General features: G+C 75.1%; 37 protein-coding genes, 1 pseudogene and 1 riboswitch (1 of these 39 running past the window's edge). Of the genes and pseudogenes, 8 read left to right on the forward strand and 30 right to left on the reverse strand.

Annotated features, from left to right (window positions below):
- The 5 genes from BLS43_RS26515 to BLS43_RS26535 form a co-directional block, all read right to left on the reverse strand.
- Window positions 1-178, reverse strand: a 178-nt coding sequence (locus BLS43_RS26515) for a pyridoxal-phosphate dependent enzyme (protein ID WP_143030234.1), incomplete at its 3' end; no start/stop codon positions are given.
- Window positions 175-1,527: an NtaA/DmoA family FMN-dependent monooxygenase gene (locus BLS43_RS26520; protein ID WP_093089443.1), complete on the reverse strand. Its 1,353-nt coding sequence runs from the start codon at window positions 1,525-1,527 to the stop codon at window positions 175-177. The genes BLS43_RS26520 and BLS43_RS26515, both read right to left, overlap by 4 nt.
- Window positions 1,524-2,570 (reverse strand): LLM class flavin-dependent oxidoreductase, encoded by a 1,047-nt coding sequence (locus BLS43_RS26525; protein ID WP_093089444.1) that lies wholly within the window; start codon window positions 2,568-2,570, stop codon window positions 1,524-1,526. The genes BLS43_RS26520 and BLS43_RS26525 overlap by 4 nt, the downstream gene beginning before the upstream one ends.
- Before the next feature lie 40 nt (window positions 2,571-2,610).
- Window positions 2,611-2,832 (reverse strand): hypothetical protein, encoded by a 222-nt coding sequence (locus BLS43_RS26530; RefSeq protein ID WP_093089445.1) that lies wholly within the window; start codon window positions 2,830-2,832, stop codon window positions 2,611-2,613.
- A gap of 144 nt (window positions 2,833-2,976) precedes the next feature.
- Window positions 2,977-3,067: riboswitch (SAM riboswitch) on the reverse strand.
- Window positions 3,068-3,189: 122 nt separating this feature from the next.
- On the reverse strand, window positions 3,190-3,975 hold the full coding sequence (locus tag BLS43_RS26535) for a sulfite exporter TauE/SafE family protein (RefSeq protein WP_245707849.1): 786 nt from the start codon (window positions 3,973-3,975) through the stop codon (window positions 3,190-3,192).
- A 262-nt stretch (window positions 3,976-4,237) separates the two neighbouring features.
- Here BLS43_RS26535 and BLS43_RS26540 point away from each other — a divergent pair, with 262 nt between their 5' ends.
- The 4 genes from BLS43_RS26540 to BLS43_RS26555 are packed head-to-tail and all read left to right on the forward strand — an operon-like array spanning window position 4,238 to window position 8,650.
- Window positions 4,238-5,437 (forward strand): LLM class flavin-dependent oxidoreductase, encoded by a 1,200-nt coding sequence (locus BLS43_RS26540; protein ID WP_093089447.1) that lies wholly within the window; start codon window positions 4,238-4,240, stop codon window positions 5,435-5,437.
- Window positions 5,438-5,448: 11 nt separating this feature from the next.
- Window positions 5,449-6,807 (forward strand): NtaA/DmoA family FMN-dependent monooxygenase, encoded by a 1,359-nt coding sequence (locus tag BLS43_RS26545; RefSeq protein ID WP_093089448.1) that lies wholly within the window; start codon window positions 5,449-5,451, stop codon window positions 6,805-6,807.
- Window positions 6,808-6,810: 3 nt separating this feature from the next.
- The gene (locus tag BLS43_RS26550; RefSeq protein ID WP_093089449.1) at window positions 6,811-7,326 is read left to right on the forward strand and encodes a nitroreductase family protein; all 516 of its coding nucleotides are present in this window, start codon (window positions 6,811-6,813) and stop codon (window positions 7,324-7,326) included.
- A complete protein-coding gene (locus BLS43_RS26555) occupies window positions 7,313-8,650 on the forward strand; it encodes a protein adenylyltransferase SelO (RefSeq protein ID WP_093089450.1) in 1,338 nt (445 codons plus the stop codon). Before BLS43_RS26550 ends, BLS43_RS26555 begins: the two co-directional genes overlap by 14 nt.
- A 22-nt stretch (window positions 8,651-8,672) precedes the next feature.
- Here the strand turns inward: BLS43_RS26555 and BLS43_RS26560 are convergent.
- The 13 genes and pseudogenes from BLS43_RS26560 to BLS43_RS26620 form a co-directional block, all read right to left on the reverse strand.
- Window positions 8,673-9,834 (reverse strand): annotated as a pseudogene (locus tag BLS43_RS26560) (LLM class flavin-dependent oxidoreductase).
- A gap of 6 nt (window positions 9,835-9,840) precedes the next feature.
- Window positions 9,841-11,076 carry an acyl-CoA dehydrogenase family protein gene (locus BLS43_RS26565; RefSeq protein WP_143030235.1) on the reverse strand — a complete coding sequence of 412 codons (1,236 nt, stop codon included), beginning with the start codon at window positions 11,074-11,076 and terminating at the stop codon, window positions 9,841-9,843.
- A gap of 17 nt (window positions 11,077-11,093) precedes the next feature.
- On the reverse strand, window positions 11,094-11,450 hold the full coding sequence (locus BLS43_RS26570; RefSeq protein WP_093089451.1) for a rhodanese-like domain-containing protein: 357 nt from the start codon (window positions 11,448-11,450) through the stop codon (window positions 11,094-11,096).
- 25 nt (window positions 11,451-11,475) lie between these two features.
- A complete protein-coding gene (locus BLS43_RS26575; RefSeq protein WP_093089452.1) occupies window positions 11,476-12,720 on the reverse strand; it encodes an LLM class flavin-dependent oxidoreductase in 1,245 nt (414 codons plus the stop codon).
- Window positions 12,717-13,709 (reverse strand): LLM class flavin-dependent oxidoreductase, encoded by a 993-nt coding sequence (locus BLS43_RS26580; RefSeq protein WP_093089453.1) that lies wholly within the window; start codon window positions 13,707-13,709, stop codon window positions 12,717-12,719. Before BLS43_RS26580 ends, BLS43_RS26575 begins: the two co-directional genes overlap by 4 nt.
- 10 nt (window positions 13,710-13,719) lie before the next feature.
- Window positions 13,720-14,910 carry an LLM class flavin-dependent oxidoreductase gene (locus BLS43_RS26585; RefSeq protein ID WP_093089454.1) on the reverse strand — a complete coding sequence of 397 codons (1,191 nt, stop codon included), beginning with the start codon at window positions 14,908-14,910 and terminating at the stop codon, window positions 13,720-13,722.
- Window position 14,911: 1 nt separating this feature from the next.
- Complete coding sequence (locus tag BLS43_RS26590) at window positions 14,912-16,099, reverse strand: acyl-CoA dehydrogenase family protein (protein WP_218130023.1); 1,188 nt, start codon at window positions 16,097-16,099, stop codon at window positions 14,912-14,914.
- On the reverse strand, window positions 16,096-17,763 hold the full coding sequence (locus BLS43_RS26595) for a dipeptide ABC transporter ATP-binding protein (protein WP_425438576.1): 1,668 nt from the start codon (window positions 17,761-17,763) through the stop codon (window positions 16,096-16,098). Before BLS43_RS26595 ends, BLS43_RS26590 begins: the two co-directional genes overlap by 4 nt.
- Complete coding sequence (locus tag BLS43_RS26600; protein ID WP_245707851.1) at window positions 17,760-18,662, reverse strand: ABC transporter permease; 903 nt, start codon at window positions 18,660-18,662, stop codon at window positions 17,760-17,762. The genes BLS43_RS26595 and BLS43_RS26600 overlap by 4 nt, the downstream gene beginning before the upstream one ends.
- On the reverse strand, window positions 18,659-19,666 hold the full coding sequence (locus BLS43_RS26605; RefSeq protein WP_093089455.1) for an ABC transporter permease: 1,008 nt from the start codon (window positions 19,664-19,666) through the stop codon (window positions 18,659-18,661). The genes BLS43_RS26600 and BLS43_RS26605 overlap by 4 nt, the downstream gene beginning before the upstream one ends.
- A gap of 85 nt (window positions 19,667-19,751) precedes the next feature.
- Complete coding sequence (locus BLS43_RS26610; protein ID WP_093089456.1) at window positions 19,752-21,392, reverse strand: ABC transporter substrate-binding protein; 1,641 nt, start codon at window positions 21,390-21,392, stop codon at window positions 19,752-19,754.
- Window positions 21,393-21,430: 38 nt separating this feature from the next.
- On the reverse strand, window positions 21,431-23,041 hold the full coding sequence (locus BLS43_RS26615; protein ID WP_093089457.1) for an ABC transporter substrate-binding protein: 1,611 nt from the start codon (window positions 23,039-23,041) through the stop codon (window positions 21,431-21,433).
- On the reverse strand, window positions 23,038-23,757 hold the full coding sequence (locus BLS43_RS26620) for an HpcH/HpaI aldolase/citrate lyase family protein (protein WP_093089458.1): 720 nt from the start codon (window positions 23,755-23,757) through the stop codon (window positions 23,038-23,040). Before BLS43_RS26620 ends, BLS43_RS26615 begins: the two co-directional genes overlap by 4 nt.
- Before the next feature lie 307 nt (window positions 23,758-24,064).
- Between BLS43_RS26620 and BLS43_RS26625 the strand changes: the two genes are divergently transcribed.
- Entirely contained in the window at window positions 24,065-24,532 is a 468-nt protein-coding gene (locus BLS43_RS26625; RefSeq protein WP_093089459.1) for an RrF2 family transcriptional regulator, read from the forward strand.
- Window positions 24,533-24,737: 205 nt separating this feature from the next.
- Here the strand turns inward: BLS43_RS26625 and BLS43_RS26630 are convergent, their stop codons facing one another.
- Together BLS43_RS26630 and BLS43_RS26635 are read right to left on the reverse strand one after the other, a co-directional pair.
- Window positions 24,738-25,496 (reverse strand): thioesterase II family protein, encoded by a 759-nt coding sequence (locus BLS43_RS26630; protein WP_093089460.1) that lies wholly within the window; start codon window positions 25,494-25,496, stop codon window positions 24,738-24,740.
- Window positions 25,493-26,383 (reverse strand): ROK family protein, encoded by an 891-nt coding sequence (locus tag BLS43_RS26635; RefSeq protein WP_245707853.1) that lies wholly within the window; start codon window positions 26,381-26,383, stop codon window positions 25,493-25,495. Before BLS43_RS26635 ends, BLS43_RS26630 begins: the two co-directional genes overlap by 4 nt.
- 233 nt (window positions 26,384-26,616) lie before the next feature.
- Here BLS43_RS26635 and BLS43_RS26640 point away from each other — a divergent pair, with 233 nt between their 5' ends.
- On the forward strand, window positions 26,617-28,080 hold the full coding sequence (locus BLS43_RS26640) for an MFS transporter (protein ID WP_093089462.1): 1,464 nt from the start codon (window positions 26,617-26,619) through the stop codon (window positions 28,078-28,080).
- 10 nt (window positions 28,081-28,090) lie between these two features.
- On the opposite strand, the gene BLS43_RS26645 is transcribed toward BLS43_RS26640, so the two are convergent.
- From BLS43_RS26645 to BLS43_RS26685, 9 genes are all read right to left on the reverse strand, one after another.
- Window positions 28,091-29,278 (reverse strand): 3-deoxy-7-phosphoheptulonate synthase, encoded by a 1,188-nt coding sequence (locus BLS43_RS26645; protein WP_093089463.1) that lies wholly within the window; start codon window positions 29,276-29,278, stop codon window positions 28,091-28,093.
- Complete coding sequence (gene mhpA, locus BLS43_RS26650) at window positions 29,275-30,846, reverse strand: bifunctional 3-(3-hydroxy-phenyl)propionate/3-hydroxycinnamic acid hydroxylase MhpA (RefSeq protein WP_176921567.1); 1,572 nt, start codon at window positions 30,844-30,846, stop codon at window positions 29,275-29,277. Before mhpA ends, BLS43_RS26645 begins: the two co-directional genes overlap by 4 nt.
- Window positions 30,843-31,616, reverse strand: a complete 774-nt coding sequence (locus BLS43_RS26655; protein WP_093089464.1) for an arylamine N-acetyltransferase family protein — start codon at window positions 31,614-31,616, stop codon at window positions 30,843-30,845. The genes mhpA and BLS43_RS26655 overlap by 4 nt, the downstream gene beginning before the upstream one ends.
- Complete coding sequence (locus tag BLS43_RS26660) at window positions 31,603-34,671, reverse strand: type I polyketide synthase (protein ID WP_093089465.1); 3,069 nt, start codon at window positions 34,669-34,671, stop codon at window positions 31,603-31,605. Before BLS43_RS26660 ends, BLS43_RS26655 begins: the two co-directional genes overlap by 14 nt.
- Window positions 34,668-39,935: a type I polyketide synthase gene (locus tag BLS43_RS30675; RefSeq protein ID WP_425438578.1), complete on the reverse strand. Its 5,268-nt coding sequence runs from the start codon at window positions 39,933-39,935 to the stop codon at window positions 34,668-34,670. The genes BLS43_RS26660 and BLS43_RS30675 overlap by 4 nt, the downstream gene beginning before the upstream one ends.
- On the reverse strand, window positions 39,851-52,768 hold the full coding sequence (locus BLS43_RS31390) for a type I polyketide synthase (protein WP_093089467.1): 12,918 nt from the start codon (window positions 52,766-52,768) through the stop codon (window positions 39,851-39,853). The genes BLS43_RS30675 and BLS43_RS31390 overlap by 85 nt, the downstream gene beginning before the upstream one ends.
- Before the next feature lie 96 nt (window positions 52,769-52,864).
- Window positions 52,865-53,551 carry an HAD-IA family hydrolase gene (locus tag BLS43_RS26675; protein ID WP_093089468.1) on the reverse strand — a complete coding sequence of 229 codons (687 nt, stop codon included), beginning with the start codon at window positions 53,549-53,551 and terminating at the stop codon, window positions 52,865-52,867.
- On the reverse strand, window positions 53,548-54,645 hold the full coding sequence (locus BLS43_RS26680) for a Gfo/Idh/MocA family protein (RefSeq protein ID WP_093089469.1): 1,098 nt from the start codon (window positions 54,643-54,645) through the stop codon (window positions 53,548-53,550). Before BLS43_RS26680 ends, BLS43_RS26675 begins: the two co-directional genes overlap by 4 nt.
- On the reverse strand, window positions 54,642-55,808 hold the full coding sequence (locus BLS43_RS26685; protein WP_093089470.1) for a DegT/DnrJ/EryC1/StrS family aminotransferase: 1,167 nt from the start codon (window positions 55,806-55,808) through the stop codon (window positions 54,642-54,644). Before BLS43_RS26685 ends, BLS43_RS26680 begins: the two co-directional genes overlap by 4 nt.
- A gap of 211 nt (window positions 55,809-56,019) precedes the next feature.
- Between BLS43_RS26685 and BLS43_RS26690 the strand changes: the two genes are divergently transcribed.
- Both BLS43_RS26690 and BLS43_RS26695 read left to right on the forward strand, forming a co-directional pair.
- On the forward strand, window positions 56,020-56,478 hold the full coding sequence (locus BLS43_RS26690; RefSeq protein WP_093089471.1) for a type II 3-dehydroquinate dehydratase: 459 nt from the start codon (window positions 56,020-56,022) through the stop codon (window positions 56,476-56,478).
- Window positions 56,475-57,569 (forward strand): 3-dehydroquinate synthase family protein, encoded by a 1,095-nt coding sequence (locus BLS43_RS26695; protein ID WP_093089472.1) that lies wholly within the window; start codon window positions 56,475-56,477, stop codon window positions 57,567-57,569. The genes BLS43_RS26690 and BLS43_RS26695 overlap by 4 nt, the downstream gene beginning before the upstream one ends.
- Here BLS43_RS26695 and BLS43_RS26700 read toward each other — a convergent pair.
- Window positions 57,553-57,671, reverse strand: the 3' portion of a protein-coding gene (locus tag BLS43_RS26700; RefSeq protein WP_143030236.1) for a LuxR C-terminal-related transcriptional regulator. It continues 2,560 nt past the right edge of the window; only the last 119 of its 2,679 coding nucleotides appear in the window; its start codon lies beyond the right edge, outside the window; its stop codon occupies window positions 57,553-57,555. The two genes, BLS43_RS26695 and BLS43_RS26700, sit on opposite strands and share 17 nt — an antisense overlap.

Genomic DNA, 57,671 nt, shown 5'->3' on the forward strand with positions numbered 1-57,671 from the left:
GCAGGCCCGCGGCCTCGGCCGCGCGCACCATCTCCAGGGCCGCCCGGTCCTTCACCGAACCGCCGGGGTTCAGGTACTCCAGCTTGACCAGGACCTGCGCCGCCAGGCCCGCGGTCAGGCGCCGCAACCGGACCAGCGGGGTGTTCCCCACCAGGTCGAGGACGCTCTCATGGCTCACGCCGGGCCCAGCTCGAGGTGCTCGCGCAAGGTGGTCCCCTCGTACTCGGTGCGGTAGACCCCGCGGTCCTGCAGCTCGGGGACCAGCCGCTCGACGACGTCCGTGAGCGCCTGGGGAACAAGGTAGGGCAGCAGGTTGAAGCCGTCCACCACGCGCTCCCGGACGTAGCGGGCCCAGACGTCCGCGACCTGCCCCGGGGTGCCGACGAAGGGCGGGCGAGACGAGCTGACCTCGATGGCCAGCTCCCGGATCGACAGGTTCTCGGCCGCCGCGCGCTGTCGCCACCGGTCGATGAGCGCGCGCTTGCCGGTGCGCCGCTCGATCGAGATCGTGCCGCGGGAGGGATCCAGCTCGGCGTCCGTCGGCTCGATGTCCGGCAGCGGGCCGTCCGGGTCGTAGGCGGACAGGTCCGTGCCCCAGTACTGCTCGAAGTACGACAGGGCGCGCGGCCCGGTGACCTGCTCGCGCCGCACCCAGGCCGCCTTCTCCTCGGCCTCGGCGGGGGTGTCGCCGAGCACGACGGACGCGCCGGGGAGGATCCGCAGCGAGTCCGGTGCACGGTCGTGGCGGGCCAGCCGGGCCCGCAGGTCGGCGGCGTAGGCGGCGGCCGGTTCGACCGCGGTGTGCGCCGAGAACACGACGTCCGCGTGTCGGGCGGCCAGCTCCCGTCCGCCTTCGGAGTCCCCGGCCTGGAACAGCACCGGCCTGCCCTGCCTGCTCGCGGGCACGGTCGGGGTCGCGGTGAACTCGACCAGGTCGGTGCCCCGTTCCACGGTCTCGATCGCGCCGGGCCGGGACCAGCTCTTGGCCCGGCCCTCGTCGGCGGGCTCCCAGTCCGGTTCCCAGCCCGCCCAGAGCGCCTTGGCGGCCTCGACGAACTGCGTGGCGCGCTCGTAGCGCCGGTCGTGCGGGAGCCACCCGCCGTGTCGGAAGTTCTCCCCGGTCCACGCGTTGTCGGTGGTGACGATGTTCCAGCCGGCGCGGCCGTCGGACAGCAGATCGAGGGCGGCGAGCCGGCGCGCGAGGTCCGCCGGGTAGTTGTAGGTCGTGTTCTGGGTGGCGACCAGCCCGATCCGCTCGGTGGCGCCCGCGAGGGCGGCGAGCTGCGTGATGGCGTCCGGTCGCCCGGCGACGTCGAGGTCGTGGACCCGGCCCCGGTTCTCCCGCACCCGCAGGCCCTCGCCGAGGAAGAACGCGTCGAACAGGCCGCGCTCGAGCAGCCGGGCGAGGTCGACGAAGGTCTCGATCGCCATCTGCGGGGCCGACCGCGGGTCCGCCCACAGCGTCTGCGGCCCGACGCCGGTGAAGAAGACTCCCAGATGGAGGCGACGCTGCTGGATGCGGCTCATCGGACACTCGCGGCGAAGCGGTTGACGGGACGGGGCAACCCGAGGGACTCCCGCAGGGTCCGCCCCGGCGAGCGGCGCAGGGCGGCGAGAGCGGGCAGCACCCGGTCGGCGAGGATCGGCAGGTCCACGGCCTGCACGGCGGGATGGAACCGGACCCCGTCGACCACTCCGGCCAGCTCGCGCAGCAGGGTGACCAGCGCGTCCGCGGACCCCACGTGCCGCAGCGCACCGCTCGGTTCCCAGACCGTGTCCGCGTCGAGGGCGGCGAGGCGGTCGACGGCCGGCTCCTCGGCGTCGAGCACCACCTCCACCTCGACGAACCGCAACGGGGAGTCCGCCGCCGCGAGGTCCGCACGGACGAGCGAGACGTCCGCGAGCCCGCCGAGCCCGAGCCGCGCGTCGGCCAGCACGACGAGCTGCCCCTGCGGGGGCCGCGGGGTGATCAGCGGGCCGCGGACGGTGAACCGCGCACCGACGGCGTCGACGTGGTGCACCCGGTCCGGGTCGAGGTAGCGGCCGGTGGCGACGTCCTTGATGACGGCGTCGTCCTCCCAGGAGTCCCAGAGCGCGCGGGCGGTGTCGACCACGTCCCGGGTCTCTCGGTCCAGGTCCGCGGGCGCGAGCGGGGTGGCGCCGATCGTCGCGGCCGCGGCGGGATCGTTCGCCGTGCCCACCACCCAGCCGCCGCGCCCGTGGGTGGCGTGGTCGAGCGCCGCGAGCTGGGTGGCCAGGTGGAACGGTTCGGTGGTCGCCACCTGCAGGGTCGGGGCGAGCCCGATCCGGGACGTGGTGGTGGCGACGAACGCGGCCCGGGTGCCCGCCTCCAGCCGGCCCGCGGCGTCGAGCCCGGAGCTCGGGGGCACGGGCGAGTCGGCGAAGGTGGCCAGCACGAAGCCGGCCTGCTCCGCGCCGTGGACCGCGGCGCGCACCGCGGCACCGCCGAGCACCGCGCCGGGTGGGCGCCCGGAGTGCCGCCAGGCGGCGGGGTGGGCGCCGTCGCCGTCGAGCTCGACGGCGAGGGACAGGCGGGGTGACGGGGTCACGGAACCTCCGGGTGCGTGGGTCGAGCGCCACCCGCTCGGCTCATCGGAGCCGCGGGATGCGGCTCAGTGCCGAGCGGGCCACGGCCAGGTGCTGGGCGACCTCGGCGGCGATCAGGTCGCTGGGGGCTGCGGCGCCGGTGGCCCGCAGCGAACGGTTGCGGTCGACGAGTGCCTCCAGCGACTCGAGGAGCTGGTCCCCGATCTCGGTGAGGCGGTCGTCCGGGGTGGGCGGAAGGGACGAGAGTGACGGCAGGACGGACATGGCTTCCCCTGAGGTGATGGTCGGGACGGGCGGTGCGGGCCGCGGTCACCGACAGAGGGACGCCTCGGTACGGCAGAAGTCCACGTGCCGTCGCCTCGTCCACGACCCCACCCCGGGACGAGTGCACGGACCGGACACCGAAGACCCCCATCGTTCCCGGCAGGAGCACCCTGCAGGGGTCTGCGGGTTGCTGCGGCGTCGACGAGCCGGGTCTCTCGGCCGCTCAGGATGGCTGTTGACCACCACTAGACCCGCGCCCCGACCGGGTGTCAAGAGCATGAACGCTCATGTTCCGTGCGGCGGGACGCGCCGCCGAAAGTCCGGACACGAACGCCGCCCGACCCCTCACCCGGGGCCTCAGGTCAGCGCGGCCACGAGATAGGCCGCGGCGAGCCCGACGGCGAGGAGCCCGAGCAGGATGCGCAGGGCCTTCTCGGGCACCCGGGGTTGGAGCCGCGCGCCGAGGTAGCCGCCGAGCAGTCCCCCGACACCGCAGAGGATGCCGATCGCCCACTCGGGGGCGACGGGGCCGGTGCTCACCAGCGACAGGACACCGTAGGTCGCGACGCCCGCGACCGAGGTGACGAACGTGGAGGCGAGCGCGGCCGGGGCGACGGCCGCGAGGGGCAGCCCCAGTCCGACGAGGACGGGGCCGAGCAGCGATCCGCCGCCGATGCCGTAGATCCCGCCGACGACGCCGACGACGAACCCGAGCGCCGTGATCGTCGCGCGGGCGGGCCCGGCCGTCGTCTCCGGGGCCGGCGGGCGGGGCCGCCGCAGGACGAGCCAGAGCCCGAGCGGCCCGAGCAGGCAGGCCGCGAGGATCCGGAAGACCGCCTCTCCGGGGGTCGCGTAGACGCGCAGGACGCTGCCCACGATCACGCCGGGGACGGTGCCGACGAGCAGCCGTGAGGTCAGGGGGCCGCCCAGGCTGCCGGTGCGGTGGTGTCGCACCAGTGCGCCGGGCGTCGCGACGACGTTGAACAGGAGGTTCGTGGGGGTGACGGCGGGGCTCGGAACGCCGAGCACGTCGAGGTGGATCGGCAGCAGGAACACCGCTCCGGAGACACCGACCGGAGTGGTCACGATCGCAACCACGAACCCGGCGGCCAGCGCCGAGAGACCTGCCTCCAGGGGGTTCACGCGCGGATCGTGCCCGGTGACGCCCGTGCCTGTCATGCCCGCGCGCGGGCGCCAGGGTCGGGCGCCGGCGTCTGTGCTCTGACTCACATCACCACCACGTCCGGGCCGGGCGATGCTGGAGGGAGACGACGTCTCGAGGAGGTTCGGATGCCCGGTCCGGGAGCCCTCCTCGTCGCGCGCCGGTGGCTCGACGGGCTCGGCTCGCCGCCCGGCCACTGTCGTCCCTGATCACGGCCCCGCACCGCCACCGATCAGGAGACCCATGTCCGAGCACCTGCACCTCGGCGTCGCGCTCGACGGCGCCGGCTGGCACCCCGCCGCCTGGCGCGAGCCCGGCGCCCGACCGAGCGCGCTGTTCACCCCCGGCTACTGGGCCGGGCTGGCCCGCACCGCCGAGCGCGGCGGGCTGGACCTGCTGACCATCGAGGACAGCCTGGCGCTGCAGACCCACGACGCGTTCCGGTCCGACGACCGCACCGACGAGGTCCGTGGCAGGCTCGACGCGCTGCTGACCGCCTCCCTGCTCGCGCCGCTGACCAGCCGGATCGGCCTGGTCCCGACGGTCACCGTCACCCACACCGAGCCCTTCCACGTCTCGAAGGGCATCGCGACGCTGGACCACACCTCGCTCGGCCGGGCCGGGTGGCAGGTCAAGGTGTCCGGGCGGCCCGCGGAGGCCGAGCACGTCGGACGCCGGGAGATCCGCCCGGTCGCGCAGGCGGACCTCGTCGGGGACGGGCTCCCGCCGCAGTTCGTGGAGCTGTTCGACGAGGCCGCGGACGTGGTCGAGGTGGTGCGCAGGCTCTGGGACAGCTGGGAGGACGACGCCGAGATCCGGGACGTCGCGACCCGGCGGTTCCTCGACCGCGACAAGGTGCACGCCGTGGACTTCGAGGGCCGGTTCTTCCGGGTCCGCGGCCCGTCGATCGTGCCGCGCCCGCCGCAGGGTCAGCCGGTGGTGACCGCGCTGGCCCACCGTCGCGAGCCCTACGAGCTGGCCGCCCGCGGCGCCGACCTGGTGTTCGTCACGCCGGGGTACGCGGGGCCTGCGGAGCAGGTCCTGGCCGACGTCGCGGCGGCGGCCGAGCGGGTGGGGCGGACCGGGGAGCCGCTGCAGGTGTGGGCGGACCTGGTGGTCTTCCTCGACACCCCGACCGAGTCCGGTGCGCGGCGGAAGGCCCGGCTCGAGGAGGTCTCCGGCGCGGAGTACACCTCGGACACCACGGTGTTCGCCGGCTCCGCCGCCGAAGCCGCGGACCTGATCGGCTCCTGGCACGCGCTCGGCTACCACGGCGTGCGGCTGCGGCCCGCCGTCGCGGTGGACGACCTCGCCGCGATCACCGGCGACCTGGTCCCGGAGCTGCGCGGGCGAGGGCTCTTCCGGCCGGACGAGCAGGCGGGGAGCCTGCGGGCCCGACTCGGGCTGCCGACCGTCGTCCCCAATCGCTACGCCGCCGTCTGAGAGGCGCCCCCATGTCGCGCAAGCAGGTCATCCTCGGCGCCTACCTGGGCGGGGTGAACCACCACACCGCGTGGTGGCACCCCGAGGCGGGCAGCCAGATCGACTTCTCCTCCTTCGAACACACCGCCCGCACCGCCGAGCGCGGCCGCTTCGACTTCTTCTTCCTGGCCGAGGGCCTGGCCCTGCGCGAACGCGACGGGCGGGTGTTCGACCAGGACATCGTCGGCAGACCCGACACCCTGCCGGTGCTCGCCTCGCTCGCCGCCGTGACCACCCACCTCGGGCTCGCCGGGACGATCAACGCCACCTTCAACGAGCCCTACGAGCTGGCCCGCCAGCTCGCCAGCCTGGACCACCTCTCGGGCGGGCGGGCGGCGTGGAACGTGGTCACCTCGTTCGACGCCTTCACCGGGCAGAACTTCCGCCGCGGCGGCTTCCTCGACCGCTCCCAGCGCTACGAGCGCGCCGCCGAGATGATCGACGCCGTCCGCACGCTCTGGGACTCCTGGGACGCCGACGATCTCGCCGCCGACGCCGCCGCGGGCCGGTTCCTGGCCAGGCCGGACGCCGGCGCGTTCGACGTGAAGGGCAACCAGTTCGCCATCCGCGGCCGGTTCACGGTGCCGCGCAGCCCGCAGGGCCGCCCCGTGATCCTGCAGGCGGGCGTGTCACCGGAGGGCCGGGACTTCGCCGCCTCCCGCTCCGACGCGATCTTCTCCCCCTACGGCTCGCTGCCCGAGGCCGCGGAGTTCTACCGGGACGTCAAGGCGCGCGCCGTGACGTTCGGCCGCAGCCCGGACGACATCAAGATCCTGCCGTCGGCGAGCTTCGTGCTCGGCGACACCGAGGCCGAGGCGCAGGAGCTCTACCGCGAGGTGCGCAATCAGCAGGTCACCGGCAAGACCGCGCTGATCCTGCTCGAGCAGATCTGGAACCGGGACCTGTCCGGCTACGACCCGGAGGGCCCGCTCCCGGACGTCGACCCGCTGCCGGACGCGCCGCCCTTCATCCAGGGCCGCGCGCTGGTGCAGCAGGACCGGGTCGGCACCGTCGCCCGGTGGCGGGAGATCGCCGAGGCCAAGAAGCTGAACCTGCGCGAGCTCGTCCTCGACCAGTTCGAGCGCGGCCCGTTCGTCGGCACGCCGTCCCAGGTCGCCGAGAAGATCGACTCGTTCGTGCAGGCGGACGGCGCCGATGGCGTCATCATCGGCTCCCACCTCGTCCCCACCGGGCTGGACGAGTTCGTCGACCGGGTCGTGCCGCTGCTGCAGGAGCGGGGCTCGCTGCGGTCGGAGTACACGGGCACCACCCTGCGGGACAACCTCGGGCTGCCCCCGCTGCCCGCCAACCCCGGAAAGGCCGTGAGCTGAGCGATGGAGACCTGGGACGCGATCCGCGCACGACGCAACGTCCGCGGCTACACGAGCGAGCCGGTGGCCCCCGAGCACCTCGACCGGATCCTGGAGGCGGGGTGGCGCGCCCCGTCGGCGTCGAACCGGCAACACTGGGACTTCGTGCTGGTCACCGACCCCGCGCAGCTGCGCGAGCTCGCCACCGTCTGGCGGGGCGCACGGCACATCGCGGACGCGCCGGCCGCGATCGCGCTGGTCGTCCCCGAGCCCGCGGACGACCGGACCCGCGTCGTCGACCAGTACGACCTCGGACAGGCCACCTTCGCGATCCTGCTGGCCGCGGCGGACCTCGGCCTGGGCACCGGGCACTCCTCGGTGGGGGAACAGGACAAGGCGCGGGCGATCCTCGGCGTGCCGGACACCCACGAGGTGTCCTACCTGATCGGCGTCGGGCACCCGGCGGACCGGCCGCTGCGCCCGCTCGCGAAACCCGATCGGCGCCCGTTCGACGAGGTCGTGCACCGTGGCCGTTGGTGAGCGGACCCGGTGGGCGCACACCTACGCCGACGCGGTCCCGGCGCTGTCCGTGCCGTGGCCGGCGGTGGCGTTCCCGCAGCCGCGGCTGCTCGTGTGGAACGACGATCTCCGCATCGACCCCCTCGACCTGACGACGCTGGTGGGCGCGGGGGCGGACACCCGCGCGCTGGTCTACTCCGGACACCAGTGGGGCGTGTACAAGCCGCGGCTGGGCGACGGGCGGGCGCTGCTGCTCGGCGAGCTGCCCGACGGCCGCGACCTGCACCTGAAGGGGACCGGGCCCACCCCGTTCTCGCGCGGTCTCGACGGCCGGGCGGCCGTCGGTCCGATGCTGCGCGAGTACCTGTTCGGTGAGGCCATGCACGCGCTGGGCATCCCGACGACGCGGGCCCTCGCCGTCGTCGCCACCGGGGAGCGGATCGAGCGGGACGGCCGGGAGCTGCCGGGCGCGGTGCTCACCCGCGTCGCCGCCAGCCACCTGCGGGTCGGGACGTTCCAGTACGCGGCCGCCACCGAGCCCGGATCGCTGCGCGCCCTCGCCGACCACGCGATCGCCCGCCACTTCCCGGATGCCGCCGGGTCACCGCGGCCCTACCGGGAGCTGTTCCGCCGGGTCGTCGACGCCCAGGCCGCGCTGGTGGCGCGCTGGATGCTCGTCGGCTTCGTGCACGGCGTGATGAGCACCGACAACACCACGATCTCCGGCGAGACCATCGACTACGGGCCGTGTGCGTTCATGGACGCCGTCGACCCGGCCACCGTGTTCAGCTCGCTCGACACGACGGGCCGCTACGCCTACGCGGCGCAACCGGAGATCCTGCGGTGGAACCTCGCGCGCCTCGCCGAGAGCCTCCGCCCGCTCGACGAGGTCGAGGACCTGCTGGACGAGGTCCCGCGCGCCTACGCGCGGTACTGGGCGCAGGGCATGGCGGCGAAGCTGGGGGTGTCCACACCGGACGCCGCACTCGCGACCGACCTGATGGCGCTGCTGCACGCACAGCACGTCGACTTCACGACGTTCTTCCGCGCGCTCGCGGCGGGCACGGCCCGGGACCTGTTCCCGGACCGGGCGGCGTTCGACGCCTGGGCGGCCCGCCGCGCGCCCCTCGTCACCGCGGACCGGGCGGCGATGGACCGGGTCAACCCGCTCTACGTCCCTCGCAACCACATCACCGACGCCGTGCTCGCGGCCGCGGAACAGGGCGATCTCGCCCCCCTCCACCGGCTGCTCGCCGCAGTCCGCGAGCCCTACGTCGAGCGGCCCGGCCTGGCCGACCTCACCCGCCCCGGCACGGGCCCGCACGTCACCTACTGCGGAACCTGATCCACGGGCTCGCCGCGCCGCGTCAGGCGCCCCACGCCTTCGCGAGCAGCTCGTAGCTGCGGACCCGGTCGGTGTGCTCGGTGGTGATCGTGGTGAGAACGAGCTCGTCCGCGCCGGTGGCCCGGGCGAGGGTCTCCAGGCGCTCGGTCACCGTCGCGGGCGACCCGACGAACTGGGTGTCCACCCGGTCCCGCACCGCGGCCCGTTCCTCCTCGGTCCACGCCCGCGCCTGCGCCTCCTGCGGGGTGACGTAGGGGTGGGCGCCGCGCCCGCTGCGGATGTCGAGGACCCACTGGCCGTAGGGCGCGGCCAGCTCGCGGGCCCGGTCGTCGTCGTCCGCCACGACGACGTCCGCCGAGACCAGCACGTGGGGCGCGGCGATGCGGCCGGGCCGGAACGCCGCCCGGTAGGCCGCCACCGCGTCGAGCGTCGCGCTGGGCGAGGTGTGGTAGTTGGCCGCGAACGGCAGCCCGAGCTCCCCCGCCACCTGCGCGCTCACCCCCGGGCTCGCGCCCAGGACCAGCACCTCGACGTCCGCCCCCTGCGCCGGGGTGACCTCGAGCGGGCGACCGTCGGGGTGGACCGAGGTGCCGTCGAAGTAGGACAGCACCTCCCGCACCTGGGCGCGGTAGTCCGGCGGGGTGTCGTCCGCGCTGAAACCCAGCAGCCTGCCGAACGTCCCGAACAGCGACAGGTCCCCGAGGAACCGTGCGGGCGGCGGCACCAGCAGCCCGTCGACCACGCGGGCGGGCGGGGACGGTGGGCGCGCGGCTCCGAGCTCGCCCCGGCCCCGCCGGATCAGGGTCAGCAGCGTGTGCAGGTCGAACCGGCCCAGCCCGACGTCGATCCGGCCGGGGGTACACGGCCCCGACCGTCCCGAACTGCTCGGCCACCGACAGCGGGGCGGTGTTCGGCAGCTGGACCGCCCCGGACCCGACCCGGATCCGCTCGGTCGCCGCGGCTATCAACGCCACCAGCACCGGCGTGGACGACGAGGCGACGCCCGGATTGAGGTGGTGCTCGGCCACCCAGTAGCGGCGGTACCCGGACCGCTCCGCCACCTGGGCCAGGTCGATCGAGTGGCGCAGCCCGTCCCCCGCCGTGCCACCGGCGGGCACCGGGGACAGGTCGAGGACGGACAGCGGTGGACGCGGAGACGCTCCGGACTGCACGACAGCTCCCATCGTTCCCTAGAAGAACCCGGTGATCGGCGGCTCCTCCCCCGCCAGCAGCCAGCCACCGACGACGGCGGCCTTGTGGGCGCGGGGATTGTGGTTGGCGATCGTGCGGGCGTTGCGCCAGTGCCGGTCCAGGTTGTGCGAGCGCTGGGCGGTCGAGGCGCCGCCGACGTCGAACAACCGCTCGGCGACCGCGAGGGTGGCCTCCGTGGCCACGTAGTGGGCCTGGGAGACTTCGAGGCTCGCCGCGCGCAGCCGGTCCTCCTCCCCCGGGTCCGCGGCGGCGGGATCCGCCTCGGCCGCCGCGACGGCCTCCGCCGCCCGCAGCACCGCGGCCTCGGCGCCGTACGCCCGGGCGGCCATGTCCCCCACCGACTCGCGCACGTAGGGGTCCTCCAGCGACGACGCGACGCCGGCGTGCTTGATCGGGCGGGCCTTGCGACGGGCGTACTCCACCGCGTCCGCCACGGCGTTGCGGGCGATTCCCACCTGCACCGCGGCCAGGTAGAGCTGGAAGAACGGCGAGACCTTCGGCCGCTTGCCCGTCGACTTGTGCGAGGGCAGGAACTCGTCGGCGAACACCTCCACGTCCCGGAACAGGGTGGACCCGCTGGCGGTGAGGCGCTGGCCGATCCCGTCCCAGTCGTCGAGCCGCTCGACGCCCGCCCGGTCGGCGGGCACCACGAAGGAGACGAACTCGTCCGCCTCGTCCAGCGCGGTCACCGAGATCAGCTCCGCGAACAGGGTGCCGGTCGTGTAGAACTTGTCGCCCGTGACCCGCCAGCGATCGCCGTCTCGCCGCAGCCGCGTGCGCATGACCCCCTGCGGTGCCCCGATCTCCCCCGACGCCGCGCCCACCAGCGCGCCGCCGAGGATCGGGGGGAACCAGCGGGTGCGCGCCGTCGGGTCCGGGCTGCGCCGCAGGTTCTCCACGAAGGCGAGGTGCGAGCGCAGCCCCTGCGCGACGTTGGGGTCGGCCTCGGCGAGGTCGATCAGGAACCGGAACAGCTCGACCAGCCCGCCGTCGGGCCCGCCGTGGCTCGCGGGCACCCGCCAGGTGCCCAGGCCCGCGGCCGCGAACTCGGCCACCTGCGCGTAGGGCATGGTGCGGTCCGCCTCGCGCTGCGCGGCGCCCTCGGCGATCCGAGGGAGGACCGCCGCCGCAGCCGCCTGCAGGTCGGCGAGGGTGCGGGGACCCGAGTGACCCCGTGAGTGGCGATGGTCGCCAGGGCGACTCTCGCCACTCACGGCTCGGTCGGCGAGGGTCACGGCGCGTCCGTCGGCAGCTCGGCGGCACGCCAGCCGGCGAAGCCGCCCTCGATGTGCGAGACGTTCGGGTACCCGAGCCGGGCGATGCGTTCGGCGACGGGGCCCGAGCCGCGCTCGGACGAGCAGAAGACGATGACCCGCTTGGCCGGGTCGGCGGCGACGTCGAGGCGCTCGGCGGAGTCCCGGCCGAAGGTGCGGTCGAGCCGGTTGCGGTCGACCACGGTGGCCGCCGGCACGACGCCGTGCTCCTCACGGGCGGCCGCGCCGCGGATGTCGATGAGGTAGGCCTCGTCGCGCGCGACGAGCTCCGCGGCCTCGGCCGGGCTGAGCAGGGTGGCTCGGGCGTTGAGCATGGCTCTCTCCTTCTCGGGCGGACACTCAGGCGGACACGCGGTACGCCGCCGGGACGGCGAGTCCGAAGTGGTCGCGCAGGGTCGAGCCCTCGTACTCGGTGCGGAACAGGCCCCGCCGCTGCAGCACCGGCACGACCTGCTCCACGAAGTCCCGGGTGCCGCGCGGGTGCAGCGGGACCAGGACGTTGAAGCCGTCGGCCGCTCCGGCGCGGTACCAGGCCTCCAGCTCGTCCGCGATCTGCTCGCCGGTGCCGGCGACCACCCAGTGGATGACGCCGAGGCTCTTGACCAGGACCTCGGCCAGCTGCCGCAGCGAGAGGCCCTCCTGCTCGGTCCAGGTGCGCAGGCGGATGGTGCGGCTGGTGCCCGCCTTGCGTTCGGGCAGCTCGTCGAAGGGCAGCGGGGCGTCCGGGTCGAACCGCGACAGGTCCGCCCCCAGCTCCACCCCGAGCCGGGCGATCGGGTCCTCCTCGAGGCGGGCGAGCTCCTCCAGCTCGGCCTCCAGGGCCTTGGCCTCGGCCTCGGTCGCGGCGACGTAGGGCACGATCCCGGGCAGGATCTTGATCGAGTCCGGCGACCGGCCCAGCGCGACGGCCCGGGCCTTGACGTCGCGCAGGAACTCGATCCCGTTCGGGATGGTGGACGAGCCGGTGTAGACGGCCTCGGCGTGCGTCGCGGCCATGTGCCTGCCCGCGGGCGAGGCCCCGGCCTGCACGATGACCGGCCTGCCCTGCGGCGAGGGCCGCCACGGGGGTGTCCCCTCGACCGCGAACCGGGTGCCGCGCCGGCGCTCCCCGGCCCAGAGTGCGTAGAGGGTGTGGACGAACTCCGAGGCCCGCTCGTAGCGCAGCTCCGGCTCCGGGTGGGTCTCGTACCCGAAGTTGCGGGCGATCTTGTCCCCCGCCGAGGTGACGACGTTGATCCCGGCGCGGCCACCCGAGAGCAGGTCCAGGGAGGCGAACCGCTCCGCCACCTCGTACGGCTCGTGGTAGGTCGTGGTCACGGTGCCGATCAGCCCGATGTGCGAGGTCCGGGCGGCCAGCGCGCTGAGCTGCGCGAGCGGTTCCAGCGACTGGACGAGGGGTTCCCGGTTGCCGAAGACCGCGGGGCTGTCGGCGAGGAAGACCGCGTCGAACCGGCCCTCCTCCGCGGTCCGGACGATGTCGGCGAAGTAGTCCGCGTCCAGCACCCGCTCCGGGGTCGACGACGCGTGTCGCCAGCCGGCCCGGTGGAAGCCGACCTCACGCAGGTTCAGGTTGAGGTGCATCATGCGAACGCTCCGAACTCGACGCGGTCGGCGGGCCCCTCGGCCGAGCGGTCCCGCGGGCGGGCGAGGCCGAGCCGGTCCCGGAAGGTGTTCCTCCCCGCGCCGCCGACGGCGGGCACCACCGGCGCGGTCGGGACGGGGCGTCCCCCGAGGGCGGGGAGCACGTCGGCGGCGACGCGGTCGAGCCCGGCGCGGTCCAGCTCCAGCCGGAAGCCGGCGAACCCGGCCTCGACCAGGGCGGACAGCTCGGCCGCGGTCGGCGCGGCGTCGGCGGGGAGGGCGAGCACCGGTCGAAGGCGCGCGGGCGCGCGCGCCGCGAGCTCGGCGAGCAGCCCGCGCGCGCCCTCGACGGTCGGCGCGCCGAGGACCGCGAGATCGGCGTGCGCCACGGCCAGGTCCAGGGTCTGTGCGTCGACCACCTCGACGGCCAGGACCGGGTGGCCCTGCGGCGAGCGCGGGACGTCGAGCGGGCCGTGGACCCGGAACTCCGGTCCCGTCCAGCGCGTCTCGCGGATCTTCGCCTCGTCGACGTAGACGCCGTGCTCGCGGTCGGCGGGGATCGCGTCGTCGTCCCAGCTGTCCCAGAGCCGCGGCAGCAGGTCCAGGTACTCGGCCGCCCGGGCCGCCCGGCGCGGGGGCGCCGGGGCCGCGCCACCGTGCAGGTCGGCGAACGCGGGCGGGTCGGTCGCGACGAGCCGCCAGCCCGCCCGGCCCCGCGAGAGGTGGTCGAGCGTGGCCAGGTAGCGGGCCACGTTGTACGGCGCGGCGTAGGCCGGGCTGACGTCCGCGACGAGACCGAGCGTCGTGGTGCGCACGGCGAGCGCGGACAGCAGGGTCGTCGGCTCGAGGGCACGGCCGAGTGGGAAGCCCAGCGCGTCGAACCCGGCCGCCTCGGCGGCGCGGGCGTACTCGGTCAGCTCCGCGAGGGTGTCCCCCTCCGCGGGGACCGCTTCCAGGTACACCGTCTCGTCGAACGGCGTCTCGAACGTCATGTCGGTCTCCTCAGGCGGCGACGGGGTGCGGGACGGCGAGGCCGAAGTGCCCGCGCAGGGTCGTGGTGGCGTAGCGGTCGCGGAACAGCCCGCGGCGGCGGAGCTCGGGGACGACCTGCTCGGTGAAGTCCCGCAGCCCGGTCGGGTGCAGCGGGACCAGCACGTTGAAGCCGTCGGCGGCCCCGCCGCGGTACCAGTGCTCGAGCTGGTCGGCGATCTGCCGCCCGGTGCCGGCGATGGTCCAGTGGACGTTGTTGAGGCTGCGCTCCGCACGCTCGGCGAGCTCGCGGATGGTCGGCCGCTCGCGCTCGGCGATGGTGCGGAGCCGGGTGAAGCGGCTGACCGCGCCCCGGAACTCCGCGACGGACGGCAGGGCGTCCAGTGGCACGGGCCCGTCCGGGTCGTAGGGGGCGAGATCGAGCCCGAGCAGCTCGCCGAGCCGCGGGATCGGGTCGACCGCGCGGACGGCGAGCCGCTCCAGCTCGGTCTCGGTGTCCCGCGCCTCCCGCTCGGTCCGCCCGACGTAGGGGATCAGGCCGGGCAGGATCTTCACCCCGCCTGCCGGGCGGCCGGAGCGCGCGGCCCGCGCGAGGACGTCCGCCCGGAACGCCGCCCCATCCTCGACGGTGGACGATCCGGTGTAGACGGCCTCGGCGTAGCGCCCGGCCAGGTCCCGGCCCCGGTCCGACGCGCCGGCCTGCACGATCACCGGATGCCCCTGCGGGGAGACGCCGGGCGCCCAGGCGCGCAGCAGCGTGTCGAGGAAGTCCGCGGCGCGGGCGTAGCGGTCGGCGTGGGCGGGGTGGGCGTCGGCGCCGAAGTTGCGGGCCACCTCGTCCCCCGCGTTGGTCACGACGTTGACGCCCAGGCGCCCGCCCGAGAGCCGGTCCAGCGACGCGAGCCGATGAGCCGCGAGCTGCGCGTCGGTGTAGGTCGCCGAGAGCGTGCCGATCAGCCCGATGTGCGTGGTCGCCGCGGCCGCCGCCGACAGCAGGGCGAACGGCTCCAGGGGCTGGGCCAGCGGCGGGTCGCGGTGGACCGGGGTGTCGGCGAGGAAGACGGCGTCGAACGCCGCGTCCTCGCAGGTCCGGACGAGGTCGGTGAGGAAGTCGACGTCGGTCACCGCGTGCGGCCGCGCCGAGGGGTGCTGCCAGGCCGCGCGGTGGAAGCCGCGGGCCCGCAGGTTGAGGTTCAGGTGCATGTCACGTCTCCGGGGCGGCGGTGGGGACGGCCGCCAACACGGCGGAGCCGAGGTCGGCCAGCACGACGTCCTCCGCGGGCGGGTTGTGCAGCGCCACCCGCAGGTCGCGCAGGTGCCGCTGCACCGGGTGGTCGAGCCAGATCGACGCCGCCCCGATCAGCCGCCCGGCATGGTCGGCGGCGTCCGTCGCGTGCTGGTGGACCGTGAGCTTCACGGCGGCCGCCTGCGGCGCCGTCAGCGCGTCCGCACGGGCGCCGGCCGGGTCGTAGCGCTCCACCGCGTCCCGCAGCAGCAGCCGGGCCCGGTGGATCTCCAGCTCGATCCGGGCGGCGCGCTCCCGGATGCGCGGCAGGTCGGCGAGCACGCCCTCCTCGCCGTCGTTGCGCGGGCTGCGGGTGAACGCGTACGCCTCGGCCTGCGCCGCCTCGCCGATCCCGAGGTGCACCGAGGCCAACAGCACCGGCCAGTACCGCGAGAACACCGGGTCGACGGGTCGGCCGGGTCCGAGCGGGGCGCGCGCGAGCAGTGCCTCGGGCGGCAGGGCGACGGCCTCGAACAGGACGTCGTTGCTCGCCGTGCCGCGCAGCCCCGCGGTCCGCCAGTTCTCGTCGATGGTGACGCCCCGGGCGGGGAGCGGGACCAGGAACTGCCCGAGGCCGCCGGTCGCGTCCCCGACCTGCGCCGCGACGACGAGGTGGCCGAGGGCGAGGCTCCCGGTCACGTAGCGCTTGCGCCCGGAGAGCTCCCAGCCCCCGGGGACCGGCCGCCCGACGCTGTCGATCCGCCCGCCCCGGCTCGGCGGGCCGCTGCGTTGCTCGCTCGCGGTGCCGCTGAGCAGGGAGGAGTCGTGCAGGACCGCCTTGGCCAACGGCTCCAGCCGGGCGTCGGTGTCGTGGAACAGCTTCGCGGACTGGATGTAGTGCATCGCCAGGATGAGCCCGGTCGAGGCGTCGCCCCGGGCCACCGCCCGGACCGCGGCCGAGGCCTCGGCCAGGCTTCCGCCGGGCCCGCCCCACTCGGCGGGCACGGTCAGCAGCGGGAGCTCGGCGGCCCGGACCGAGGCGGTGTTCTCGGGCAGGTAGGTCCGCTCCCAGTCCCCGGCCGCGCGGGCGGCGAGCTCGGCGGTGAGGGCCTCGGCGCGCGTCACCAGCTCGGCCGCGGTGACCGCACCCGCGGACCGGGCGCTCACGAGACCACCCCCGGCGACTCGGCGAGATCGGCGGTGACATCGGCGGTGAGGTCGCCCTCGGGCCGTCGCCCCGGCACCGCGTCGAGCAGTTCGCGGGTGAACGGGTGCTCGGGCCGGTGCAGCACCCGCTCGGCGGGGCCCTGCTCGACCAGCCGCCCGGCCCGCAGCACGCCGACGGTGTCCGCGATCTGGCGGACCACCGCGAAGTCGTGCGAGATGAACAGGTAGGCGAGCCCGCGCTCGGTCTGCAGGTCCACCAGCAGCCGCAGGATCTGGTCCTGCACCGAGACGTCCAGTGCCGACACCGGCTCGTCGAGCACCACGATCTCCGGCTCGAGGATCAGCGCCCTGGCGATCGCGACGCGCTGGCGCTGGCCGCCGGAGAGCTCACCCGCCCGGCGGTCGATCGTGTCCGCGGGCAGGGCGACGCGGTCGAGCAGCTCGGCGACCTGACGTCGTCGGGAGGCCTTGTCCCCCATGCCGAAGGCCTTCGCGGGCTGGGCCACCGCCTGTTCCACCGTGAACCGGGGATCCAGCGAGGAGTAGGGGTTCTGGTAGACGAGCTGCACCCGCCTGCGCAGCTCCCGCAGCGCCCGCCCGCGCAGGCCGGTGACGTCCGCGCCGCGGACGGCGATCCGCCCCGCGGTGAGGTCCTCCAACCGCAGTACCAGCCGCGCCACCGTCGACTTGCCCGAGCCCGACTCGCCGATCAGCCCGTAGGTCTCCCCCGGCCGCACGGCGAACGAGACGTCGTCCACGGCGAGGGTCTCGGGGAACTGCTTGCGCAGGCCGTCGACCTGCAGGACCGGCTCGCCGACGGGCTCGCGCTCGGGCCGCAGGCGCGGGGAGGTGAGCGTGGGCGCGGCCGCGATCAGGGTCTTCGTGTACTCCTCGCGGGGGTCCACCAGCACCTGCGCCGCCGGGCCCTGCTCGACCACCCGCCCGTGCCGCAGCACGACGACCCGGTCCGCCCGGTCCGCCGCGACGGCCAGGTCGTGGGTGATCAGCAGGACGGCCGTGCCCGTCGTGCGGGTGCGCTCCTCGAGATGGTCGAGGATCCGGCGCTGCACGGTGACGTCGAGGGCGCTGGTCGGCTCGTCCGCGATGACCAGCTCGGGGCCGCACGACAACGCGATGCCGATCAGCACCCGTTGCTTCATCCCGCCCGAGAGCTCGTGCGGGTACTGGCGGGCGCGCAGCTCGGGATCCGGCAACCCGGCCCGCTCGAGGACGCGCAACGCCTCCTCCGCGGCCTCCGCGCGGGTCGCGAGGCCGTGGGCGCGCAGCGTCTCCGCGACCTGCTCGCCGATCCGCTTCACCGGGTTCAGGGAGACCCCGGGGTCCTGCGGGACGAACCCGATCCGCCTGCCCCGCACGGCGTCGAGCTCCTTCTCGCGCAGCCCGACGAGCTCCTGACCGGCGAACCGGATGCTGCCCGCGCCGATCCGCGCACTGCCCGGCAGCAGCCCGATCACCGCGTGCGCGGTGGTGGACTTGCCCGAGCCGGACTCCCCCACCAACGCGACGACCTCGCCGGGGGCGACCGTCAGGTCCACGCCCTCGACGGCCCCGACGACCCCGGAGCGGGTCGCGTACCCGACCTGCAGGCCGGAGATCTCCACCAGCGCGCGCTGTGCCGACCGACCGCTCACCCGCTTGCTCACCAACGATCGCCCCCGTCGCGGTCCAGTGCCCGGCTGATCCGGTTCGCGGCCAGCACGGACGCCGCGACCACGAACCCGGGCAGGGTGGTGAGCCACCAGGCCGAGGCCAGGTAGTTGCGGCCCTCGCTGACCAGCGCGCCCCACTCGGGCTCCGGTGGCGGCGCGCCGAACCCGAGGAAGCTCAGCGCCGAGACCGCGAGGATCGCGCCGCCGAACTCCAACGCCGCCAGCACGAGCACCGAGCCCAGCGCGTGCGGCAGGACGTGCCGGACGAGGATCTCCGCCCGGCCGACCCCGCTCACCGTGGCGGCCTCGACGAACACCTCGGTGCGCGCCCGGAACACGTCCGCCCGCATCACGCGCGCGAAGCTCGCCACCGACGCGACGCCCACGGCGATCGCGACGTTCACCGTCCCGAAGCCCAGCGCCGTGACGACCGCGAGCGAGAGCAGCAGCCCGGGGATGGACAGCAGGACGTCCACCAGACGCATGACGACGCCGTCGAACCGGCCGCCGACGAATCCGGACACCAGCCCGACCAGCGTCCCGACCACGAACCCCACGGCGACCGCGATCGCGGTGGCCTTGAGCGACAGCGACGCGCCGTAGACGACCCGGGTGTAGAGGTCTCGGCCCAGGTGGTCGGTGCCGAACCAGTACTGCGCGCCGGGCGGTGTCAGCTTGTCCCGCGGCACGCCGGTGTAGGGGTCGCCCGAGGTGAACCACGACGGGGCGAACGCCCAGCCCAGCACCAGCAGCAGGACCAGCACGGACAGCACCAGGCCGGGCCTGCGGAGCGCCGCGCCCAGGACCTCCCGCCACCGGGCGGGCCTGCGGGGAGCGCCTCCCCGGGGATCGACGGCGACCGGCACCTCCCGCAGCATCTCGACGGCGGTCACGCGGGCACCTCCTCGGTCCGGGCGACGCGGCGGCGCTCGAGGCGCCCGATCCGCGGGTCGACGAGCGGGTAGATCGCGTCCACCACCAGGTTCACCAGCACGAACACCAGTGCGGAGAGCACGACCAGACCCTGGATCACCGGGATGTCCTGGGCCGCGACGCTCTCCTCGGTCAGCCTGCCGATGCCGTTGCGGGAGAACACCGTCTCGACGACGACGGCGCCCGCGAGCATCTGCCCGACGGTGATCCCGATGATCGTCAGCACCGGGATCGAGCCGTTGCGCAGCGCGTGCCGCAGCTGGATCCGCGTCCTGCCGAGCCCCTTGGCCCGCGCCGTCTCCACGTACGGTGAGCGCCACGCGGCCGCGAGGTTCTTCGCCAGCACCTGCGCGAAGACCGCCCCCGTCGGCACGGCCAGGGTGATCGCGGGCAGCACGAGCGCGGGGAACCCCGCGTTCCCGGTGGCCGGGAACAGCTGGGCCCGGAAGCTGAAGACCTGCAACAGGATCAGCCCCACCCAGAACGTCGGCACCGACACCCCCAGCGGCGGGAGCGACAGCAGCGCCTGGCGGAGCGGACGCCACCCGGTGGAGGTCGACAGCAGCGCCAGACCGCCTCCGAACACCACCGCTAGGACGAAGGACAGCGCCGTGAGCTGCAGGGTCTGCGGCAGCGCTTCCGCGATCAGCCGGGACACCGGCTCCCCGGTCGGGATGGAGGTGCCGAAGTCCCCGCGCACCGCGTCGCCCAGGGCGAACAGGTACTGCACGACCAGGGGGGAGTCGAGGTGGTGCTCGGCCCGCAGCGCCGCCACGGCGGCGGGGTCGACGCCGACCCCGTCGCCCGTGGCGTTGAGCATGATCGACACCGGGTCGCTGGGCATCAGGTAGAGCACGACGAACGAGAGCGTGAACGCCGCCCAGAGCACGAACACGCCCTGGACCGCCCGGCGCGCGAGGTAGCGGCCGTAGCCCCCGTTCGCGAGGGCGGAACGCCTGCTCATCGCTCTGTCCCGCGGCGCGGGCTCGGCCCCATGACGATCGGTACCGCGCGCAGGCTCCGTGTCGATGATTCGCTCGCGCGCCGGCTCATGAGGCGTCCTGCTTCCACGCGTCGTAGAGCACCGTCGCGCCGTACGGGTCGATCGCGACGCCCTGCACGCCGCTGCGGATGCCCACCGCCTTGGTCTGCTCCCGGACCGGGATCCAGTAGCCCTTGGAGATGATCAGCTCCTGGAGGTCGGCCGCGGCGGCCCGCCGCTCGGCATCGGTCGAGGCGAGGTTGAGCCGCTCGGAGGCGGCCTGGAGCTCCGGCTGGTCCGCTCCGCCGAGCGCCGGGTTGGTCTTGTTGAACAGCCCGGCGAGGAAGTCGACGTCCTTGGCCGGGCCGCTGCCGGTGAGGAAGTCGTAGGAGTTGTTCTTCTTGTCGTTGTAGACCGCGGTGTACTCGGTCTGGGTGCCGGGCAGCAGCTGCAGCTCGATGCCGACCCGCTTGAGCTGCTGCTGGATCAGCTCCAGCTCCTGCTGGGTCGCGCCCTGCACCGTGCCGGAGACGTAGATGACCCGCGGGGCGAGCCGCAGCCCGTCCTTCTGCCAGACGCCGTCCGCGCCGGTGGTCCAGCCGTTGTCGCTCAACAGCTTCTTGGCGCCCTCGGGGTCGTACTGCAGGAAGCGGGACTCGTCGGTGTAGTAGGGGGTGTTCGAGGCGACCACGCTGGTCGGCAGCGAGTAGTGGTCGTTGTAGAGGGTGTCCCGGATCTCGGCCCGGTCGATGCTCTTCTGGATGGCCGTGCGGACCACGGCGTCACCGCCGAGCGGGCTGAACGGGTTCTGCCGCAGGCCCGGCACCAGGTTCGGGACCAGGCCGGTGAGCAGCTGGTTCCCGGCGCCGGTGATCGAGTCCTGGTCGGTGACGGGGATGTCGTCCGCGACGTCGAACTGGCCCGACAGCAGCCCGCCCACCCGGACGCCGGACTCCGGCACCACCTCGAACACGATCTTGTCGAGGTGCCCGGCGCCGGTGTGGTTCGTGACGCCCGCGGGCGCCCAGTCGTAGTCGGCCCGCTTGCTGAGCTCGATCTTCTGGTTCTTCACCACGTTGTCGACCACGTAGGGACCGGTGCCGACGAGCGAGGTGCCCGCGCAGCGGTCGTCGTAGCTCGAGGCCACGGTGGAGGCGGCGTAGATCCCGAAGTACGGGTCGCTGACGTTGCGCAGGAAGCCCAGCTCGGGGTCGCCGAAGTCGACCCGGAAGGTGGCCGGGTCGAGCACGGTGGTGCCCTGGTAGGAGTTCAGCGAGCTGATCAGCGGGGTGTCGGTCTTGCCCTCGGCGGACAGCGCCTTGAGCGAGTCGATGTTCGCCTTGACCACGTCCGCGGTGAGCGGGGTGCCGTCGCTGAACGTCACGCCCTGGCGCAGGTGGAAGGTGACGCTGCGGGCGTCCGGGGAGACCTCCCAGGACTCGGCGAGCCGGGGCACGATCTCGCCGGTGGTGCGGTCCTGGTCGGTCAGGGTCTCGACGAACTGCTGGGGAGCGGAGAGCCCGCGGGCCTGCAGGGCCGGGTCGACGCACTTGGGGAACACCGACAGCGCGTAGGTCAGCTGTCCGCCCTCGACGGGCGGCCCGGCCGACTGCCCGGCCTGACCGGGTCCGCCACAGGCGGCCAGTGCGAGGAGCAATGCACCGGCGGCGGTGCCGGTCCGCAGGGTCCGGCGGCGTCTCGTGGTCATGGCGGGGTGGTCCTCTCGGGTGGTCGTTGCGGGTCGGGTCACTGCTGGAGCCAGGTGTCGTGGAAGACGCTCTGGGCGTAGGGGTCGACGCGGTAGCCGTGCACGCGGGCCTCGGCGGCGTAGGCGCGGGTGGCCTCGCGGACCGGGATCCACTGGGCGTCGTCGACGATGTAGCGCTGCAGGGCGGCGGCCGCCGCGGCGCGGCTCGCGTCGTCGGTCGCGGTGTCCAGCGCGTCCGCGGCGGCCTCAAGGCCGGGGTTCGCGAAGCCGCCGAGGCGCGGGTTGGTCGACCGGAACAGCCCGATCAGGAAGTCGACGTCCTTGCCTGCGCCGGCCCCGCTGGCGAAGTCGAACCGGGCCTTGCTGACGTCCGCGAGGTCGGCGGAGGCCTCGGCCGCGGTCTGCGGGACGAGCTGGACCGCGATCCCGACCGGCCGCAGCTGCTGCTGGACCAGCTCGAGGTCCTGCTGGGTGGCCCCGCGCGTGCTGCCCGCGACGTAGGTCAGTCGCGGCTCGAGCCGCACCCCGTCCTTGACGCGCACGCCGTCCGGGCCGGGGGTCCAGCCCGCCTGGTCGAGGATCGCGGCCGCCGCGGCCGGGTCGTGGCGCAGCTGGGAGCTCAGGTCGGTGAACAGCGGGGTGTTGCGGGCGACCTCGCCGGTCGGCACCTCGTAGCCGGGCCCGTAGACGGTGTCCCGGATCTCGGTGCGGTCGATGGCCAGCAGGATGGCCTTGCGCACCGCGAGATCACCGCCGAGCGGGCTGTACGGGTTGTGGTAGATCCCCGGCACGAGGTTCGGCACGGTGCCCAGCACCACCGAGCCCCCCGCGGCGCGCACCGACTCCTGGTCGGCGACGGGGACGTCGTCGATCACGTCGAACTGGCCGGAGAGCAGTCCGCCGACGCGCACCCCGGACTCCGGGACGACCTCGTAGGTGATCGCGTCGAGGTAGGCGGGTCCCTCGTGCTCGCCGAGCTCCGGGCGGGACCAGCCGTGCTCGGGGCGCTTGACGAGGTCCACGCGCTGGTTGCGGGTCACGTTCTGGATCGCGAACGGGCCACTGCCGACGAGCTCGCCCGCGCACCGGCGGTCCGCGGGCAGCGCAGCGGTCCCGGCCGACCAGATCGTGAGGTAGGGGTCGCTGGCGTTGCGCAGGAAGCCCAGCTCGGGCAGTCCGAAGTGGAGCCGGATCGTGGCCGGGTCGAGCACCTCGGACCCGGTGAAGCTGTTGAGGGCGTTGCGGGTCAGGGTGTCCGACTTGCCCGCCGCGTTCAGGGCGACGAGAGCGGTGAGGTTCTGGGCGACCACTCCGGCGTCCACCGCGGTCCCGTCGGCGAACGTGACCCCCGGACGCAGGTGGAAGGTGTAGGTCCGACCCCCGTCGGCGATCTCCCAGGAGTCGGCGAGCCGGGGCACGATCGTGCCGTCGGCGGCCTGGCCGGTGAGCGTCTCCCCGATCTGTTCGGGCACGGTGAACAGCCGCCCGCCGGACAGGGCCGGGTCGAGGCAGGTGGGCCAGGTGGAGATCGCGTGGCGGAGGGTGCCCCCGGGTTCCGGGACACCGGCGTCCGCGGCGGGCGGGGCGCCGCCGCACGCCGCGAGCAGGAGGAGCGCCCCGGGGACGAGGGCGACGAGGGCACGTCTCATCCGTAGATCTCGTTCACGGTCTCGGCGTAGGCGGGGTCCAGCACGGTCCGGCTGCCGAAGCCCAGGCGCCGCCCCAGCTCCGTCGACGGACGCAGTCCGTCGGGGGCGCCGCCGTAGGTGACCTGGACCGGGGCGGGCAGTCCCGCGGAGCGCGCGGCCAGCACGACCGAGCTGCGGGACAGCGCGAGCCCCTCGTCCGCCCGGGTCCCCAGGTCCGCCGACAGGTCCCCCTCCCCCAGCCCGACCCCCCACACCGTGTGGGTCGCCCGCGCCAGCGCGGCGATCGACTCGACGCCGCGAGCGGTCTCGACCATCACCTGCAGACCGATCGTCCGCACGAGCCCGCGCTCGACGCGCAGCTCCTCGATCAGCCGCGCCACGTGCCGGACCTCGTCCGGGTGCTCGGTCTTGGGCAGGCGTACCGCGTGCAGACCGGGCCGGACGATCGCGTCCAGATCCTGCTCGACCAGCCCGGTCGACGGGTGGTTGACCCGGACCAGCACCGGCCACCGCGCCGCCTCCAGGTACGCCGTGGCGCGCCTGCGGCCCTCCGCCTTGTCCTCGTCCGGGGTGAGGTGCTCGAGGTCGAGGACCACCGCACCGGCGGCGCCGCGCTCAGCCGCGGCGTCGGCCCGGAAGGCGGGGACGTAGAGGTAGGAGCTGAACGGCAGACCGGCCCGGACGGACTCGGGACGGGTGACCAGGGAGGACGACATGAGACACCTGTTCGGGGACGGCGCCCGGCCACGCCTCCGAGCGATCGACCGGAGGCGTTCGATGGGCGCACAGGGGAGGGACACGACGGCGGTACCGGAATCGCACGACCGCCCGGGGAGGTGGGCGGCCTGCGGCGCGGGTCAGCGACAGATGGCGCTGGAGGTGCGACCGTGGTCCACGTGCCGACGCGCGACGAGCAGCTCCCCGGCGGGAGTGCTCGCGGTCGTGGTGGCCATGTTCCCCAGTTTCCCTATAAAGTCGATAGGGATCAATCCTGCTCGTTCGAGTGTGACGGGAGCCACATCTGTGCGCATCTCCGCCAAGGCCGACTACGCACTGCGCGCGCTGATCGAGCTCGCCCACGCGACCGAGGCCCCGCTGCGGTCCGAGGCGATCGCCGCGGCCCAGGACATCCCGCACAAGTTCCTCGAGGCGATCCTCACGGACCTGCGCAAGACCGGGTTCGTCACCAGCCAGCGCGGCGGGGACGGCGGGTACCGGCTGCGCCGGGCGCCGGAGGAGGTCCAGGTCGCCCACGTGCTGCGGGCCATCGACGGCCCGCTCACCGAGATCCGCGGCGGCTGCCCGGAGGACGCGACCTACAACGAGCGGGCCTCGGCGTTGCAGCTCGTCTGGGTGGCGCTGCGGGTCAACATCAGGAACATCCTGGAGGGGGTCACGCTCGCGCACCTCGCCGCGGGCTCCGTGCCGAAGGAGGTCGCCGAGCTCACCGAGGACCCCGAGGCCTGGCGGACGCACTGGATCATCCGCTGAGCCGTCCAGGACCCGGCATCACCCTGCGAGGTCTCTCGAGGGCTCGCGAGTTCAGACTCAGGCGTCCGGTTGAGGATGTGGCTCTGCATGCTCAGTCTTCGGATGGCGGCGCCATAGACCTCCCGCTGTCAGAGCCGACCGCTCGACCCGAGATGGCCTCGCGGTCTTCCGCACCAGCAGTACCCGCTCGTCCGTCCGACACCTCTCAGACGCGCAACCCGCGGAACAGCTCGAACAGGAACGACGTGTCGTCGTCGAGGTAGAAGTGTCCGCCCGGTCGGGTCAGCAGACGGAACGAGCCTGTCGTCAGTTCTGCCCAGCCCTGTGCCTCGGCAGGTGTGACCCGAGGATCGTCGTCGCCCACGATCGCCGTGACCGGGACGTCCAACGCCGGCGCCGGGAGATGGCGATGTCGGTCGAGCAGCTCGTAGTCACCGCGGATGACAGGCAGGAACGCCGCACGGATCTCCGGGTCCTCAAGCAGCGCCGTCCCCCGTCCGCCGAGCCGCCGGACGTCCGCGAGGACGGCCTCGTCGTCGACCGGCAGCCGCTCGGCGGGGGACAGCTGCGGCGGCCGCCGCCCGGACACCACCAACGCGTCGGGCGGGGTGCCGCGGGCCTGCAGCACCCGAGCCACCTCGTAGGCGACCACGGCACCCATGCTGTGTCCGAACAGGACGGTGCGTCGCGACCCCGTCAGCGGCGCGACGGCGTCCACCACGGCGTCGACGAGGCTTGAGAGGTCGCGGGGGGCGGGCTCGGCCCGGCGGTCGAAGCGGCCCGGGTAGCGGACGGGGAGGGCCGCCACCTCCGGGACCAGGGCCGCGGACCACCGGTGGAAGTAGGCGGCGGTGCCTCCGGCGTGGGGGAAGCAGAGCAGGAGGGGAGCGTCGGCGTCGACGCCGCGCACAGGAACCAGCCAGGGACGGGCGGCCTCCGCCGTCGGGTCGGCGCCCGGGGTCATCGGGGCGCCCCCACCCGGAGGGAGCGGGCGAGCGAGACCGCCCCGTGGAGGGACGACGCACCCCCGAGCGCCGCCGCGCGGACCGCCGGGACGGGGTGGCCCACCCGCGCGTAGTCGGCGACCTGATCGGCCACGACGGCGGTCAGGTCCGGAACACCCGCGGCGAAACCGCCGCCGATCACGGCCAGGTCGACCCGCAGCAGCTCCCCCACCCCGACGACCGCGGCGGCCAGCGCGCGTCCCGCCACCCGAACGGCCACGTCCGCCCACGGGGCGCCCGCACGCCAACCCTCGCGCAGCTCGTCGTATCCGGTCTCGTACCCCCGCGCCCTGCTCGCGGTCCGCAGCACCGCGGGTCCGGAGGCGATCGCCTGCAGGCACCCGCGCCTGCCGCAGTCGCACCGAGGTCCGTCGAGGGCGACGACCACGTGCCCCACCTCGCAGGACCCGCGGCCCTGCCGCGGGACCGGTCGCCCCGCGGAGACCACTCCGCCGCCCACCCCCGTCCCGACCCCGAGGTAGAGCACGTCGGACCGCCCGGCGTGCTCGGCCTCGGCCAAGGCGGCGAGATCGCCGTCGTCCGCGGTCGCGGCAGGGGTCGCGGGGAACAGGTCGGCCACCACCCCGGCCCAGTCCAGCCCCACCCAGCTCGGGCGGTTCGGCCAGCTCGTCACGGTCCCGGACACGTCCACGGTCGCCGGGAGGGACAGGCCCACGGCTCGCGACCCACCGGGAACCGCGGCCACCGCCGCCCGGAGGAGGGCGAGGTCGTCCGCCCGGCTCGCGCCGTCGGACCACCGCACGACAGCCTCGTACGGAGGGGCCCCTCCGTCCTCGTGGCGCAGCGCGACCTTCGTGCCGCCGATGTCCACGGCCAGGATGCTCACCGGGCGCCTCGCAGGGGTGTCGCGGACATCGTCGGTCCTCGGATACTCGGGGCTGTCGGTGTCAGCATCGACGGGGCCGCCCATCGCGGCCCCATCCCTCGGTCACCGTCCTCGCATGGGACGTGATCCCGGTCATGGTGCGCGTCTGCCGGACCGGGTCGACCAGGACGGTCACACCGCTGTTCCCCACGTCACCGGCATGTTCCCTCTTCTACCGGTCGAGGAGGCCACCGATGCTCGGCATCACGACCCGTCTCGACGAAGGGACCCCCGTGTCCGCCGCTGCGTCTCGCCCCGTACCCCGGCCGGGGCTCACCCTGGCCCTGCTCGCCTCCGCCCAGTTCATGACCGCCATCGACTTCGACATCGTGTTCGTCGCGCTCCCCGAGATCGGCCGCGACCTCGGCTTCTCCGAGCAGTCGCTGCAGACGGTGGTGAGCGCCTACACTGTCGTGCTCGGCGGCTTCCTGCTGCTCGGCGGGCGGGCCGCGGACCGGTTGGGGGCGCGCCGGATGTTCGTCACCGGTCTCGCGGTCTTCGGGCTGTCCTCGCTCGTCGCGGGGCTTGCCGAGGGCCCGACCGTGCTCGTGCTCGCCCGCGCGGCACAGGGCCTCGGCGCCGCGCTGCTGACCCCGTCGACCCTGAAGCTCGTCACCGCGCACTTCGAGGAGGGGCCCGCGCGCACCAAGGCACTCGCGATCTGGGGCGCGGCGGGCGCGACCGGCGCCGCGGTCGGCGCCCTCGGGGGCGGGGTGCTCACCAGCCTCCTCGGCTGGGAGTGGGTCTTCTTCGTCAACGTGCCCCTGATGGCCGTCGCGCTGGCCGCGACCCCGCTGCTGCTCGGCCGCGACCAGGCAGTCGGTACGGGTGGGTTCGACCTCCCGGGGGCCGTGCTCGCCACGGCGGGGTTCACCCTGGTCGTGCTTGGTCTGGTGTCCGGACCCGACATCGGGTGGCTCACAGCGCGCGGGCTCGGCGCCGCGGTGCTCGGCGTGCTGCTGGTGGGTGTGTTCGTGGTGGTCGAGTCCCGCACCCGGGACCCGCTCGTGCCACTGCGGCTCTTCCGGAACCGCAACGTGGTCGCCGCCACCGTGGTGATCTTCGTCTTCATGGGCACCGTCGGCACCCAGTACTACCTGTTCACCACCTACCTGCAGACGGTCCTGGCCTACACCCCGCTCGCCGCGGGATTCGCGTTCCTGCCCCTGAGCGCCTGCAGCATGCTGGCCTCGATGACGCTCGTGCCGCTGCTGCTCGGCCGACTGGGGATCCGTACCACCCTGGTGCTCGGCATGAGCGGGGTGGCGGCGTCCCTGGTCGTGCTATCCCTCGGCATGTCCGTCGGCGGTTCGTACTGGGCGGCCCTGCCCGGGGTGCTCCTCTGGGGCGCCTCGGCAGGCCTCGCCTTCCCACCGCTGTTCGTCTCGGTGTCCACCGGAGTGGCGCCCGAGCAACAGGGCGTCGCCTCCGCGCTGGCCTCGACCTCGCAATACCTCGGCTCAGCCGTCGGTCTCGCCGCCCTGGTCGCCGTGGCGAGTGCCGGGTCGGGGCCCGACGCGACCCCGGAGGCCGTCGTCGCCGGGCTCCGGCTCGCCGGCTGGGTGGCCGCCGCCGTGACCCTCGTCGGCGTGGGCCTGGCCGCGGTCATCCTGCGTCCGGCGCGGGCCGGCGCCGCCCAACCGGTGCAGAGCGTGTGACCGGCCCGGGTCAGGCGAACTCGTGCGCGGCTGCCGCCGCGACCTCGACCGCCTGGGCTCGGTTGAGTCGCGGATCGCAGGCCGTGAGATAGCGCTCGCCGAGGTCGCCCGGTGCGATGGCGCCGCCGACGCACTCGGCGACGTCGTCGCCGGTGAGCTCGAGGTGCAGCCCGCCAGGGTGGGTCCCGACCGCCCGGTGGGCCGCGGCGTAGGAGCGCACCTCGGCCAGGACCCGGCTCAGGCGGCGTGTCTTGAGTCCCGAGCCGGTGGTCTCGGTGTTCGCGTGCAGGGGATCGGACAGCCAGACTACCGGGTGCCCGGTCGCCGCGACCGCCGCCAGGATCGGAGGCAGTCGCTCCGCCACCCGCTCGGCACCCATCCGCACGATCAGCGAGACCCGCCCTGGAATGCGGCAGGGATCGAGCTGCCGCAGGTAGGACAGGACCTCGGCCGGAGTCGCTCCCGGCCCGAGCTTGATGCCGACGGGGTTGTCCACCAGACCGAGCAGGGCGACGTGCGCGCCGTCGGCGTGGCGGGTGCGTTCGCCGATCCAGAGGAAGTGCCCCGATCCGCCGAACCATCCGGCCCCGGAGCGCCGGACCAGGGCCGACTCGTAGTCCAGCAGCAGCGCCTCGTGCCCGGCGAACACCTCGTGTGGACCCGTCCTCATCCGGTCCAGCACACTCGCCGCGTCCGCGTACGCGCGCAGCATCCGCTGCGGGTCGGCCGCGCGGGCGGCGCGGGTACCGGTCGCCGAGTTGACGATGTCCCCCCGGTAGACGGGCAGCCCGGCGGCGTCGACCGGGTTCGAGCGCGGCTTCGCGTACTGGCCCGCCATCCGAGCGATCCGCACCACCGGGGTGGCCGCGCCGCCCAGCACGTCGGCGACGGCGTCGAGCGTCTCGAGGTTGCCGGCCAGGTGCTCACGGGTGTTGCCGTCGAAGGTCTCCGCGCAGTCGCCGCCGTGCACGACCAACGCCTCCCCCCGCGCGACGCCGGCCAGGAGGGACTGCAGGCCCTGCACCTCCTGGGCGGTGACGAGCGGCGGCATGAGCGCGAGAGCCCGGCGGACGGCCGCGGCCCGCTGCGGGTCCGGCCATTCGGGCTGCTGGACCGCGGGCCGGGCGGTGGCGGCCGCGAGGTGCGCGCCGGCCGGACCGAGCGGGTCGGTCGCCGGGCCGGAAGCCAAGGAGGTCATACCGGGGAGAGCCTTTCGGAACCGAGGTGGCGGACGAGGTCGTCGACGAGGGCTCGCGCCCCGGCCGCGTCGCTCGCGCCGCCGAAAAGGTAGAAGTCCGGCCGGACCAGCGCAGCCACCGCGCCGGCCGCCGCGAGCAGGGGCAGGTAGACGTCGTCGTCGTCCCGGGCCGCCCCGAGCGGGTCGGCCCCGCGGGCCACCACCTGCACGGAGTGGGCCCCGAGTGCGGCGAGCCGGGCGCGCCGGGCCGGGTCGAGCAGCTGGTCGACGGGCAGGGTGGAGAGCAGCGCGAACCCGGTGCCGACGACGTCGTCGAAGAGCCCGGTCACGCCGCCGTACGTCACCGTGCCCTGCGGGCCGAGCACGCCGCCCAGCCCGGTCGCGTCCTTGCGGATCACCCCTCGGGTCAACGCGGTGACCGCGGGTTCGGCCGGTGCCCCGCGCGAGCGCGCGGCGGCGGCCGCCATGGCCGTGTCGCGGTCCGCGGCCGCCTTCGGGTCGGTCTGGCAGATGACCCGCCCCAGATTCATCGACATCCCGATGGCGTGCTGGACGTGCACCCTGCGTTCGGCGGTGTAGCTGTCCAACAGCTCCTGGGACGCCGCACCGCGAAGCACGAGGTCGAGCTTCCAGGCGAGGTTCGCCGCGTCCCGCAGCCCCGAGCACATCCCCTGCCCGGCGAACGGCGGCATCAGGTGCGCGGCGTCCCCGGCCAGCAGCACCCGCCCCGAGCGCCACTCGTTCGCGAAGCGCGCCTGGAAGGTGTAGACCGCGTGTCGGTCGAGGGTCGCGTTGCCCGGGTCGAGCCCGAACAGCCCGAGCAGCCGCCATGCGGATTCCGCCGTGCCGAAGTCCGCCGGATCCTCGTCCGGCAGCCGCATGAACTCCCAGCGACGGTGCCCCGGGCCGGCCGAGACCGCGGTGCGCGGTCGGGCGGGGTCACACACCTGCAGGTTGTTCGGCTCGAAGACCCTCCCGTCGTGCACGGTGACATCGCAGGTCAGCCAGTCGTTGAAGTAGCCGAAGTCGGTCACCGGGAGATCGAGGGCCGAGCGCACCGTGCTGTTCGCCCCGTCGCACGCGACCAGCCAGCGCGCTTCGACGACGAGGGGCTCCGGTCCGGCCGTCACCACCCGGACCCGCTCGGCGTCCTGGTCGAGCGCGACCACCTCGCGGCCCCGCAGCACCGTGACCCCCGGCAGGGACGCGGCGCGCTCGGCCAGCGCCGCCTCGAGGCCCGGCTGGTACACCGCGCTGGAGTCCGGATGACCCGACCTGCCGCGGTCGGAGACGTCCACCTCGAACAGCACGGTCCCCGTGCCGTTCTGCCAGACGTAGTCCCGCGAGGACTCCGCGACCTCGGCCAGCCGGTCACCGACTCCGGCGGCGGCGAGGATCCGCCCGGACTCGCCGTCGAAGGAGACCGCTCGGGGCATCGGGTAGGGCCGTGGCCAGCGCTCCAGCACCACGACCCGGCGGCCCGGGCGTGCCAGCAGCAGGGTCGCCACCTGCCCCACCGGACCGAAACCGACCACGACGACGTCGGCCTCCAGGCGGGGCTCGCTCACGCCGGCCGCCGCAGGATGTCCGCCACGGCGTCGTCGAGGTCCGCCTGGGTCACCAGCCCGCGCAGCGTGTCCTTCCCGTCGTCGACGACGAGCAGCCTGCGCCCGATGAGGATCTTCTGGCCGGTGTCGGTCGCCCGACCCCGCACGACCGTGCCCGCGCCCGCGAGGCGACGCGCGAACTCCTCCAGCCCGGTGTCCGGTCGCCGCCACTCGGACAGGGCGCGAGGGCGGGGGTGCAGCCGGTACACGGGCTGCCACTCCCCGACGCGACCACGCCGCTGCACGACCTGGTACCCGCCGTCGGGCACGACGCGGAAGTCGGTGCCCGCCTGGTGCTGCACCTCGTCGCTGAGCCGCAGCGGCTCCAGGTAGGAGGGCCCGACGAACCCGACGTCGACGAGCAGCGACTCGCCGTCGACCCGCGCGAAGGAGAGGACGTGCTCGAGGTCGGGGCCGAAGGAGCCGTCGACCTGGCGGATCCCGGCCGCGAGCACCCCCACCTCGTAGCCGAGCCGGGCCAGCAGCTCCCGGAACAGGCCGTTGAGCTCGTAGCAGACGCCCCCTCGGTCCCCGGTGACGATCTCGTCGAAGACCGCGTCGACGTCGATGTCGATCCCCGCCCACAGGGCGAGGCCCCGACCCGCGTTGAGCGAGCTGTCGTACGGGAGGGTCGCGAGGTGGCGGCGGTGCAGCAGGGCGAGCACCTCTCGGGTCGGTTCGGGCCGGCTCGACTGCCCGAGCACGGCGAGATAGCGGTCAACGTCGAACATCGGCGAGCTCCTGGGCGAGGTGGTCGGCGAGCAGCTGTGGCGTGGGGTGGTCGAAGATCAGCAGCGACGGCAGCTCCAGGCCGGTCCGTGCCGCCAGCCGGTCCCGCACCTCGACCGCGGTGAGGGAGGTGAACCCGGTCTCGAAGAACACCGCGTCCGGCGCGACGGCCTCGGGGCCGGAATGCCCGAGAACCGCGGCGGCGTCGGCGCGCACGATCTCCGTCAGCGCGGCCACGCGTGCGTCCTCGGGCAGGGCGGCGAGGTCCGGCTCCGGAGTCTCGGCCGCCGCGGTCTCGGTCTCTGGTCCTGATGTGGTCGTCACGGGGAAGGCCTCCGATTCGAGCCAGTACCGCCGGCGCCGGAAGGCGTAGGTGGGCAGGGTGGTCGGGCGGGTGGACGTGCGTGCGTAGAGCGGCGACCAGTCCACGGGAACGCCGTGGACGTGCAGGGTGGCGAGTGAGGTCAGGAACCGGGCCGGCCCGCCGTCCTCGCGGCGCAGGGAACCGGTCACGGCCGCGACGGCGCCGGAACCGTCGATGCTCTCCTGCACGGAACCGGTCAGGACGGGGTGGGCCCCGGCCTCGACGAACACCCGGAACCCCTGCTCGAGGAGGGACGCCGTGGCGGCGGCGAAGCCGACCGGACGCCGCAGGTTGCGGTACCAGTAGCCGCCGTCGAGGGCGGTGCCGTCGACCCAGGCGCCTTCCGCGGTCGAATAGAAGGGGATGGCGGACGTCCGGGGACGCACGCCTGCCAGGGCCGCACGCAACTCGCTCTCGATCTTCTCGACGTGGGCGGTGTGCGAGGCGTAGTCGACGGGGACCCACCGGGCCCGGCCGCCCTCCGCCTCCACCTCCGCGACCAGCTCCCGCACCGCGTCCGGATCGCCGGCGACGACGACCGAGCGCGGGCTGTTCACCGCCGCGATCTCGAGCGCGCCCGCCCGGTGCCGCAGCCGTTCGGTGACGTCGGCGGGGGTGCGCGCCAGCGAGGCCATCCCGCCGTGCCCGGACAGCGTCTGCGCGATCAGCCCGCTGCGCACCGCGACGACGAGCGCGCCGTCGGCGACCGACAGGGCACCGGCCACGGTGGCGGCGGCGATCTCGCCCTGCGAGTGGCCGACGACCGCGTCCGGCCGGATCCCGAAGGATTCCCACAGCCGGGCCAGCGCCACCCCGACCGCGAACGACGCGGGCTGGACCACGTCCACCCGGTCCAGGCCGGGAGCGTCGGGGGCCGCAGTGAGCACGGCGCGCAGGTCCCAGCCGACGTGCGGGTGCAACGCCGCGGCGATCTCGTCGATCGCCTCGGCGAAGCGCGGCCAGGCCAGCAGGTCGGCGCCCATGCCCGCCCAGTGCGTGCCCTGGCCGGGCAGGACCAGCGCGATCCGGCCGTCGACCCGGGCGGATCCGGTGACGACGTGCGGGGCCGGACGTCCTGCCGCCAGCGCGCGCAGCCCCGAGACCGCCTGCGCCCGGGACCCGGCGACGACGACGGCGCGATGAGCGAGCGACGCCCGCGTGGTGGTGAGGGACAGGGCGACGTCGGCCAGCCCGGCCTCCCCGACGTCGAGGGAGTCGGCGAGCCGGGCGGCCTGGGCCCGCAGCCCGTCGGCGTCCGCGCCGGACACCGCGAGCGGGACCGTGCCGGGCGGTGGACCCGTCGGGCCGTCGTCGACCGGTGCGGGCGGGGCCTCCTCCACGATCACGTGGGCGTTCGTCCCGCTGACCCCGAAGGAGGACACCCCGGCCCGGCGCGGGCCCGCACCCCGCCGCCAAGCCCGGGCGTCCGTCAGGAGTTCGACCGCGCCGCCCGACCAGTCCACGCGGGACGACGGGCGGTCCACGTGCAGGGTGGCCGGGAGAACGCCGTGCCGCAGCGCCTCCAGGATCTTGATGATCCCCGCGACCCCCGCGGCCGCCTGGGTGTGACCGATGTTGGACTTGAGCGACCCCAGCAGCAGGGGCCGATCGGCGGGTCGCTCCCGCCCGTAGGTGGCCAGCAGGGCCTGGGCCTCGATCGGGTCGCCCAGCGTCGTCCCCGTCCCGTGTCCCTCGACGGTGTCGACGTCCGCGGGTCCGAGGCCCGCGTCGGCGAGCGCGCGTCGGATCACCCGCTGCTGGGCGGGTCCGTTCGGGGCGGTCAGCCCGTTGGAGGCACCGTCCTGGTTGACCGCGGAGCCGCGGACGAGTCCGAGCACGGGATGGCCGTTGCGGTGGGCGTCGGAGAGCCGTTCGAGGAGGAGCACGGCGGCCCCCTCGGCCCAGCCGGTGCCGTCCGCGGCGTCGGCGAAGGCCTTGCAGCGGCCGTCCGGGGCCAGCCCGCGCTGGCGGGAGAACTCCACGAACGGCGCCGGGGAGAAGAGGAGCGCGACGCCGCCCGCCAGGGCGAGCGAGCACTCCCCCGCGCGCAGTGCCCGGGCCGCGAGATGCACCCCGACCAGCGACGACGAGCACGCCGTGTCCACCGTGATCGCAGGCCCCTGCAGCCCCAGGGTGTAGGCGACCCGTCCGGACACCACACTGCCGGAGTTGCCCGTGCCGAGGAAACCCTCCAGGCCCTCCGGCACCTCACGCAGCCCGGACGCGTAGTCGTGGTACATCACGCCGGTGTAGACGCCGGTGTCGCTGCCCTGCAGCGACGTCGGGTCGATGCCGGCGCGCTCCACGAGTTCCCAGGACAGCTCGAGCAGCAGCCGCTGCTGGGGGTCCATCGCGAGCGCCTCGCGCGGGGAGATGCCGAAGAAGCCTGCGTCGAAGTCGCCTGCACCGTCGACGAAGCCGCCTTCTCGCACGTACGAGCGGCCCGCCGCGCCGGGGTCGGGATCGTAGAGCGCTCCGAGGTCCCAGCCGCGGTCGGTCGGGAACCCGGAGACCGCGTCCCGGCCCGCGGCGACGAGCTCCCAGAGGTCCTCCGGCGAGCGGACGCCGCCGGGGAGACGGCAGGCCGCCGCCACGATCGCGATGGGCTCCGAGCGCGCCCCCGCGCCGTTGCGCAGCCGCTCGTTCTCCACCAACGCGGCTCGCAGAGCCGCCACCAGCCGGTCGTCGCTCATCGGCCGGCACCTCCCAACGCTCGGGCGATCAGGTCGTCCACCTGCATGGACTCGATGAGTTCGATCTCGTCGGCCCCGGCCGCCGCGGGCGCCTCGGGTTCGGGATCGGCCCAGAGCTCGTCGCGCAGCCGACGGGCGAGCGCCGTGGGGGTCGGGTGGTCGAAGACCACGGTCGCGGGCAGTACCACCCCCGCCGCGGCGGCGACCCGGTTGCGCAACTCGACGGCGGCGAGCGAGTCGAAGCCCGCCTCCCGGAAGGCCTGCGTGGCGGCGACGGCGTCGATGTCGGCGTGTCCGAGCACCGCGGCGGTGTGCCGCCGGACCAGCTCGACCAGCTCGCGGAGCCGGTCGGCGGCGGTTCGCGTGGCGAGCCGGTCCCGCAGGGAGGCCGGCGGGGCCGACTCCTGCGCGGCGGCGGCCGTGGCGCGCGGGACCCGGACGAGGTCGCTCAGCAGCACCGGCAGAGCGCCGGTGGCGGCCTGCCCGCGCAGGGCGGCGACGTCGAACCGGGTCGGCAGCACCACGGGGTCCGTCCCGGCGAGCCCGGCGTCGAAGAGCGCGAGGGCCTCCGCCGTCGAGAGCCCGCGCAGGCCGGCCCGGTCCAGCCGACGGCGGTCCGCCCCGGCGGTGAGGCCACTGGTCTCCGACCACAGCCCCCAGGCCAGCGACACCGCGGGGAGGCCCGCGGCGCGACGCCGGGCGGCGAGCCCGTCGAGGAAACCGTTGGCCGCCGCGTAGTTCCCCTGCCCGGGCGTGCCGAACGTGCCCGCGCCGGAGGAGAACAGGACGAGGTCCGCCAGCTCGGCGTCCCGGGTCAGCTCGTGGAGGTTCCAGGCGCCGTCGACCTTGGGACGGAACACCGCGTCGACCCGCTCGGGCGTCAAGCTGGTCAGGACGCCGTCGTCGAGCACCCCGGCCGCGTGGACCACCGCGGTCAACGGGCGCTCGGCGGGGATCGCGGCGAGGACGGCTGCCAGCGCCTGCCGGTCGGCGACGTCCGCCGCGGCGAACCGCACCTGCGCACCGAGCTCGGCGAGCTCGGCCCGAAGCGCGGGATCGTCGGCCGCGGTGCGCCCGACGAGCACCAGGTGCCGGACGCCGCGGGTGCGGGCGACGTGCCTGGCCACGGCGGCGCCCAGGGTGCCGGTCCCACCGGTGATCAGCACCGTCCCGTCGGGGTTCCAGGGCCGGCAGGCGCCCGCCGCGGACACCCGGGCGAGCCGGGGAACGAGGGCCTCGCCCGCCCGCAGCAGCACCTGCGGTTCGCCCGACGCGACGGCGGCGCGCACCAGGGGGTCCGCGGCATCGGCGGCCGCGACCAGGGTGATCCGGCCCGGGTCCTCCGACTGCGCGGTGCGCACCAGGCCCCACACGGTCGCGGTGACCGGCTCGCCGAGGTCCTCGCCGGTGACGACGACCAGCGGGCCGTCGACGGCGCGCAACGCGTCGAGCACCGTCGCGGTCGCCGCCCGCGCCGCGGCGGGCGGCGATCCCGGGACCGTCCCGGTGAGGTCGACGACGGCGGGCAGGGCAGTCGCTCCCCCGGCAGGCGGGGCAGGCGGGGCGGGCAGGGCCACCGGGCGCCAGACGACCCGGTAGAGGTCCTCCACCGGAGGCGTTCCGGCCTTCGCCGCGGGCCGCAGGGTCAGCGCGTCGACCGTCACGACGAGGCCGCCCGAGGGGTCCGAGGCTGCGAGCGCGAAGACGTCCGGGCCGAGCCGCCGCACCCGGACCCGCAGGGCGGTGGCGCCGGTCGCGTACACCCGCACCCCCTCCCAGGAGAAGGGGAGCAACCGCCTGCGGGCCTCGTCGGGCCGCACGAGGCTGGTGGCCTGCAGCGCCGCGTCCAGCAGGGCCGGATGGACCCCGAACGGGGGCCCGTCGACGATCGCCTCGGCGGGCAGGGCGACGTCGGCGACGAGCTCGTCCACGTCGCCGGTCCGCCACGCCGCCCGCAGGCCCTGGAAGGCCGGGCCGTAGCCGTAGCCGCGGTCGGCGAGGTCGCCGTAGAAGTCGTCGAGCCCGATCCGCTGTCTCGGCTCGGCGAGGACCTCCACGGCCCTGCGCTCCCCCGCGCCGAGGTGACCGCGGGCATGCCGGGTCCAGGCGTCCGGATCCGTGTCGTCCTGCCGTCGGGCGTGGACGCCGACCGGACGCCTGCCCGTGCCGTCGACCTCGCCCACGACCACCCGCACGTCGAGCGCACCCCGGTCCGGCAGTATCAGCGGCTGCTCGACCAGCAGTTCCTCGACGACCGGATGGCCGGACTGCTCGGCGGTGGGCAGCACGAGCTCCAGCAGCGCGGTGGCGGGCAGCAGGACCCGGCCCTCGACCGCGTGATCGGCCAGCCACGGATGGCGGGAGAGCGAGAGGACCCCGGAGCCGACGGCGCCGCCGGTCTCGGGCAGCGAGACCACCGCGTCGAGCAGTGGGTGGCCCGCCTCCCGGCCGTCGCCGGGGCGCAGCCAGTACCGCTCGTGGCGGAACGGGTAGGTGGGGAGCTCGACCGGCCCTGGTGGTTCCGCACCGAACGCCGGCCGCAGGTCCACCGGGACCCCGCGGACCCACAGTCGGGCGGCCGAGGTGAGTAGGCGGTCGAGGCCGCCGTCGTCGCGACGGAGAGTGCCGGTCACCACCGCGGGCTCCGCCGTACCGTCGAGCGCCTCCTCGATCGCGCCGGTCAGCACCGCGTGCGGGCTCACCTCGACGAACGCTCGGTGTCCCTCCGCGACCAGGGCCTCCACCGCCTCGCCGAACCGGACGGTCTGGCGCAGGTTCCGGTACCAGTAGGCCCCGTCGAGCTCCCCGTGCCGCACCCAGCGACCCTCCACCGTGGAGTAGAAGGGCACGAGCGGCCGCTCCGGGCGCAGCCCGTCGAGTGCCTGCAGGATCTCCGACTCGAGGCGCTCCACGGCGGCCGTGTGCGAGGCGTAGTCGACCGGGATCCGGCGGACCCGCACGCCCGCCCCGTCGAGCTCGGCGGCCAGTTCGCCGAGGGCGTCCCGCTCGCCCGCGAGCACCACCGACGAGGGCCCGTTCACCGCGGCGACCTCGGCGCGCCCCGCGGCCCGGGTCCGCGCCTGCTCCTCGGGCAGACCGACCGCCAGCATCCCGCCGCCCCCGGCCGGACCGGCGGCGATGGCGCGGCTGCGCGCGACGACGACCCGTGCCGCGTCCGACAGCGACAGGGCGCCCGCCACGTACGCGGCCGCGATCTCGCCCTGGGAGTGGCCGACGACGGCGTCCGGCACCACGCCGTGGGCCCGCCACACCGCGGCCAGCCCCACCGCGACCGCGAAGGACAGCGGCTGGACGACGTCCACCCGCTCCGGCCCGGGCACCGCCCGCACCTGTGCCTCCGGGTCCCAGTCGACCAGCTCGGCGAGTGCCGCGGTCGCCGCCCCGAAGGCCTCGGCGAACACGGGCGACTCGTCGAGCAGCGCCGCACCCATTCCGGCCCATTGAGCGCCCTGCCCGGGGAAGACGAGGACCGTGCGGCCGTCGACGTCCGCGCGTCCGGTGACGAGGTTCGCCGCGGGCTCGCCCGCGGCGAGCGCGCGCAGGCCGGAGGCGGTCTGGTCGGCGGTCGCCGCGATCACGACCGCGCGCTCCTCCAGCGCCGCCCGGGTGGTCGCGAGCCCGTGGCCCAGCGCCCGCGGATCCTGGTCGGCGAGGGCGAGGAGGCGTTCCGCCTGCGCCCGCAGGGTCGCGGCGGTCCGTCCCGAGATCGGCAGCGGCACCGCCGTGCCCGTCGGCTCCGTGCCCGTCGGCTCCGTGCGCGGCGTCTCGTCGACCGGTGCCTCTTCGAGCACCACGTGCGCGTTCGTCCCGCTCACCCCGAACGAGGACACCGCCGCTCGTCGAGGCCCCTCCGGCGCGGCCCAGTCCCGGTTCTCGGTGAGCAGCACGACGTCGCCGTCGGACCAGTCGACCTTCGCGGTCGGGCGGTCGGCGTGCAGAGTCCGGGGCAGCGTCCGGTGCCGGAGCGCGCCGACCGACTTCAGGATCCCGGCGACCCCCGCGGCGGCCTGGGTGTGGCCGAGGTTCGACTTGACCGAGCCCAGGTGGACGGGCCGCTGCGCGCTGCGGCCCTGCCCGTAGGTGGCGAGGACGGCCTGGGCCTCGATCGGGTCCCCGAGCGGTGTCCCGGTGCCGTGCGCCTCGACCAGGTCGACGTCGGCGGTCGTCAGGCCCGCGTCGGCGAGCGCGGCGCGGATGACCCGCTCCTGGGACGGGCCGTGGGGCGCGGTCAGGCCGGCCGAGGCCCCGTCCTGGTTGACCGCGGTCCCCCGGATCACCGCGAGCACGGGGTGCCCGTTGCGGCGGGCGTCGGAGAGGCGCTCCAGCAGCAGGAGCCCGGCGCCCTCGGCCAGGCCGGTGCCGTCCGCGCCGTCGGCGAACGCCTTGCAGCGCCCGTCGCGGGCCAGGCCGCGCTGACGGGCGAAGTCCACGAACACCTCGGGGGTGCCCATGATGGCGGCGCCCCCGGCGAGCGCGAGATCGGTCTCCCCCGAGCGGAGTGAGCGCACCGCCAGGTGCACGGCCACCAGCGACGAGGAGCACGCGGTGTCCACGGTCAGAGCAGGGCCGTGCAGACCCAGGGTGTACGAGATCCGCCCGGAGGCGACGCTGCCCGAGTTCCCGATCCCGAAGTAGCCCTCCAGCCCCTCCGGCAGCGTGACCCGGTTCGCCGCGTAGTCGTGGTACATCAGCCCCGTATAGACCCCGACCGGGGCGCCGCGGAGCGACGTCGGGTCGATCCGGCCTCGCTCGAACGCCTCCCAGGCCAGCTCCAGCAGCTGTCGCTGCTGGGGGTCGATCGCGAGCGCCTCGCGCGGGGAGATGCCGAACAGGGCGGCGTCGAAGCCGCCCGGATCCTCGAGGAAGCCGCCTTCGGTGGTGTAGGTGGTGCCGACGCGGTCGGCGTCGTCGGCGAAGAGCGCGTCGAGTGGCCAGCCGCGGTCGGTGGGGAAGGGCGCGACCGCGTCGCGGCCCTCCGCCACCAGCCGCCACAGGTCCTCGGGGGTGCGCACCCCGCCGGGTAGCCGGCAGGCGCCCGCCACGATCGCGATCGGCTCGGAGCGGGCCGTCTCCAGCTCCTGCAGCCGGGCCCGCGCCCGGCGCAGCTCGCCGAGCGTGACCTTCAGGTACTCGCGCAGTCTGTCGTCGTCCGCCATCGCTACCGTCCCAGTTCCTGATCGAGGAGCGCGAAGAGTTCGTCGTCGGTGTCGGGGTCGAGGTCCGCCCCGGTGGGCGCCGCCCAGACGCGGGCCAGCTCGGCGAGCCGGGTGGCGACCCGCTCCCGGACCTCGCCGTCCGCCGCCGCCAGCGCTCGTTCCAGCCGGTCGAGCTCCACCAGGGCGGGGTCGGCGGTCGCGTCGATCCCGAGCCGCTCGCGCAGCACCGCGGCGAGGGCGACGGGATTCGGGTGGTCGAACACCGCCGTGGCCGGGAGGCGCTCGCCGGTGGCCGCGGCGAGCCGGTTCCGGAGCTCCACGGCCGTGAGCGAGTCGATACCAATCTCGGTGAAGGCCTGCCCCGGACGCACCGCCGCGGGCCCGTCGTGCCCCAGCACGTCCGCGGCCAGACCGCGGACGAGGTCCAGCACGGACCGCTCCCGTGCCGCGGGTTCCAGCCCCGCGAGCCGGACGCGCAGCGCCGCCGGGCCGTCCCCGCCCTCGTCGTGCGCCGTGCCGCGGCGGGTCCGCGACGGCCGGACGATTCCCCGCAGCAGGGGCGGGGCCTCCGGGAGCCGCCTGATCGCGTCGAGGTCCAGCGCCGTCGCGACGAGCGCGGGTTCGGCCGCGGCCAGGCCGGCGTCGAGGAGGGCGAGGCCCTCCGCGTCGGAGAGCCCGGCCTCGCCGCCGCGCGCCAGCCTCGCGCGCCCCGCCGCGTCGAGCGCACCGGTGAGCGCACTGGCCCGCTCCCAGAACCCCCAGGCCACGGACACCGCGGGGAGCCCGGACCCCGCCCGCAGCCGGGCGAGCCCGTCGAGGAACCCGTTGGCGGCCGCGTAGCCGGCCTGGCCCGCGCTGCCGAACGTGCCCGCCCCCGAGGAGAACAGCACGAACGCGGCGAGGTCTCGGTCCCGGGTCAGCTCGTGCAGGTGCCAGGCGGCGTCCGCCTTGGCCCGGAACACGGTATGCAGCCGGGCCGGGGTCAGGCCTTCGACGACGCCGTCGTCGAGCACGGCGGCCGCGTGCACGACCCCCGTCAGGTCCGGGACGGCCTCCAGGAGCGCCGCGACCTGGGCCCGGTCCCCGACGTCCGCGGCGACGAGAGTGACCTCGGCGCCCAGCCTCACGAGCTCCGTCCGGAGCTCCTCGGCGCCGGCCGCACCGGGCCCGCTGCGGCTCACCAGGAGCAGCCGCCGCACCCCGTGGTCCGTGACGAGGTGCCGGGCGACCAGGCCGCCCAGCGTGCCGGTGCCCCCGGTGACGAGCACCGTGCCCGCGTCGAGTCCCGGCACCGTCGCGGCGGGTGCGGTCGACACCGCCACGAGCCTCGGAGCCGTGAGTTCCCCGTCCCGGAGCCGCAGCTGCGGCTCACCCACCCGCGCCAGGGCAGCCGGGGACGGGGTCGGGTCGTCGGTGTCGACGAGCACGAATCGGCCCGGGTGTTCAGTCTGTGCGGACCGGACGAGTCCCCACACGGCCGCCGTGGCGGGGTCCTCCGTACCCCGGGTCAGGATGACCAGGGGCTCCGCGGACCGCCCGTCCGCCGACGCCAGGTGGGCCTGCACGCCGGCGAGTGCCGACTCGGTGAGCGCCCGCGCCCGCGTCAGGTCGGTCTCACCGGGGGCGTCCGTGAGATCCAGGACGGCCGCCGCGCCACCTGCGGTGGACGCGCTGACCGGCACCCACTCGGTGCGGTACAGCGCTCCCGCGCGTGGTACCGGTGCCGCGCGAGGGGTGGGCCGCAGGACGAGTTCCTCCAGCGAGGCCACCGGGACACCCGTCGGGTCCGCGACGCTCACGCGGACGCCGTCGGTGGTCGGCGCGGCGTACACCCGCAGTGCGGTCGCCCCCGTCCGGTGCAGCGCGAAGCCGTGCCAGGCGAAGGGCAGCAGGACCTCGTCCAGACCCACCTGCGGAGCGGCGCCCAGGTTCGCGGCCTGGAGCGCGGCGTCGAAGAGGGCCGGGTGCAGCGCGAAGGAGCCGCCCCCCGACTCCGGCGTAAGCGTGACCTCGGCGAACACCTCGGCACCGCGGCGCCACGCCGCCCGCACGCCGTGGAACGCGGGCCCGTACTCCAGCCCCGCCTTCGCCAGCCGCGGGTAGAACGCGTCCACGTCGACGGGCTCGGCGTCGGTGGGCGGCCACACGGCGGGTACCGAGTTCCGGCCGATCTCGCCGGCGAGCTCCGCGACCACCCGGCCGCGGGCGTGGCGCGTCCAGTCGCCGTCGCGCCCGGTGTCCTCAGCCCGGGCGTGCAGCTCCACCTCGCCGTCCGCGGTCACGGTCACCTGCAGCTGCAGGGCACCCCGTTCCGGCAGCACCAGTGGGACCTCCACCACGAGTTCCTCGACGGCGGGCAGGCCGGCCTCGTCGGCGGCCCGCACGACGAGCTCGAGCAGCGCGGCGCCGGGGACCAGGACCGTCCCCGCGACCGCGTGGTCGGCCAGCCACGGGTGGGTCGTGAGCGAGACCCGGCCGGTCGCCACCGCACCACCCGCACCGGGCAGTCCGACGACGGCTCCGAGCAGCGGGTGCTCCGCGGGCTCGAGGCCGGCTGCCCGCACGTCCCCGGTGCCGCCGGGCACCGGGTCCAACCAGAACCGGTGGTGCTGGAACGCGTAGGTGGGCAGCACCGTCGGCGGCGCGGTGGACAGCGCAGCGGGCTGGGCGCCCGTGAGCAGCGGGGACCAGTCCACGTCGATGCCGCGGACCGCGAGCGCCGCGGCGGCGGCGAGGAACCGCGCCGGGCCGCCGTCGTCGCGCCGCAGGGTGCCGGTCACCACGGACGGGTGGTCGTGCCGGTCGAGCTCCTGGGCCACGTCGAACGTGAGCACCGGGTGGGCACCGACCTCGATGAACGCCCGATGCCCGGCTCCGACCAACCCCGCGAGGGCGTCACCGAACCGGACCGGGCTGCGCAGGTTGCGGTACCAGTAGCCCGCGTCGAGCGTGTCCCCGGAGACCCAGCCACCCTCCACCGTGGACCAGATCGGCACCGTGCCGGCCCGCGGGGAGATCTCGGCCAGCGCGGCGACGAGGTCGGCCTCGACCGACTCGACCTGGGAGGTGTGCGAGGCGTAGTCGACCGGGATCCGGCGCACCCGAACCCCCTCCGCGCCCAGGACCTCCAGCACCTCGTCGAGGGCCTGCGGGGGTCCGGCCACCACGACCGATCCCGGCCCGTTGACCGCGGCGGTCTCGAGCCCGGGCCGGGAGCGGAGCCGTTCGGCCGCGTCGGCCGCGGGCAGGCCGACCGAGACCATGCCGCCCCGCCCGGCGAGCCGCTCCGCGATGAGCCTGCTTCGCAAGGTCACGACGCGCACCGCGTCGTCCAGGGTGAGCGCCCCCGCCACGTGCGCGGCGGCGACCTCGCCCTGCGAGTGCCCGACGACGGCGTCGGGCTCCACCCCGAGCGAGCGCCACAGCCGCGCGAGTCCGACGGCGACGGCGAACGACGCCGGCTGCACCACGTCGACCCGCTGCAGGGAGGGCGCTCCAGGCTCGGCGCGCAGCACCGCCCACAGGTCCCAGTCCACGAACCGGGTGAGCGACTCGGCCACCTCGTCCAGCGCCGCGGCGAACACCGGCGACGACGCCGCGAGCTCGGCCCCCATCCCGGCCCACTGCGTGCCCTGCCCCGGGAACACGAACACCCGCCCACCGGTCACGTCGGCCTCCCCGGTGGCGACGCCGACTCCCGAGCGCAGTCCGGCGATCCCGTCCTCGCGGGTGGCCGCCAGGACCACCGATCGGTGCCGGAGCGCCGACCGCCGCCCCAGCGAGACGGCGACCTCCGCCGGCCCGAGGTCCGGGTGCTCGTCGAGGAAGTCCGCGAGCCGCGCGGTCTGCGCGGCCAGCGCCTGCTCGGTCCGCCCGGATACCGACCACACCGCAGGCCAGGCGACGGGTGCGTCGGCAGGCCGCCCGGCGGCAGGCCTGCCACGCTCGACCGCCGGCGGCTCCTCCAGGATCACGTGGGCGTTGGTGCCGCTGACCCCGAAGGCCGACACCCCGGCTCGCCGCGTCCGCTCCCCCACGGGCCACTCCCGCGGCTCGGTCAGCAGCTCGACCGCGCCGCTCGCCCAGTCCACGTGCGAGGACGGCCGGTCGACGTGCGCGGTGGCGGGCAGCCGCCCGTGACGCAGCGACTCGACGATCTTGATGACGCCGGCGACACCCGCCGCGGCCTGGGTGTGACCGATGTTCGACTTGACCGAACCGATCAGCAGCGGCGCGGTGTGCGACCGCTCGCGGCCGTAGGTGGCGAGCAGGGCCTGAGCCTCGATCGGGTCGCCGAGCGCCGTGCCGGTCCCGTGGGCCTCGACGGCGTCGACGTCCGCACCGGACAGGCCTGCGTCCGCCCACGCGGCCCGGATGACCCGCTCCTGCGAGGGCCCGTTCGGGGCGGTGAGCCCGTTGGACGCGCCGTCCTGGTTCACCGCGGTGCCCCGGACCACGGCCAGCACGGGATGGCCGTGCCTGCGCGCGTCGGACAGCCGCTCGAGCAGCAGGACCCCGACACCCTCGGCCATCCCGAAGCCGTCGGCGCCGTCGGCGAAGGCCTTGCACCGGCCATCCTGGGCGAGCCCGCGCTGGCGCGAGAAGCCGACGATGCCGTCGAGGGTCGACATGATCGACACGCCGCCCACGAGTGCCAGCGTCACCTCGCCCGCAGCCAGCGCCCGGCCGGCCAGGTGCAGTGCCACCAGCGACGACGAGCAAGCGGTGTCGACGGTGAGGGCAGGACCCTCCAGCCCTAGTGTGTAGGCGATCCGGCCGGACAGCACGCTGCCCGCGTTGCCCGTCACCAGGTACCCCTCGTCGGCGCCCGCGCCACGTTGGTCGCCCGTGCCGTAGTCCTGGCCGTGGGTGCCGACGAACACCCCCGTGGGGCTGCCGCGCAGGCTGGCGGGGTCGATGCCGGCCCGCTCGAGGGTCTCCCAGGACACTTCGAGGAGCAGCCGCTGCTGCGGGTCCATGGCCAGTGCCTCGCGCGGGTTGATGCCGAAGAACTCCGCGTCGAACCCGGCCACGTCGTCGAGGAAGCCGCCTGCGCGGACGTAGGTCGTGCCCGAGCGGTCGGGGTCGGCGGCGAACACCGAGTCGAGGTCCCAGCCACGGTCGGTGGGGAAGGGGCCGATGGCGTCACCCCCGGACTCGGCGAAGCGCCACAGGGCCTCCGGTGAGGTGATGCCACCGGGGAACCGGCAGCCTGCGGCCACGATGACGATGGCGTCGTCGTCCGCGGACACCGCCGGGCGGCCCGGGGACGCGACCGCGGTCTCGGGACGGCGGCCGAGCAGCTCGCCCAGGAGGTGCCTGGCCAGTGCCTCGGGGGTCGGGTGGTCGAACACCACGGTGGCGGGAAGCCGCACGCCGGTGCTCGCCGTGAGGCGGTTCCGCAGCTCCACCCCGGTGAGTGAGTCGAACCCCAGGTCCTTGAAGGCGCGTGCCGAGTCGACGGCGTCCGCCGTGCCGTGCCCGAGGACGGCGGCGACGTGCGCCCGGACCTCGTCGAGGACGGCCGCGGCCCGATCCCCCTCGGGCAGACCGGCGATCCGCCCGGACAGGCCGGTGGTGGTCCGGGTCGCGGCCCGCCGCGGGACCAGGTCGCGCAGGAGCGGGGGCACCTCGCCGGAGGTGCGGACCGCGCCGAGGTCGAGCCGGATCGGCACCAGCGTGGGCCGATCGCCGACCAGTGCCCTGTCGAACAGGGCGAGGCCCTGCTCGTCGGACAGCGGCAGGGTGCCCACTCGGGCCATCCGGGCGAGGTCGGCCCCGGCGAGCCGCCCGCCCATCCCCGCCTGCTGCTCCCACAGCCCCCAGGCGAGCGCCGTCGCGGGCAGGCCGTGGGCGTGACGGAGGGCGGCGAGGCTCTCCAGGAAGGCGTTGCCGGCCGCGTAGTTGGCCTGTCCCGCCCCGCCGAAGGTCGAGGCGGCCGAGGAGAACAGCACGAACGCCCGCAGGTCCCGCCCCGCGGTCAGCTCGTGCAGGTGCCAGGCCGCGTCCGCCTTCGTGCGCACGACGCGATGCCACCGCTCGGCGTCCAGGGCGGCGAGGACGCCGTCCTGGACGATCCCTGCCGCGTGCACCACGCCGACGAGCCGGTCCCCCACGAGGTCCAGGGCGTCGGAGAGTACAGTGCGGTCCGCCGCGTCGCCGGTCACCGCGTGGACGACGGCACCTGCGCGCTCCAGCTCGTCGCGCTGCGCGTCGGGGAGCCCGGACCGGGTCACGACGACTAGCTCGGGCACCGCGTGCGTCGTCACCAGGTGCCGCGCGATCAGCCGCCCCAGCCCACCGGTCGCCCCGGTCAGGAGCACCGCACCTCCGGCGAGGTCGACCGGGTCGCGGTACGGTGCCTCCGCACGGCGCAGGCGCGGCACCAGGGCGACCCCGTCCCGCACGGCGACCCGCGGCTCGTCCCCGTCGACGGCCAGCCCGGTGCGCACGCCTGCCTCGTCCACCCGGTCGAGCTCCAGCAGCCGGATCCGGCCCGGGTGCTCGGACTGGGCGGAGCGCACGAGCCCGGCGACGGTGTCCCCCGCCGGGTCGCCCGCCTGCACGGCGACGACGAGTGCGCGCGTAGCGAGCTGCTCGTCCGCCAGCCAGCCGGCCAGGGTGGTCAGGGCGCCGAGCCCGGCGGCCCGCGCGCGTTCCGGCACGCCGAGGTCCGCCGCACCCGTCCCCGGCACCAGGACGGGCGTGTCCGGGCCAGCCGGGTCCTCGTGTGGGCTCAGCAGCCGGAACTCCCCGGAGGCGCCTCGTACGGATGCGGCCACCCACCCGATCTCGAACAGCGAGTCGTCCCGTGCGGCCGGGACGGGCCGCAGCACGAGCCGGTCGACCTCCAGGACCGGGGCACCGGACGGGTCACTCGCGCGAAGTGTGATCGCGTCCGGCCCGGCGGGCGCGAGCGTCACGTGCAGCGTGCGGGCTCCGGTGGCGTACCGCCGGGCGCCGGACCAGGAGAAGGCCAGCCGCGCCCGGTCGCCCCCGTCGAGCAGGTCGGTCACCGGCACCGGATGCAGGGCGGCGTCGAGCAGGGCCGGGTGGAGTCCGTAGCCCGCGTCGTCCACCTCCTCGGGCAGCGTGATCTCGGCATGCACCCGCTCGCCGTCTCGCCACACGGCCCGCACCGCGTGGAAGGCGGGCCCGTAGTCGACGGTCAGGCGCTCGTAGAGCCCGGCGACGTCGACGGCCTCCCCCGCGGGCGGCCACGGCGTGTTCCCGGTCGGTGGCGTGAGCGGGTCGGCGAGGAGGGAACCGGTGGCGTGCTCAGCCCACGGCTCCTCCGGTCGCGCGCGCACGTGCACGGTCACCGCACGCCGTCCGTCCTGCTTGGGACCGATCTCGACCTGGACGTCGATCGCGCGCGTGGCGGGGACCCGGATCGGCACGGAGACCGTGAGCTCCTCGACCACGGGCGCACCGAGCCGGTCCCCGAGCGCGGCCACCGCGTCGAGCAGCGCCGTGCCGGGCAGCAGGACCACGCCGTCGACCACGTGGTCGGCGAGCCAGGGATGCTCGCGGAGGGACACCCGCGAGACGGCCAGGACGGCATCCCGACCCGCGAGCGGGACGACCGCGTCGAGCAGTGGGTGGTCCGCCGCCTCGATCCCGGCGGCCGCCACCCCCGCCGCGCTTCCCGCGGCCACCGACTCGAGCCAGTAGCGCTCCCGCTGGAACGGGTAGGTGGGCAGGTCGACCCGCGTGGCGCCGGTCCCGGCGAAGACCGGCGCCCAGTCGACCGGCAGCCCACGCACGAACAGCGCCGCCGCCGAGCGCAGGAATCGGTGCAGGCCGCCGTCGTCACGGCGCAGGGTGCCGGTGACGACCGCACGGGCGACGTCGTGGCGTTCGAGGCCCTGCTCGATCGGGTAGGTGAGGACGGGGTGGGGGCTGACCTCGACGAAGGCGGAGAACCCGGCGTCGACGAGGCTGTCGACGACCGCGCCGAACCGGACCGGCCTGCGCAGGTTCCGGAACCAGTAGTCGGCGTCGAGCTCCTCGCCGGAGAGCGGGGAGCCCTCCACCGTGGACCAGAACGGGATCCGCGCCCGGGTGGGCCGCAGGCCGTCCAGGGCGGCCAGGATCTCGGGCCGCGTCGGATCGACCGCCGCCGTGTGCGACGCGTAGTCCACCGGGATCATCCGGTTCCGCACGCCGTCGTCCTCCAGTTCGGCGGCGAGCTCCGCGAGGGCGGTCCGCTCCCCCGCCAGCACGACAGCGGCCGGTCCGTTGACCGCGGCGACCTCGGCCCGGCTCCCCGCTCGGGCCACCGCCTCGGCCTCGGTGAGCGAGACGGCGAGCATCCCGCCGCGGCCCGCGGGCCCGGACGCGATCGCCCGGCTGCGGGCGACCACGACGCGCGCGGCGTCGGCCAGCGTGAGCACCCCGGCCACGTGCGCGGCGACGACCTCGCCCTGGGAGTGCCCGACGACTGCGTCGGGCACGATCCCGAACTCGCCCCACAGCCGCGCGAGCGCGACCCCGACGGCGAAGGACGCCGGCTGCACCACGTCCACCCGCTCGAGCGAGGGTGCGCCCGGCTCGGCCCGCAGGACCGCCCAGAGGTCCCAGTCGACGAGGGGTGCCAGCGCGGCGGCGACCTCGTCGACGGCCTCGGCGAACACCGGGGAGGACTCGGCCAGCTCCGCACCCATCCCGACCCACTGCGCGCCCTGGCCCGGGAAGACGAACACCGTTCGACCCGCGACGTCGGCGACCCCGGTCACCGCCGTGGTCGGCGCGGCCGAGGCGAGCTCGTCCAGCCCGGCCAGCGCCTCCCCGAGGGTCGAGGCGACGACGACACCGCGGTGGTCGAGCGCCGCGCGCGTGCTGGTCAGCGACCACCCGACGTCGGCGAGCGTGTGGTGCTCGTCCGCCGCGTCGGCGGCATCGACCGCGGCCCGTACGCGGGCCGCGAACGCGTCCCGTGCCGCGGCGCCTCGGCCGGTGACCACCCAGGGCACGGCGGCGGGCGCCACCCGGGGCACGGACACCGAGGCCTCCTCGACGGCCTCCTCGACGATCACGTGCGCGTTGGTCCCGCTGACCCCGAACGAGGACACGGCAGCGCGTCGGGGTTCCTCCCCCGCGGCCCAGTCGCGGGCCTCGGTCAGCAGCTCGACCGCCCCGCTCGACCAGTCCACCCGGGCGGACGGGCGGTCGACGTGCAGGGTGCGCGGCAGCGTGCCCGCCCGCAGCGCGCCGATCACCTTGATGATCCCGGCGACACCGGCCGCGGCCTGGGTGTGTCCGATGTTCGACTTCAGCGAGCCGAGGTGCAGCGGCCGGTCCGCGGCCCGCTCCCGACCGTAGGTGGCCAGCAGGGCCTGCGCCTCGATCGGGTCCCCCAGCGTGGTCCCGGTCCCGTGGGCTTCGACGAGGTCGACGTCCGCCCCGGAGAGACCGGCGTCGGCCCAGGCCGCGCGGATCACCCGCTCCTGGGCCGGGCCGCTCGGCGCGGTCAGCCCGTTCGAGGCGCCGTCCTGATTGACCGCGGTGCCCCGCACGACGGCCAGCACCGGATGGCCGAGCCTGCGCGCGTCCGACAGCCGCTCGAGCAACAGCAGCCCGGCGCCCTCCGACCACCCGGTGCCGTCGGCGGTGTCGGCGAAGGCCTTGCACCGCCCGTCCGGGGCCAGCGCGCGCTGGCGGGAGAACTCCAGGAAGACACCCGGGGTCGCCATGACGGCCGCGCCGCCGGCGAGGGCGAGCGTGGTCTCGCCGCTGCGCAGCGACTGCACCGCCAGGTGCAACGCGACCAGCGACGACGAGCACGCGGTGTCGACCGTGATGGCGGGCCCCTCGAGCCCCAGCGTGTAGGCGATCCGCCCCGAGGCGACGCTCCCCGCGGTCCCGATGCCGAGGTAGCCCTGGACCTCGTCGGGGACCTGGTCGTGCCGGCTCGCGTAGTCGTGGTGCATGACCCCGGTGAAGGTGCCGACCTCCGCCCCCCGCAGCGACCGCGGGTCCACCCCTGCGCGCTCGAAGGCCTCCCAGGCCAGCTCCAGCAGCAGCCGCTGCTGGGGGTCGGCGGCGGCGGCCTCGCGCGGGGAGATGCCGAAGAGGTCCGCGTCGAAGTCCGCGGCGTCGTAGAGGAACCCGCCGCGGCGGACGGAGGTGCGCCCGGGGAGCCCGGGCTCGGGATCGTAGAGGCCGTCGGTGTCCCAGCCCCGGTCGACGGGGAAGTCGCCGATCGCGTCGCGCTCCTCCGCGACGAGTCGCCAGAGGTCCTCCGCAGACGTGACCCCGCCGGGCAGCCGGCAGCTCGCGGCCACGATCGCGATGGGCTCGCCGGGGGCGGCCGTCCGCTCCCGGACCGAGGCGGCGGACGTCCGCCGGCCCCGCAGCACCTCGTCGAGATGGTGCGCGAGGGCGCTCGGGGACGGGTGGTCGAAGGCCGCCGTCGCGGACAGGGTGACCCCGAAGTACTCGGCGAGTGCGGTACGCAGCCGGACCGCGGCGAGCGAGTTCAGGCCGAGCTCCCGGAAGGGCCGGTCCGGGTGCAGGTGTGCGGGATCGCGTACGCCCAGGAGGTCGGCCGCGGACGCGCGCACGGCGTCGACCAGCGTCCGGCGGCGTTCGGTCTCGGTGAGTCCGACGAGCCGGGCCCGGCCCGCGCCCGAAGGCCCGGTCGGCTGTTCGAGGACGAGCGTGCGCAGCGCGGGCACCGCCTCGGCCCGACGCCGGTCCAGGCGCAGGGCGACCAGGTCGCCGGGAGGCTGGTCGAGGGCGGCGTCGAACGCCGAGAGCAGGTCGGCACCGTCCAGGGGCAGGGTCGCCTCGAGGCCCGTGTCCGCCGCGTCGAGCACCGTCGGCCCGACGGCGAGCACCGTCGTGGGCAGTCCCTCCGCGCGCCGGGCCGCCGCCCAGTCGAACCGGGCGCGAGCGGGCCCCGCGGTGCCGTACCCGTCGGCCGGGCTCAGCGCGGTCAGGGCCACGACGGCCGTCTCGGGTTCTGCGGCCGCGACGTCCGCCAGGACCTCGGCGACCCGCAGCGGATCCCCGTGACCGGGCGTCTGCACGACGGTGCCGACACGACCGCCCGCCGCACCCACGGCGAACCGCACCAGCTCGGGGTCGCTCGCGGCGCCGGCCATCACGACGACCCGGGCTCCCGACCGGCGCAGCTCCTCGGCGAGTGGCCCGGCGCCGTCGTCCTGGCCCCACTCGCTGAGCAGCACGACCTCGCGCACCCCGTGCGCCCCGACGAGATGGGTGGTCACCGCCGCCGCCAGCGCCGACTCCGCACCCGTGACCAGCACCGGGTCGGTGAGCCGGACCGCCGTGCGCGCCTCGGCCGTGGATACGCGGACCAGGTGCTCGCCCTCGACGCGGAGCAGGTGCTCGTGGTGGCTCGCGCCGCTCGCGGCCAGTCGGGACGGTCGCTCGGCGAGCAGGTGCCGGGTGACCTTGCCCGACGCCGTCCGCGGGACCTCTGCGATCAGCCGGATCTCCTCGGGCACCTTGAACGGGGACAGCTCCGTGCGGCACGCGGCCAACAGCGCGCCCGCGTCGATCCCGGCGGGACCGGCCTGGCCGGGGACCACGTACGCGACGGGGACTTCGCCCAGCACGGGGTGCGGGCGACCTGCGACGGCCACGTCCCGGACGCCGGCGCCACGCCGCAGCACGGTTTCGACCTCGGCGGGGTGGATGTTCTCCCCACCCCGGATGATCAGCTCCTTGATCCGCCCGGTGACGGTCAGGAACCCGTCCCCGTCCCGACGGGCCAGATCGCCGGTGCGGTACCACCCGTCGGCGAACGCGGCCGCCGTCTCGGCGGGGCGCCGGTGGTAACCGACCGCGACGCTGGGCCCGCGGACCCAGACCTCGCCCTCGGCGCCGGTCGCGGCGTCCACGCCGGTCGCGGTGTCGATCAGCCGGACCTCCAGTCCCGGCACCGGCTGCCCGCAGGAGCCGTCCACCCGGGGCCCGTCCGGGCGGACCATGGCGATGGAGCCGCAGGTCTCGGTACTGCCGTAGGCGTCGAGCAGCGGCACCCCGAAAATCTCCTCGACGTCCGCCCGGAGCTCGGCGGTGGTCACCGCGCCGCCGACGAGCCCCACGCGCAGGTCCGGAGCGGTGAAGCCGGTCTCGCGGGCCGCCGCCACGAGGTGGTGGTAGACCGTCGGCACCCCGGCCAGGAAGGTCGTGCGGTCCTCCCGCAGCGCCGCGAGGACCTCGTCGGCGGCGAACCCGTCGAGGATGCGGGAGGTGGCGCCCACCGAGACCACGGCGAGGAAGCCCGCGATGTGGGACAGGCTGTGGAACAGCGGCAGCGGCCACAGCACCCGGTCGTCGGCGGAGAGCCCCGGGATCGGCACGTAGCAGGAGGCGACGGACCAGAGGGCGTTGCGCTGGGTCGAGAGCACGCCCTTCGGCAGGCCGGTCGTCCCGGAGGTGTAGAGCATCCACGCGTGCTCGTCGAGCCCGAGGTCGTCGCGGGCGGGCTCGTCGGGCGTCGCGGCCGCCAGCGCTGCGAAGGACTCGGCGCCGTCGGGTGCCGTCCCCTCGCCCGTGACGAGAACTCGGACGTCCGGGCCTGCCACGAGGTGCACGAGGGGGAGGCGCACCCGGTCCGTCACCACGACCCGCGCACCGCTGTCTCGGAGCAGGTGATCGAGCTCGCCCGCGGTGACGTGCGGGTTCACCGGGACGCCCACCGCCGCCGCCCGGGTGGCGGCCAGGTAGCTCTCGATCACCTCGACCGAGTTGCCGAGCAGGATCGCCACCCGCTCACCGCGGGCCAGCCCGCCTGCCACCAGGTGCCCGGCGAGTCGGCCCGTTCGGGCCTCGAGCTCGGCGTAGGTGACCGCGCGCCGCGCGTCCCGGAACGCGATGGTGGTACCCGATCCCGCCGCGTGCGCCCGCAGTGTGTCGGGCAGGGGGCGGATCAGCTCGCTTCGCATGGTCTCTCGTTCTCCTCGGCCGCCGGGGCGGCGTGTCTCACGGCGCCGGATCTCTCTGCGCCGGACTCCTTCGCAGCGATCGCTGAGGACCCGCGCTCAGGCGGCTCGGACGAGCGCCAACACGTCGGTGGGCGCCTGGGCCACGACATCGGGTCCCTCGGCCCGCAGCGCCGCCTCTTCGGTGGTGCCCCAGAGCGCGGCGACCGACCGGACCCGGGCCCCTCGGGCGCTGCGCAGGTCGGTGACCGCGTCGCCGACCATCACGGCCCGGTCCGGCGGGACGTCGAGCAGGTCCAGCGCACGGAGGACGATGTCGGGAGCGGGTTTCGGGCGGGAGATCTCGTCCGACCCGATCACGTGGCGGAACCTCTCCAGCACGCCCAGACCGTCGAGCAGGGAACGGGCCCGCACCCCCGCCTTACCGGTTGCCACGGCGAGGGGCACGTTCCTAGCGTCCAGCTCCGCCAGCAGGTCGGCGACCCCGGGGAACAGACGGACCCGGTCCGCGAGCCGGTAGCTCTCGCGCACGAACGGAGCCTCCATCTCCAGGGGGAGCCCCATGAGCCGCATGATGTCCGGGAAGAACCGTCCCAGGTGGCGGTTGTAATCTTCGAACGGCGCCGGACCCGATCCGACGACCTCGGCGTAGGCGATGCCGAACGCCTCGCGCATCACCGCGAAGCTGTCCACCAGCACGCCGTCGAGGTCGAACACCACGGCGTCCGCGAGGGCGGCCTCCCCGAGGGTGGGCCGGACATCGGACGACTCCGTGCGCACCGTCATGATCGGCTCCCCGTTCGCGCTGCGGTCGGCTCGACGGTCCGCGCCGAGGTGTAGATCCGGTCGATCAGGGCGACGGCCCGCCGCGCCTCCGCGATGGCCACACCACGGCTCCGCGGGTCGCGGAGCAGTGCGGGCAGCTCCTCCAGTTGGCGGTCGTACTCGCGCCCCACGGGCTCGTCGACCGGATCGAGCTCGTCGGTCACGCCGGCCCGTGTGGTCGTGAGGGTCGAGCCGCCCACCCGGTGGGGGCTGAACCCGAAGGTCGCCCGCAGCCGCGCCACGCCCTCGGTGCCCTCGACGGTCAGCACCGTCGTGTCCCGGGCCTCGTGCGAGGCCCAGCTCGCGCGCAGCGCCACCGAGACTCCGGACTCGGTCACGAGGAAGGCCCGCACCGTGTCCTCCACGTCACCGGGGGCGCGCTCGCGGGCGACGGCGTCCGGACGCCATCCCGCCCGCCGGGTGGGGTCGTTGACGAAGTCACCGGACACCGTGGCCGCGACGTGCTCGACGTCCAGCCGCCCGACCACGGGGGTGGCGGCGTCGAGGAGGTGCCACCCGAGGTCGAGGAGCGCGCCGCCACCCGCCGTCCGGCGGTCGGTGAACCAGCCGCCCGCGTCCGGTACGCCCCGCGCGCGAACCCACGACAGGTCGACGTGGCGGAGCTCACCCACCGTGGCGGCGGCGTCCACCAGGGCACGGACGTCGGCGCGGTAGCGCGCGGCACTGCCGGCGAGTAGGACCGCCCCGCCCAGCCGCTCGGCGTCGGCGAGCTCGGCGGCCTCCGCCTCGTCCAGGCAGACGGGCTTCTCCACGAAGACGGCGATACCCCGCCGCAGCAGACCACTCGCGACCGCGGCGTGGGCGTGGTTGGGGACGGCGACGACGGCGAGGTCGACCGCGGCGGGATCCAGCTCGTCGGGGCTGGTGTGCAGCCGTGCGCCGGGAGCCTGCCCCGCGGCGGCGGCCGAGGCGGCGGGATCCGGGTCGACCAGGGCCGTCACGACGTAGCCGGGCAGTGCCGCGAGCCTGGGCAGCCAGATGGACCGGGCCGCCCAGCCGAGGCCTGCGACAGCGACCCGGACCGGGGCACTCACAGCGCCGCCACCGTCTCGGCGACGATCGCGGCGACCCGTTCGATGTCGGTCTGCGGGGCGAGCAGGGTCCGGTGGTGCAACCAGATCGTGTCGCCGGTGATCGCCTCGGAGTTCGGGCAGCGGCGTGCGAGGTCCTCCACGCTCTCGTCCGGGGCGCCGGTCTCCCAGAAGGCGGCGGTGCGGTAGACCGCGCGGAACGCGACGAACGCGGGCAGGCCCCGGGCCACCAGCTGGTCGACGAGCAGGTTGCGGCGCTCCTCACCGATGCCCGGCAGCCGGAACAGGGCCATGTAGTGCGGGTTCCGGTCGGCGCGCGTGTCATCGGCCTGCGGCACCACTCCGGGGATGTCGGCGAGCAGGGACCGCAGCAGCGGCCACCGCGCCTCCCTGGTCTCGATCTGGCCGTCGAGTCGCTCGAGCTGGGCCCGCAGCACACTCGCCGAGAACTCGTTGAGCCGGAAGTTCGAGCCGGAGGTGCGGTGGAAGTAGCCGCGGTCGGTGCGCGGACGTCCGCAGCTGTGCCGGACGAAGCCCTCCTCGTACAGTCCGGCGTCGGGGAAGAGGACGGCCCCGCCCTCGCCCGCGGTCATCAGCTTGCCGTTCTGGAAGCTGAACGCCGCCACCGAGCCGAGCTCACCGATCCGCTTCCCCCGCCAGCGGGCACCGTGGGCGTGCGCCGCGTCCTGCACGATCGAGACCCCGCTGTCCGCGGCGATCTTGTTCAGCGCGTCGATGTCGGCGACGAGACCCGCCATGTGCACGGGCATGATCGCCCGGGTCCGCGGGGTGATGGCGGCGGCGGCCGCGGCCGGGTCGATGTTGAACGTCTCCGGGTCCACGTCGACCGGGACCGCGGTGGCGCCGAGGCGCTGGGCGGCCTGCGAGGACGAGATGAAGGTGAAGGCCGGGACCACCACCTCGGTACCGGGCCCGACACCGAGGACCTCCAGGGCGAGCTCGAGGGCGTGCGTCCCGTTCGTCACGGCGAGCGCGTGCTCGGAGCCGTGATAGCGAGCGAACTCCTGCTCGAAGGAGTCGACCTCGTTGCCCCCGATCCGCCACCACTGCCCCTGCTCCAGCGCCCGGATCAGACCGATCCGTTCGGAATCGGAGTACTGGGGCCACGCCGGAAGCTCCGGCGCGGGCTGCAGGTGATCGGCCATGACGCATCACTTCTCTCTGATGGTGGAATGCGCGACATCGCGGAAGAACTGCCCGACACCCGCCGGGACCATGCGAGAGTAACTCTGCGAAATCGGGCCGTCATCGCCCCTAGCGACCCCTAGAACCCCCTAGGTCATCGAGTGGAACGCCATCTTCGCGAGATTCTTCTAGAATTGTTCGTGCATTGCTCCGTTGACGACGAGGAGAAGCGTGTCAACGCTATTGCTGTTGAACGGGCCGAATCTGGGCACCCTCGGGCGGCGGCAGCCCGAGATCTACGGGACGACGACGCTCGACGAGATCGCCGGTCAGGTGGCCGCCGAGGTCGCCGATCGGGGCTGGACCGTGGAATCGGTGCAGCTCGACGGTGAGGGCGAGCTCGTCCGCGCGGTGCAGGACAGGTACGACACGGTGGGCGCGATCGTGAACCCCGGCGCGCTGATGATCCACGGCTGGAGCCTGCGTGACGCCCTGGCCGCCTACCCTCGGCCGTGGATCGAGGTCCATCTCTCGAACGTCTGGGCCCGGGAGAGCTTCCGCCACGAGTCCGTCCTGTCCGCCCTGGCGGCCGGGGTGATCGTCGGGCTCGGCGCTCCCGGCTACCGGCTCGCCGCCCGGGCGCTGCTCGACCTGGTGCCCGTACCGGATTCGCCGGCGGGGGCACGGTGAGCAGGGGCACGGTGGGAGGGGGCACGGTGGGCGGGGACGGGTCCCACCGCGTGCGGGTGGACCTCGGTGCACGCTCCTACGACGTCCACATCGGCTCCGGTGTCCGGCATCTGCTCCCCCGGGTCGTCTCCGGGCTCGGCGCCGACCGCGTCGTGGTCGTCTCCGCCCGGCCGTCCGGGGCCGTCCCACCCCCCGGGGTGCCGTCCGTCGAGATCGCGCTCACCGACGGCGAGCGCGACAAGACCCTCGGCCAGGTGGAGGCGCTGTGCCGGGAGTTCGCCGCGGCCGGGCTCACCCGGGCGGGCGCCGTCGTGTCCTGCGGTGGCGGCACCACGACCGACGTCGTCGGGCTCGCCGCGTCGCTCTACCACCGCGGCGTTCCCGTGATCCACCTGCCCACCTCGCTCCTGGCGCAGGTCGACGCGAGCGTGGGCGGCAAGACGGCGGTGAACCTGCCCGAGGGCAAGAACCTGGTCGGCGCCTACTGGCAGCCCGCCGCCGTGCTGTGCGACACCGACTACCTGCGCACCCTCCCTGCCCGCGAACACACCAACGGGCTCGGCGAGATCGCGCGCGCCCACTTCATCGGCACCGGCGACCTGCGCGGGCGACCGTTGGCGCAGCAGATCGCCGCGAGCGTGGCGATGAAGGCCGCCGTCGTCGCGAGCGACGAGCGGGACGCGGGGCGCCGCCACGTCCTCAACTACGGACACACCCTCGGACACGCCCTGGAGGTGGCGACGGGGTTCCGGGTGCGACACGGCGAGGCCGTCGCCATCGGCACCGTCTTCGCCGGCGCGCTGGCCCACGAGCTCGGTCGCATCGACGCCGTGCGGGCCGCCGAGCACCGGGAGGTCGTGGCCCACTACGGGCTGCCGACCGCCCTGCCGAGCGAGGTCGACGTCGACACCCTCGTCCCCCTCATGCGGGCGGACAAGAAGGCGACCGACCACGGCCTCGCGTTCGTGCTCGACGGTCCCGCCGGGCCCGAGCTGGTGGCGGACGTCCCGGTCGAGGTGGTGGTCCGGACCCTGCGGGCCATGCCGTCCACCCCCCTCGCCGGGACCGAGGCCGTCAGCTCGCCCGGCTGACCTCGGCCCACAGATCCGGCGGCAGGTCGCGGCGCCTGCGCACGCCGAGTTTCCGGTAGACCCGGGTCAGGTGCTGCTCGACCGTGCTGGGCGTGATGAACA

Source organism: Pseudonocardia oroxyli, assembly GCF_900102195.1.
Classification (GTDB): Bacteria; Actinomycetota; Actinomycetes; order Mycobacteriales; family Pseudonocardiaceae; genus Pseudonocardia; species Pseudonocardia oroxyli.

Bases quoted from the DNA above. Each gene is read 5' to 3' on its own strand.
- BLS43_RS26520 (WP_093089443.1), bottom strand. From the start codon at position 1,527: ATGAGCCGCATCCAGCAGCGTCGCCTCCATCTGGGAGTCTTCTTCACC.
- BLS43_RS26530 (WP_093089445.1), bottom strand. From the start codon at position 2,832: ATGTCCGTCCTGCCGTCACTCTCGTCCCTTCCGCCCACCCCGGACGAC.
- BLS43_RS26540 (WP_093089447.1), top strand. From the start codon at position 4,238: ATGTCCGAGCACCTGCACCTCGGCGTCGCGCTCGACGGCGCCGGCTGG.
- BLS43_RS26545 (WP_093089448.1), top strand. From the start codon at position 5,449: ATGTCGCGCAAGCAGGTCATCCTCGGCGCCTACCTGGGCGGGGTGAAC.
- BLS43_RS26550 (WP_093089449.1), top strand. From the start codon at position 6,811: ATGGAGACCTGGGACGCGATCCGCGCACGACGCAACGTCCGCGGCTAC.
- BLS43_RS26570 (WP_093089451.1), bottom strand. From the start codon at position 11,450: ATGCTCAACGCCCGAGCCACCCTGCTCAGCCCGGCCGAGGCCGCGGAG.
- BLS43_RS26575 (WP_093089452.1), bottom strand. From the start codon at position 12,720: ATGATGCACCTCAACCTGAACCTGCGTGAGGTCGGCTTCCACCGGGCC.
- BLS43_RS26580 (WP_093089453.1), bottom strand. From the start codon at position 13,709: ATGACGTTCGAGACGCCGTTCGACGAGACGGTGTACCTGGAAGCGGTC.
- BLS43_RS26585 (WP_093089454.1), bottom strand. From the start codon at position 14,910: ATGCACCTGAACCTCAACCTGCGGGCCCGCGGCTTCCACCGCGCGGCC.
- BLS43_RS26605 (WP_093089455.1), bottom strand. From the start codon at position 19,666: ATGAGCAGGCGTTCCGCCCTCGCGAACGGGGGCTACGGCCGCTACCTC.
- BLS43_RS26610 (WP_093089456.1), bottom strand. From the start codon at position 21,392: ATGACCACGAGACGCCGCCGGACCCTGCGGACCGGCACCGCCGCCGGT.
- BLS43_RS26615 (WP_093089457.1), bottom strand. From the start codon at position 23,041: ATGAGACGTGCCCTCGTCGCCCTCGTCCCCGGGGCGCTCCTCCTGCTC.
- BLS43_RS26620 (WP_093089458.1), bottom strand. From the start codon at position 23,757: ATGTCGTCCTCCCTGGTCACCCGTCCCGAGTCCGTCCGGGCCGGTCTG.
- BLS43_RS26630 (WP_093089460.1), bottom strand. From the start codon at position 25,496: ATGACCCCGGGCGCCGACCCGACGGCGGAGGCCGCCCGTCCCTGGCTG.
- BLS43_RS26640 (WP_093089462.1), top strand. From the start codon at position 26,617: ATGCTCGGCATCACGACCCGTCTCGACGAAGGGACCCCCGTGTCCGCC.
- BLS43_RS26645 (WP_093089463.1), bottom strand. From the start codon at position 29,278: ATGACCTCCTTGGCTTCCGGCCCGGCGACCGACCCGCTCGGTCCGGCC.
- BLS43_RS26655 (WP_093089464.1), bottom strand. From the start codon at position 31,616: ATGTTCGACGTTGACCGCTATCTCGCCGTGCTCGGGCAGTCGAGCCGG.
- BLS43_RS26660 (WP_093089465.1), bottom strand. From the start codon at position 34,671: ATGAGCGACGACCGGCTGGTGGCGGCTCTGCGAGCCGCGTTGGTGGAG.
- BLS43_RS31390 (WP_093089467.1), bottom strand. From the start codon at position 52,768: ATGCGAAGCGAGCTGATCCGCCCCCTGCCCGACACACTGCGGGCGCAC.
- BLS43_RS26675 (WP_093089468.1), bottom strand. From the start codon at position 53,551: ATGACGGTGCGCACGGAGTCGTCCGATGTCCGGCCCACCCTCGGGGAG.
- BLS43_RS26685 (WP_093089470.1), bottom strand. From the start codon at position 55,808: ATGGCCGATCACCTGCAGCCCGCGCCGGAGCTTCCGGCGTGGCCCCAG.